Source organism: Rossellomorea aquimaris, assembly GCF_003315075.1.
Classification (GTDB): domain Bacteria; phylum Bacillota; class Bacilli; order Bacillales; family Bacillaceae_B; genus Rossellomorea; species Rossellomorea aquimaris_C.
In genome coordinates, this window is sequence record NZ_QNRJ01000011.1 from 55,864 (window position 1) to 108,955 (window position 53,092).

Below are 53,092 nucleotides of genomic sequence, written 5' to 3' on the forward strand. Positions count from 1 at the left end.
TCAGCACGTCAATCGTTTCTTTCTTGATCTGATCATAGGCTTCTTCTGCCGAAGTGGTGGAGAAGACAATCTCCACATTCTCTATGCGGGAAATGATGCCATTCAATTTATCTAAATCTATCATCCGATCGTCTACTAGACCGATTTTCATTTCTTCTCGCCTCGCATCTTCTGAAGTCCCTTTATTTTACCATTTTCAAAGAAGAATTTGGTATTTTCACGACATGAAATGGACTTTTCACGACATAAGTGGAGATTGTTTCCTTATTTGTTTGTATGATGGACCTAAGATAATAAATGGATGAGGTGAGAGAAAGTGATACAGATACACGAAGTAACGAAACAGTTCAAGGACAAGAAGAAGTATGTCACAGCGCTGAAACATGTCTCTTTTTCAGTGAAAAAGGGTGAGGTCGTTGGTTTGTTAGGGGAAAATGGGGCCGGAAAGACAACCCTGCTCCGAACGATCGCGACCCTTCTGACGCCTACCGAGGGCTATGTGCAAGTAGCGGGATACGATACGATCAAGAGTCCGAATGAAATCAAGACGAAAATCGGTGTGCTATTCGGAGGGGAAACAGGACTCTATGACCGATTGACCGCCCGGGAAAATCTTCAATACTTTGCCCTGTTATATGGATTGAGCAAGCACGAAACGAAGGTGCGCATCGATGATCTGGCAAGGATGTTCGGCATGAGGGATTATCTTGACCGGAGAGTTTCCGGCTTCTCGAAAGGAATGCGCCAGAAGGTTGCCATCGCGAGAACGTTGATCCACAATCCTGACATCATCCTGTTCGATGAACCAACGACAGGATTGGACATTACATCTTCCAACGTCTTTCGCCAGCTCGTCCATCAGCTGAAGCGCGAAGGAAAGACGATTGTCTTCTCCAGTCACATCATGGAGGAAGTGTCCTTGCTATGCGACAAGGTAGCGATGATGCATAAAGGGGAATTGGTGTATCACGGCGACATCGAGCACCTCTACCAAACAGAAAAGAGCCGGGATCTGAACTATATCTTTATGAGCAAGCTGGTGAGAGGGGATGAACACTATGCTTCTTAATATCTATTTGAAAGAATTGAAGGACAGCTTCCGCGATCGGAGAACCCTGTTGCTGACGGTCCTTCTGCCCATCTTCATGATGAGCGGGCTTGTATTCTTCTATGAAAATATGGTTTCCGATGACGAAGGGGAAACGTACACCCTTGCCGTCGATTCAACTGTTAGTACAGAAGTGACAGATCTATTTTCAGGGTATGAAGCGATTGATATCGTGAAGGCTGCTGATCCCGAAAAGTCCCTTGAAGAGGGGGATGCCCTTGCCGCCATGATTGTAAGTCCTAATTTCATACGTAACATTGAACAAGGAAAAGAAGCAGATGTAACCATCATCGGCGACTCCTTAAGCCAAAAATCCAGTAACCTTATGAATATTGTCACTAATGCATTGACCGCCTATGAGAAACAAGTGACAGCTGAGAGGCTGGAATCTCAAGGGACGGACCTTTCACTCATTGAGCCCTTTGTCATCACTCAACAGGAAATGTCAGATGATGACACAAGCATGTTCCTACTGGCCTTCCTTGTCCCATTGATATTGGCTATTTCTATAGGGGTGGGAACGGGTCCATCTGCAGCGGATTTGTTTGCCGGTGAAAAAGAGAAGAAGACGATGGAAGCCTTACTCATGACACCGGTCAAACGTTCTACTCTTCTGTTGGCAAAATGGTTGACCATCTCGACAGTGGGTGTGGTCACGGGAATCGTAACGCTGATCGTGCTGGCGATTGAAATCAGCCTCTTTACAGAAAACCTTAAAGCGGCCGTATCCTTTGGAGATAATGTGTATATGATCATCATCCTTTCCCTGCTTCTCACCATCGTGTATGCAGTGTTCGTTGCCTCACTGCAAATGATCACCAGCATTATCGGGAAAACCGTCAAGGAAGCACAAAGCTATAGCGCGCCGATCATGATGCTCGCAGCCTTTCCCGGTATGATCATCACGAATGTTGGACTGAATGAACTATCTTTCCAACACTTTGCCATTCCGGTCCTGAACCTGTTCAGCCAATTTAAAGAACTGTTCATGGGTGTAATCGATTATCAGCATCTCTTCCTGACGTTCGGAAGCAACCTTCTCTTTATGCTAGTCATATTTGTGATTGGCAGAATCCTATTCTTGAAGGATAAATGGGTGATGAACTAATAGTAAGGATGAGCAATCACCATGCCATGGTGATTGCTTTTATGAAAAAATGAGTTGGGAGTTTTTAAAAATGAAGTCTTTCTTTACGCCAAAATGGGTATCTCTTCTCGGGTTTTTCCTTTTTTCAATAGGGGTTTGGAACGAGCCAACGAGGGAAATGACTGCCGTGATCGGAGGTCTTTTCCTGGCATGGTTGCTTGCGGTTGGTCTGCATGAACTCGGTCATGTGATGGCAGGGAGGTGGAATGGGTTTGAATTTGGTTTTTTAGCATTCGGGCCGATCCAATTTGAACAAACGAAAAATGGTATCAAATTAAGAGGAAATAAGCGCTGGTTTTTCTTTGGTGGAGTGGCCATGATGGTGCCGCCCCGTATAGATAAGGAAGCCCTTATCCCTAAATGGGCAGCATTTGCAGCAGGTGGACCGATTCTATCGTTTTTAGCAGGAATCATCTTTTATCTATTATACGGAGTGCTATCCTATGAGTTTTTCTTCTTTCTTGCCATCATGAATGCCTGTATATTCGCCGCTACTATTGTGCCCCTGAAAACAAGTATGCGGACCGACGGCTATATTCTCCTCACATTGATGAAAAAGAATGAGGAAGCAGGCAGGTTAATGGAAGAATTAGTTATCATGAGAGAGATGCTCAGTAGAAAGCATCCTCTTGAATGGAATCGGGATTTTATACAAGAAGCAAAACAAAAGGAACCAGTAGAGGAGAATGTGCAGTTTTTCTTGATGAACTACTACTTTGAAATTGAGCAGCATGGCTTTCCATCCGCTGAAGAAGCCATGTCTCCATATCGTGAGATTCCCATCACGAGAAAAAATAAATTTCACATGACATTTCTCATTCATATGAAGCAGTTATCCCACTTTTTACACGGTGAAGCCAACACCCATGAAATCACTCAACTTCAGAACTCGCTTTCCAACATAGAACCCGTCTCCTACTACAGAGGCAAAGCCATCATTGCCCATCTGCAGAATCATCATCAAGAAGCGAGAAGCTATCTGAAAAAAGCAAATAAAATCATATTAAACAATCAACCACTATACGGATTCTATCAAGCTGAAAAAACACTATCCGACTTGGTCGAAGCGAAGATGGCCTGGTAAGGATCAGAAGGATGAACCTCGATAGAAACGACAAGAATCCCTATTATGAAATTAGGGTCTGAATCCTTTCAGACTGTCACCGACACTCCTCTATAAAAAATAGAATAATATCCTATATCTATTAGAAAAGCATGTTCCCACCAGGTTCATGCTTTTTTAATGGAAGAATGAAACTTTTCCCAAAAATATACGTATAGAAGTAATAAAATGGAATTTTATCCCTGCTTTATAATGAATATGCGCATTTTAATCTGAAAGGAGAGAGAAGAATGAAACCATTAGGAAAGACACTACTCATATCATTGATATCGTTGTTATTCATAAGCTGTTCAAATGATCAACCGGTGCATCAGAAAAAACAGGAAGCTCCGATTACATTCACACAAGATGAACAGGAGTTCGAGATTATTTACATGTATGATGAAATGAAGGAATACATTAGCAGCGTCCGGGAGAAATCTGGAAGCAGCAATGAGACGGTGTACATTGACCAGGTTTTTGAACCATTCAAAGAGCTGTCCGATATGGAAGGTTTCAGCTTAGCTTATCCTTTTGAGCACACGAATGATTTGGACAAGTTAGAAGAAACAATCGCTGACTTGATAAGGGATAAAGATTCCACCGATCAGATCATCAAGGAAGCGTTAATCAAATCGGCAAAGCAGCTTCCGGGAGACAATAAGAAAATTTTTATCTTACCGGCAAATCCTGAAGACACGTTCACTGTGGAAGAAATGGGTGGTGTCGAAGGAATCGTCTTGGCCGAGAATGTGATTGTGTTGAAGCTTTCGGCATCATTCGATAAAGACATATTGAAGTATACGGTTGCCCACGAATATAACCATGCCATTGAGGGAGAAAGCAATGAAGGCATGATGCACAATATATTGGGTGCCGTTGTGATGGAAGGGAAAGCAGATGTGTTTGCAAGTAGCCTCTATCCACAAATCGAAGTACCCTGGAAAGAACCGATGAATGCAGAAACAAAAGAAAAAATAGTGAAGGAATTAATGGAAATCGGGGATACAGGCGATCCAAGACTTTACTTAGGTCTCAGAAGCGGAAATCCTTCAAAAGGTATTCCACAATGGGCCAACTATAAAATCGGATTTGAAATCGTTCAGAGCTATATAGAGAAACATCCAGAAGTATCGATTGGAAAATGGACAAGCATGAATGAGCATGAAATCATTGCTGGAAGTGATTATACGGAAATCACAGCGCACGATGAATAACCAGAAGATACAACAAATGGAGGATAAACATGGACAATACCGACAAAAGAAACCGTTTAGGTGAAGCTCCTTTTCAGTATCGGATCAATAAAGATCAATCTGTTTTCATCGAATATGAAGGGAAACAAGTGAAAATCTTAAAAGGGGAAATGAACGGAAGAAGAGGTAAGTGTCGAGCGCTCATTCAACAAAGGCCGAGATTGCATTGGCATCCATCATAGAGGACAGCTACATTCTATACTGGTGCATGGTGGCAAGGATCCAAGGCTTTTAATGTTTGAGTAGTGATAGTGACTTCAGCCAAGTCGAATGGGACAAAGTTTTTATCAAATTTTAAAAAACTAACCGCTCCTATTTTATAAATAATGACATCAAAGTGGGCTTTTTTCATAAAATGTTTCTGAGGTGAAAAAAATGCCAAGAGTCAAATACACAGATGCAGATGTTGCTTTGATGGCGAGGATGATGCGAGCGGAAGCCGAGGGCGAAGGAAAACAAGGGATGTTGTATGTCGGAAATGTCATCGTGAATCGTGCGAAAGCGGATTGTTTAGATTTTAAAAAGGTGAGAAGTATCCGGCAGGTCATTTTTCATGTGCAGGGAGGAAATTACTCCTTTGAAGCCGTTCAAAAAGGGAATCTCTTTTATAACAGAGCGAGGTCGGTTGAAAAAAGATTAGCCAAAAAGAATTTGGATTATTGGGCCCAGCACCCGGCGAAATATGCTCTTTGGTATTTCAACCCCTATGCCCCATGTCCCCCAACCTGGTACGATCAACCTTTTTCCGGTCAATTTAAAAATCATTGTTATTATGAGCCGGCAGCCGGAACTTGTGCAAGTGTTTATACGGGTGGGTAAGCATCCTTTTTTCCATCCTGCAAATTCTGAAGGGAGCTTCCTGGTTGAGCGGGTGTTCCCCTTTTTTAATTGAGATATTATGGTAAAATCAGGTTGTGATTTCAATTAGAAAGGAGCATCACATGAACTTTTATGTTGCCTCAAGCTTTCATAACATAAAGCAAGTACGAGATGTCAGTGAACGTTTGAAACGAAAAGGGTATATCCATACATATGACTGGACTCAGAATAGCAGGGCTTCGACCGTTGAGGAGCTGAAAAAGATTGGTGAAAAGGAAAAACAGGCCATCATCAAATCCGATGTCCTCCTCGTTTTGTTGCCCGGGGGAAAAGGGAGTCATGTTGAACTAGGGATAGCTCTTGGCCTCAATAAACGAGTCATCTTATATTCCCCTCATGACGAAGTAAGTGACTTTGCTCAAACAACGACATTCTATCATTTGCCAGAGGTTGAAGTATGTACCGGAGCCGTTCAGGAGTTAGTAGACTATGTGACTGCAGGAAACGTTCTATGAAAAGAATACTCATAGCCTTTTTACTAGTGGGTTTTCCCCTCATCGGGTGTTCCAATCAAGAAGCACACACCAACTATACTTCTCCTTCCAGACAGGAAGTGGATGACTTTATCAGCGAACATAATATCGATCCCTTAACCATCGAAGAAACAAAGGACGCGACCATCCTATTACTTCAAAATGGGATCTATTATCTTTCCAACAACGAGAATGATAAGTTGATAGAAGACTATGTCGGTTGGAGTGGGAACGACGAACAAAAAGTGAACCTCGGATTGAGCAGTACCGGAATGCCCCATGCCCATGTGATCATAAATGATGAGCGCCTCCTCGACGAAGCAAAGGAAGTCGAGGTTAAGTTTCATGACGGCACAACGGTCACTCAACCATTACAAGGTAAACGTGGATTGATCTTATTTTATGATAAAAGCAAAAGAAATCTCACCATCCACAACGAACTTCACCTATCAATCTACAATCAAGATCGCACAGTGATATATGAAGACAGCTTTTAATGATAGAGGGACGGACCTTGAACCTATATAAAGAATATTCGACAAGATGTTCATATATTAAAAAAGTGGACCATAAACATTGAAAACCGGTTCATAAATCCTGATTCCGGTTCATAAATCCTGAATCCGGATCAAATGTGGCTAAAACGGGATCATAACTGTACTCGAACGACCTCCATACTTCTTGCCGCATACTCATACATCCCTCAAAGTCCGCTATTTTAAAAAAAGAGCCATTTCATACATGAAACTTGGGGTTTTTATGAGAGAAGGAAGAAATATAAGCAATCGATGCGACCTTGCAGAGCGACTGATTCTATAAAAAATAGGGAGAACATTATGAAAACCCAATTTGATATAAAGGAACTCCTGGCTACGATTCAATCCAATGACAGAACCATCTTAGGAATAGACGGCTTAAGCCGTTCTGGAAAAACAACGTTCGTGGAACAACTGAGGGATAGCCTGAAAAAAGAAAAGATCTATCACCATATCTTTCATATCGATGACCACATCGTTGAACGCAGTCAACGGTATCATACTGGATTTGAAGAGTGGTATGAATATTTTCACCTGCAATGGGACGTTCGTTGGTTAAGAGAAAACTTTTTTAGAAAGCTGAAACAGGACAAGGAAATCACCCTTCCGTATTATGATCCAGATACGGATACCCGAGATTGTAGAACGATTACGCTTCCTGAGTCGGGTCTCATCATCGTGGAGGGTGTCTTTCTCCAAAGGAAGGAATGGGCAGACTTCTATCACCAACTCATCTTTTTGGATTGCCCCCGGGAAAAGAGGTTTATGCGGGAAGCAGAGACTGCTAAACAGAACCGGGACAAGTTTGCAAAGAGATATTGGAAGGCTGAAGATTATTATATGAATACCTTTCGTCCATGGGAAAGTGCTGATATTGTTTTGGAGACTTGATAGCGATTGGATAGCTTAACCAATAAGCATGCCTATCATGAAAAGCAGTGCCTCATACCAGGTAAAAATAAAACCGGGAACCAGTATCACGATTTTCCAGTTTTTATAAAAACAACGATTGAGTTCTTTTTTCTTTTTTGAAATAATTGGTAGTAATAAGAAAGAGGAGGAGAAGTTTCTTGATTCCAAATAATCAACCTACACAAACTATTTATTCACCACCCAAACACATCATCTCAGCAGCGACCATCGTACAGAATGAAAAAGGGGAAATCCTGTTAATCAAAGGACCCCGAAGAGGATGGGAAATGCCGGGAGGACAAGTGGAAGAAGGCGAGTCACTGAAGGAAGCGGCCATCCGGGAAACGAAGGAAGAAAGTGGGATCGATATTGAAATAGTCAAATTTTGCGGGGTGTTTCAGAATGTAAGCCGTTCGATCTGTAACACACTGTTTTTAGCCAGGCCGGTCGGAGGGAAACCGACAACTTCTTCGGAAAGTCTTGAAGTCGCGTTCTTTCCGGTTGAGGAGGCCTTGGATATGGTCAATTGGAAGAACTTCAGGGAGAGAATCGAATACTGTTTGGATGAAACGAAACACCCGTTTTATATCGATTTTTGATGCGGGGAAGCACCATCCAATTGATATCGAAATAAGAGATAAATTCAATGTGCCTTCATACTCTGTATAAGGGGTGATGAATGATGTGGTGGTTTGTGATCTTGATTACAGGCACGTTATTATTCGCGTTACTCATTGATATCAGGCGTAAGAAGAGAGGGAATGACCGGCATGTGCAGGGAATCCATCCTGATGCTAAACCGGGTGAAGATCGGAATTACACGATGGGAGGCGGTCGTGACTCCGGTGGCGGTACGGGAAATTGATTTGAAGAGCTCAGAAATTCTTTTCTGGGCTTTTTTCTTCTGGCAGTTTGCGAAGATGGATTTATGATGGTGAAAGCTTGGCGTGTAGTGTCAAATTCATTAAATGAGAGGAAGGAAGTTGCACATTGTCTTCTAATAGGAAAGATCTCGAGTTGGTAGGTTATGATGATATCACAGAACGATCAAAGGGTTGTAAGTTCTCTAACTGCGCACATGTTCACGAAGCGGACTGTGCCGTCCAGAAAGCCATTGCGGATGGCAATCTTTCTGAGGAACGATTTCATTCCTTTTATCGGGAGAAAAAGGAAGCAGAGTATGTCTCTGTGCAGAAGAATAAGACCAAGGCGGTTGATTATATGAAACAAAGGAAACTTTTTCGAAAACCATAGATTGTCTATTGAAAAAAATTCCATTATACTTCAAAGTGAGAGGTGTAGACGAAAGGGGACTTCAATCAGACATGTGGACAATCTTGTAATGATGAACGAGATTAATAGACAATGATCCTATCACTTGATGGGAGAAGTGTGTCTGTTTAACCATCATATACAAGGAGCACCTGGTGTGATTGAATACCCGACACCCGGAGTGGATACCTTTGTATCCGCTTTTTTTGTACCGGGATAGATACATCTCTTAGTGACACCATTTAGTTTCCTTTCAAAATAGGAGGAAGATGAAATGACCAATCTAAAAGGAAAAGTGGCGATCGTGACAGGAGCGAGTCGCTCAAAAGGGATAGGGGCAGCGATTTGCCGTTCGCTTGCTGATGCCGGGGCTGATATATTTCTTACCCATTGGACCTCTTTTGATGAGGCGAGTGGGAATGGAGTAGAGAATGAGTTTCCGGATGCCTTATGTGAAGAATTAAAACAAATGGGCGTACGGGCCTTTCATATGGAGGTTGACCTGAGCGAAGACGGATCGCCTCGTCGAATAATGGAGCGGGTGGAGGAAACTCTGGGAACACCAAGTATACTAGTGAACAATGCCACATTCGAATCACCGGCTAATTTCCGGACGTTGAATAAAGACATTCTGGATAAGCATTATCAAGTGAACAATAGCGGTACCCTCATGCTGACGATGGAGTTTGCGAAGAGATATGAAGTAGCGTTTCCTGAAAGAAAAGACGGGCGGATCATCAACATGGTTTCAAAGGGGCCGGATCCCAATAACCTTGCCTATATCGCATCAAAGGGAATGTTGATCGCCATCACGGAGCCATTATCCGTTGGCCTCGCACCGATCGGCATCACCGTCAATTCCATTGATCCCGGTCCGACCGACTCAGGGTGGATCAATGAGGAGTTAAGGGACCAATTACTTCCGATGTTTCCAATGGGACGTTTAGGTGAACCCGAGGATGCAGCGAAGTTAATCCGATTTTTAGCAAGCGATGACTCAGGATGGATCACCGGGCAGCTGATCAAATCAGAGGGTGGTTTTTTGGGTAAATAATTAAGAGGGACGGACCTCCAGCTAAGCGGAGGTCCGTCCCTCTTATTGGTAAAAAATCCCTTGACATCCACATCATGAACGGAGTACTATTTAATTAAACACTGGTCAATAAAAAGGATGAGTAATGTATGTCACCGAGAAAAGCAGTAGCACAGGAGTTAACGAAGGAAATGGTGATGGCGGCGGCACGGGAGCTTTTTCGGAAGAAGGGCTATCAGCAGGTGTCCATGAGGCAGATTGCGTCTGAGCTTGGGTACAGTCACGGCTCCATCTACTACCATTTCAAAAATAAAGCAGAATTGTTCTATGCCATGATCGAAACGGATTTTAAGCTGTTGGATCAGTGGCTGGATGAAGTGATGGATCAGGATGTGGATAACATAGGGAAATTGAGGGGGATTCTTCTCGCCTTCATTCAATTCGGCCTGAGTCATAAAAGCCAGTATGAAATGATGTTTCTGCTTGAGGATGAGGAAGTCAAGAGCTACGTGAACAAGGGACCCAACGAATCCTATGAAAAATTTGCTCAAGCGCTTATCCAGCTAAGCAACAAAGAGATCACGATCCAGCAGACATGGTCAATATTCCTGGCACTACACGGGTTTGTCAGTCATTACTGCCGTTGTGATGAAACTTACGCGGAAGTTGAGAACCTTGCACAATCGCACGTGAATTTTATCCTGAAATCAATAGGATAAAATTTTTTGGGAGTATTTGACCAGTGGTTAATTAAAGGGGGACTTTTAATGGAAAAGGCAATGGTGGTAGGTGCTTCTGGAGGAATGGGGTATGCTCTTGTCATGGAGTTGGTTAGCCGGGGGATAGAGGTCGTTGCATTTGCAAGAGGGAAAGAGAAGTTGGACGGTTTATTTGGCGATAAGGAACTTGTAAAGATCCATACTGGGGACGCAGAAAATAAAGACCAGCTTATTCATGCTGCGAAGGGTAGTGAAATCATATTTCATGCTTTAAACATTCCGTATGAAGAGTGGAAGCATAAATTAAGTACGATTACAGGAAACATCATCCTTGCAGCGGAACAAAACAACGCAAGGTTGGCCGTGGTAGACAATATCTATGCCTACGGAAAAAGTGGCGGTACATTTCTGACCGAAGATAGAGAAAAACATCCTCATACACGAAAAGGCAAACTGCGCTTAGAAATGGACCGCATGATCAAGCAATCTTCTGTTCCGGCACTTATCTGCCATTTTCCCGACTTTTATGGACCGAATGCTACCAACACCTATATCCACTTCACATTAGAACAGCTTTTGAAAAAGAAAAAAGCGGGATTTGTCGGTCCGAAGAATGTTGTACGTGAATTCATGTATACCAGGGATGGGGCGAAAGCGATGGTCGACTTGGCCAGTCTTGATGAAGCATACGGCCAAAATTGGAATATACCTGCCGTCGCACCGATAACCGGGAACGAAGTAGAGCAGATCCTAAAAAGGCAGCTGGGAGAAGAAAAGGGGCTGTACTCCATTTCAAAAACGATGTTTGCCGTATTCTCCCTTTTTGCAGGGAAGGGGATGCGTGAGGCGTTGGAGATGCAGTATATTAACTCGGAACCTACCATTCTCTCTGGAGAAAAGGTGGATGGATTGTTGGGCAAGCGGCAGCACACATCCTATGAACAGGGGATAGCAGAAACCGTTGCATTTTTGAGAGGGTAATGGGACCCGGGGCCACCGCTCTGCCTATTTACAAAAATATAAAAAAGTGAGATAATAAAGAAAATTTTTGGGGAGGGAAAGTAAGTTTATGGAACCAACTAATTGCTAATTAATTAATTTATTTTTAAATTAATACGGATTTTGTAATGAGCGTGAAAGTGCCTACGGAGATAGGTCTATTTGTTATGCTCTTTATGGAATCAGGGCAATTAGAAGGTAACTTACTTTACTGATATCGGGATGATTATCATTCATAAAGAATCCAGTCCTGTCTGGATCCTATTTGGCAGTGGAATGCTTTTTTAGGCATGCGCCTGCTGCTTAGGCACTTTATGAAAATAATTATACATTGATGATACTGGACCGTAAGAAGAGAGCCTCTTCTTACGGTCTTTTTTATTTCACAAATGAATAGAAGTGAAGGTCTTTCTTATCGCCATCCATAAAAGTGTAACGTCAAATATGGATGAAAGAAGGAACGCGTATGTTGGAACTAAAATTGAATGGGATAAAAAAATATATGGAAGCGACGCTGGTCGTGGAGGATGTATCACTGGAAGTGTATGAGGGGGATAAGGTTGGAATCGTCGGGACAAATGGAAGCGGGAAGAGCACCATTTTGAAGCTGATTGCAGGCATCGAGCCGATGAATTACTATCCTGGTTACCCTCAGACATCGAGTTATGGATATGACGAAGGCCACATTCATATGTCGAGGGGAGCGACCACAGCCTATCTGGAACAGTCTCCTGCTTATCCGAAAGGGTTGAAAGTCATCGATGTGCTCAATTTGGCGTTTGAGGAGGTGGACGGAATTGAGCAGGAAATGCGTGAGTTGGAAGAGCAGATGAGGGTATTGCAGGGAATGGAGCTAGAGAAAGCCCTGAATAAATACAGCGATCTGACTCAATTATTTGAAGTGAAGGGCGGATATGAAAGGGACGAGAAAGTAAGCAAGGTGTGCACAGGACTAAAGCTTTCGGAGAGTTTTTTGAAAAGGGACTTTGATTTATTGAGCGGTGGGGAGAAGACAACCGTTGTCCTTGGGAAGCTGTTGATTCATCGACCCGATATCCTTCTATTGGATGAGCCGACCAATCATCTTGATATGGAATCGATTGAATGGCTGGAGGGCTATCTGAAGAACTACAAGGGAATGGTTATCATTGTATCCCACGACCGCTATTTTCTGGATAACGTCGTGACAAAGATCATGGAAATCGAGGATAAGAGGTCGATTTCGTATAAAGGCAATTATTCTTCCTTCATTCATCAAAAAGAAGAGAATATGCGCATTCAATTCGAGCATTTCAGAGAACAACAAAAGAAGATCAATCGCATGGAAAAGACCGTGTTGAATCTGCGTGACTGGGCGATGCGGGCTGACAATACCAAGTTCTTTAAAAGAGCTGCGAGCGTTCAAAAAAAGCTGGATAAGATGGATCACATTGATAAGCCAGTTTTTGAAAGAAGGAATATGAGGCTTGATGTGAGAGCTGCAGAGAGATCTGGAAATGAAACCATCAAGGCGGCGGGGCTTTCTAAACGCTATGGGAATAAAAGGATTTTTGACAACACGGATGCCATGATTCATTTTGGTGAAAGAGTAGGCCCTGCTGGGTCCGAATGGAAGCGGGAAAACCACTTTCTTAAAAATGCTTGTAGGGGAAGAGCGGCAGGATGAAGGTGAGTTAAAATTCGGTGCGAATGTAAAGGCGGCCTATTTGCCACAAATTATTGCTTTTAATAATGAGGAAGTCACGGTTCTGGACTGCTTCCGGGAGGATATCTCCATAGTTGAAGGAAAGGCTCGGGAATACCTGGCGAAATTTATGTTTTACAAAGGCAGTGTATTCAAGAAAATAAAGCATCTCTCAGGTGGGGAAAGAATCAGGTTAAAGCTTGCCATGCTGTTATTTCAGGATATCAATTTACTGATACTCGATGAGCCGACGAATCATCTGGATATTGATTCAATCGAAACCCTTGAGGAAGCCCTCGAAGACTTCGATGGTACGATTTTCTTCATTTCCCACGATCGCTATTTTATCAACCGGATGGCAGAGAGGATCATTGCTGTAGAGGACTATTCCCTGAGAAGCTATCATGGGAATTACGATGAGTATAAGCGTGAAAAAGAGAAGAAGCAGAGCCTGAAGGAGAGGGAGGAGTCTATTGATGTAAGGGTTGAGAAACCAGTACAAAAACCTGGAAGTATAAAGGAGGAAGTAATACAGGCCAAAGTTTTAAAAAGAATTGAAAGACTGGAAAACATGATAAGAGAAATTGATCTAGCCATGGAGACAGGTCATATTGAATATGATGAGCTGAATCCACTGTATGACAGAAAGCTGGATGCCGTTAAAGAATTGGATGCTGAGATGGAACTGTGGCTTCGATCTAGTGAGTGATATTTATGAGGGACGGACCTTTGCTTCGTGTGGAAGCGGAGGTCCGTCCCTCTCTATTATGAAGGAGTCGCGATCAACTGGACCAACTCTCTCACAATTGATCCCGCCTCTCCATTTTCAGGGTACACCGAATAAAATGGCCGGTTGATGACATAAGGGTCAATGGGGACGAGCATTCCTTGAAGCACTTCTTCTTTGACCAAGGAACTTGATAGAAATGCGATGCCGAGCCCCCTTACTGCGAGTTGTTTGATTAAGTAATGACTGCTGGCTTCAAGGATTTCTTTCGGCACGATTCGTTCGGATCTCAGAAAATCATCGGCATATTCTCTCGTCCCTGATCCGATTTCCCTGAGGATGAGGGGAGAAGAGTGAAGGTTCATGCGGCTGCTGGCGAAGAAACGCAGTTCGTCATGGCTGATCACTTCCAGTTGAAAGGGCTCCAGTCCCCTTGTTCCTTCCACAAGGGCAAGGTCGAGATCTTTGTGATTCAGTGCCTCTACAATGGTTTCATGATTGTGGGTCATCAGCTGAAGGCGGACGTGTGGATAGAGGAACTTTATTTTTTTGACAAAGTCGGGAAGAAGTACGTCACTGACGGTGTGAGTGGCCCCGATCCTTAAGAGGATTTCCTCAGTCTTCTGTGTGACCTGTTCCATCGTCCTCCACAGTTCCAACATCTTCTTTCCTTGTTCAAACACTTGAATCCCCGCAGGTGTTAATTGAAAAGCCTGATTGGCAGAAGAACGGTAGATGAGTTCTATTCCTAAGGATTGTTCCAATTTCTTTATGTGGACACTGACGGTCGGTTGAGACAGATTCAGGAATTCACTTGTTTTCGTAAAATGCTGAAGCTGGGCGAGAGTGACAAAAGTACGAATCCAGTCCAGTTGCATAGAGACCCTCCATTACAAATAGTAATCGCCTACATTATCTTTATTCATTTCTATTATAGCTTAAGGAAAGGTATAATGTTAGACGAAGGAAGTGACCAACAAGATGGAATGGTTTTTATTTATCATAGGCGGAGCAGTCATCGGCATCATTTCCGGTTTTTTTGGCATTGGTGGCGGAATTGTTCTCACACCAACCTTACTTGTACTTGGCTATGAACCGAGTCAGGCAATCGTTCTTTCCTTAATGCTGACATTGGGGTCGACTGTGACGGGGACAGTGTCACACATTCGGTTGAAAAATGTAAATGGGAAGTTAGCGGTTGTCCTTGGGGTATTCGGAGTGATCGGGTCAGTCATCACCGTGCCATTTGTGAAGTGGCTCGATTCAATCAATGGAGCTTCTACGGTGATCTCCATTGTCTATATTGGAATATTAAGCTGGTTTTCTTATCAGTTTTTAAGCAAACGACAAAAGGAAGCAAAAGCAAAGGGAGTATCTGTTGCTCCCTTGATCGGTCTTTTCACCGGTGTCATCTCGTCTCTTATGGGAGTAAGCGGTGGATTTGTCATGACCCCGCTCCTCTCTAAATGGCTGAAGGTGGATCTCACGAAAGCAATCGGAACCAGCATATCGGCAGCCTCCATCATCGTGCTGTCGGGAATCTGCTCGTACCTATATGTAGGAGAAGCACTCGATTACCGTCATGGAATCATGCTGATTATCGGTGCCTTGATCGGAACGCCGATTGGCTCCATCCAGCTGAAACGTTTTTCAGGGGTTCATGTGAAAAAGATGCTGGCTGTTTTGTACATGGTGGTAGCAGTCAGCGTCATTTTCAAAATGTTATCCATTTCTTCTGTCTCACTGGGACTGATCTTGGCGTCGGTGCTCATATTCTTAGGAATGCTGATTTATTCAAAGCAGCGAGCTAAGAGAGCGGTGAATCAGTGATCTGGATGAAAGCTTAAAGTCGGTTGAGCAAGTGGTTGAAGCATGTTCGTAGGTATGACGATGAGATGCATATCGAAGTAGAGAGATCATTCGCATAGCGAGTGGCCTCTCTCTTTTTTTTGGTGAGGTTAATGATGTATTGTGATTTGCAATTTATGTAAATCGGCCGGATTTTTTTCGGAAGCGGCTGGATTTATCATGATTTCGGCTGGATTTTCGTGAAAAACGGCCGGATTATCTTCTTCATGGCAAGTATTTGACAGCGGGATAGGGAACCTGTTGTCAAAAAAGTATCAGTGTCGGCGAAAACCCCTATGTATATCGCTTCATTTTCAAAAGTCTGGCAGGATTTAGTGAAAATGTTCTAGAAACTAGTCTAGGAAGTCGAAAGGGGGTTGATGTCCGGTATTCAATAAATAGAAGTGTCTGTTAATTTTTCTGAAATTTCATTCTATTTGTCATTCTGTACGAATCACAAGATCTTTTATAGACAAAGTGTCTAATGATAAACAAGCTTTTTCAAAATAAACTTAAGTTAAGTCAATAAAATATGTAAGCGAAGGATGATTCTATGTCAATCAATCGAGAAAGATTAAAGCGTCATCTAGAAGAGTTAGCTGAAATCGGGAAGATCGGGGAGACAGGCGTTTGCCGCTTGGCCCATTCCAAGGAGGATCGCCAGGCAGTGGAAGTGGTGAAAGGCTGGATGGAAGAGGCGGGTTTGAAGGCAAAGGTTGACGGCTTTGGAAACTTGATTGGGAGGATTGAAGGGGCCGACAAGGAAAAATCGATTCTAATGCTCGGCTCACACATAGACTCTCAGCCATATGGGGGGAGATTTGACGGGACAGCCGGGGCATTGGGAGCAATCGAGGTGGTTCATAGTATGAAGGACAATGGAATCGTCCCGGACCGGACCATTGAGGTGATTTGTTTTTCCGATGAAGAGGGGTGCCGGTTTAACAAAGGTGTGTTTGGAGTCCGGGCTATAGCCGGGATGCTTGAGGAAGGCGAGCTGGACCGTAAAGACAAGCAGGGCGTGACGAGAAGAGAGGCGTTGAAGGAATTCGGGGTCGAGACGGATGTAACCGCAAGTCCTGTATACCAAAAAGGTGATATCGCAGCGTTTCTGGAGTTACATATTGAACAGGGGCCGGTCCTTGAGGAGAAGGGAAAACCAGTCGGAATTGTATCAGGCATCTCCGGGCCAATCTGGCTGACCGTCACTCTCGAAGGATTCGCAGGTCATGCGGGATCGGTGCCGATGACGATGAGGCAGGATGCCCTTGTGGGTGCTTCGGAGATCATTCGGAAATTCGATGATCTGGTTAAAAGAGAAGGAACCGAAACCACAGTAGGAACGGTAGGCAGTATGCAGGTATTCCCGAACTCAAGAAACATCATTGCTGAAAAGGTGGAGTTCACCGTAGACCTTCGTGATATAGACGTGGAAGCGCGCACGAAACTTGAGGGAAAACTCTATCAAATCATCGAAGAGACGGCAATCGGTTACAACCTTAAATACGAGATTAAAGAAGATACCCGGAGCGAGCCGAGATATTGTGCAGACTGGATCAAAGGCATTATGAAAGAGGAAGATGAAAAGCTTGGACTGGATTCACCGACCTTAATGAGCGGTCCTTTCCATGATGCCTTGTTCATGTCCTATATCAGCGATTACGGAATGATCTTCGTCCGCTGTGAAAAAGGTATCAGCCACAACCCACTGGAGTTTGCCAAGATGGATGATATCGAAAAAGGGGTGGAGCTCCTTTATTCGACGGCAGTGCGGATTTGTCAGGGACATGGGGACAGGCACCTTGTCCCAAAAGACGGCTCAGCTGCTGGTCATGAAAAGTAAGAGAAGGCTGGGGCGAGGGACATGTCCCTGCGTCCCATTTGGGAGGTGATCGTTTGAGAGCGACATTGATCTTCATAAATGGAGAAGTGGTTACTGTGAATTCTGAATTTTCCGTTAAAGAGGCGGTTGCCATTCAGGATAATAAAATAATCGCGGTCGGCACGAATGAAGAAATTCTACCATATGCAGGTGAAGGAACGAAGATTGTGAATTTGGAGGGAAGAAGTCTCCTTCCCGGTTTCATTGATGCCCATGCCCACCTCGAACTTTATGGAACCAATAAGCTCGGGGTGAATGGCAAGGAGGCAGGTAGTATAAAAGAGCTCCTCGGGAAGCTGAAGGAGAAAGAACGATTGACTCCCAAGGGGGAATGGGTACGGGGCTGGGGTTATAACCAAAACACCCTTAAAGACGGAAGGCATATAACAAGGTGGGACCTTGATGAGGTTTCCATCGAACACCCGATTATTGTGGTTCGGACATGCGGGCACATATCGTGCGTGAATACGAAAGCGCTGGAGCTTGCGGGTATTCATCCTGAAACAGAAGACCCGAATGGAGGGAAATACGTCCGGGAAAATGGCGAATTAACCGGACTGCTGTTAGAAGCAGCACATATGAACATGTTCCTTTTAGCCAATTACTCTGAGGAGGAAGTGGAGCAGGGATTGGCCCTTGCTTCCCAGGATTATTTGGAAAAAGGAATTACGAGTGTCCATGATGCCGGGGGATATGGACCTGATCATATTCGGTTCCTTCAAAAAGCAGTTGGCGCAAAAAAAGTAAAGCAGAGGGTCTACGCACTTTACGGTTCGCTGCATGATTCTGTAGAAATGGTGGAGAAAGGTCTGGAAAGCGGAATCGGGACTGGCCTTGGGGATGAGTGGATGAAAATCGGGCCAGCCAAAGTGTTTATCGATGGAAGCAGCAGTGGTCCGACAGCCAAGACGAGGGAGGCCTACACGAGCAATCCGAATGACTCAGGCATTCTATATTTGAACCAGGAAGAAATAAATGAGTGCCTCGGAAAAGCGCATGAATCGGGGTGGCAAATCACCGCACATGCCATCGGGGACAAAGCGGTTGAAATGATGATAGGAGCGATTCGCCATGCTCTTGAACGACATCCCCGTGAAAATCATCGTCACCGCATTGAACATTCCGGCATGACCCCGTCGGACCTCATTCGCCAGATAAAAGAGCTGGAGATTGTCCCGATACCCAATCCAGCCTTTATTTATGAATTCGGCGACGGCTACGTGAAAGACTATGGAGAACGGGTCGACGTCATGTTCCCCGTAAAGAGCTTTTCAGAAGCACAGATTCCTTTTGCCATCGGATCTGACAGCCCAATCACCATCGTGGATCCACTCCACGGGATATACTCGGCTGTTACTCGTATGAGTAAATCCGGTGAGGTGATAGGGGCCAGACAACGTATCACCATAGAGGAAGCGATTAAGGCCTATACATGGAACGGTGCATATGCCAGCTTTGAAGAAGCGATAAAAGGTAGCATTGAAGCCGGGAAGCTTGCCGATCTGGTTGTGTTGAATGAGTCGATTTTACACTGTGAACCTGAAAGATTACGAGAGTTAAAAGTAGAGTTAACGATCCTTGATGGGAAAGTGGAATATGCAGCAAAAAAGGAGGGTGTCTTATGAGTAAAAGCGCGTTTACGAAAATTTATTGTTTGTCTCTGATTTTACCGTTTCTTCTATTGATTTTCCCCTTGTTTTCAATCGGAAACAGGGCGACTCCTATCGTCATGGGGATGCCGTTTTCGGTGTTCTGGGTGATCTTATGGATCATCATAACCTTTTTAATCGTTCTTGTACTCTATCGAATCGATCCTGACAAAGATGAAGAGGAGGTCAAGTAATGGCAGATTGGCAGATTGCAATGATCATGATGATCGGCTATCTTGTGATTGCATTAGTAGTTGGTGTGATGGCAGGAAGAGGTCACGATAAGAATTCTTTAGATGAGTTTACCGTAGCAGGCGGAGGCCTAGGCTTGGTTGTGATGTGGTTCCTGATGGGTGGCGCTGTGTTTAGTGCCTTTTCATTTCTTGGCGCTCCCGGTTGGGCATATTCCAAAGGAGCACCTGCACTTTATATATTAACTTATACCGCTTTTGCGATTCTCCCGTGGTACATCATTGGTCCGAAAATCGGGAAAATCGGCCGTAAATTCAATATTTACACGGTTTCCGGCTTTATGAAAAAACGTTACGGAGGTAAGACGCTGCCGATCTTAATCGGAATCATTGCGTTACTCGCTTCCATTCAATACCTTGCCACACAGATGAAAGGGATGGCCTACATCTTCAATATCATGACAGAAGGACGAATTCCTCTTTGGCTAGGAGCCCTGCTCGCCTATGGAATCGTGGTCGTCTATGTTGCAACTGGCGGATTGCGGGCAGCGGCATGGTCTGATGTGTTCCAGGGGATCTTAATGATCGTCATCTCGTGGGTAGTCGGCCTTGCGATTGTGAATAAGCTTCACGACAGCGTGGGTGGGATGTTTACAAACCTCGTTCAGGACAACCCTGCCTTTTTTGAAATTGGGAATGCTGGGTCTACCATGTCAGGGACAGCTTATACCACCACGATTCTCGTATCTCTCATAGGGTTCTTAATGTGGCCACACTTATTTTCAAAGTCATATGCCTCCAATGCACGTACGATTAAGAAAACCGTATTGGTGTATCCTATCTTTGCCCTGTTCCTTATTCCGCTATTATTTGTTGGCTTTTCAGCAGTGAATATAGTCAATCCAGTTGACATTGGAGCACCGGATGAAATTCTTCCTTACCTGATCACCACTGTCCTTAGCCTTCCCGGTTGGGTTTACGGGCTAGTAGGTGCAGGAGCGTTAGCGGCAGCCATGTCTACGGCAGATGCCATCACCCACAGTGCCTCACTGGAATTTACGGACGGGGTCATCAAGAATGTAAAACCGGACCTTTCTGATAAAACTACATTGCTTCTGATGAGAATCGGTGTGTTTGTGGTCGGGGGGCTTGCTTACTTTATCACCGTATTCGGTGGTCAGGGGCTCATCGCCCTATTGCTAGGAGCCTATGGTTCAATCGTTCAATTCGCCCCCGGCGTATACGGAGCCCTCTATTCGAAAAGAGTGACCGGACCGGCTGTTATCACAGGACTCATTGTCGGTACATTCGTGAACTACTATTACCAGCTAGTCGCAGAGACCACACCTTTCGAAATCCATGCAGGTATTCTTGGATTGATTTGCAACATCGTCATCGTCATCGTGGTCAGTGCTTTCACCCAGCAAAAGAGTATCAGGATTGCTGAGGAGTATCGCAATATCGGGTCCTAATGGGAGATGCACCTTGTCCCATTAGGAAGCAAAAACAGGGACGGACCTCAACCAGGTCCGTCCCTGTTTTACTGCCTATACATAAAATTCTCCAGGTTTCACAAAATAAGCAGGTAGATTTTTGACCGATAAAGGGGTTGTTTCATCTTGATGTTAGTGTGGGGTCTCATTCTTCTTTTAGTAGTGGCTCTTTTTATGATGCCAAAGGGGTTAACCGTCAGGGAAAATCTCATCGTGTTTCCATTCGTCGGGTATTTTGCTGCGGTTGCACATGTTTTGGTAGGGTTATTGTTGGATTATGTAGATTTTGGATCAACCAAAAGTGTGGAATTTTCCGATTTTGCACTGGTGGCATTTGCTCCATCGCTCATTGCCCTTTTATTCTTAAATTTCATGAAACAAGAAAAGCTTTTACTTTATGTAATAATCTGGACTATTTTCTCGTTCTTGATAGAATTATTACTTAGTTTTAACGGTTATATGAAGCATTTAGAATGGAAAATTTGGTATTCCATCCCTGTTTATTTGCTGGCATTCTTCTTGCTGCATTGGTTTTTTCAACGTATAGTCCGAAATGGATCTCAGGGTTCGTAGGTTAGCTGTGTATTGACATCATACTAAAAGAGAGGGAGGTTCTCTTATCCAGAGAACCTTCCTCTCTTTTTTGGGGATGAAATCCAGTAAATGAAAGAAATTCTGTACACCATTTGTTCAACTTTTTCTTTCCATTTGTGCATGGACGTAGTACATTACTTTTATAAGCATATGAATGAGTCACTTCGGGTATAGACCAATGAGTTAGAGGGGCAGAGTTGCTATCCTCCTGCCAGTCAGGGTCATTGGGTTATGAACTGATCACATTATCTCGTCTTATAGAAAGAAGGTCGAATATGCAGGTATCGGAAAAGTTCTATGAATTTATGAGCGAGCGTACATGGCAGCTGACGGAGAAGTGGTATGAGTCGCTGGATAAAAGTGATTCATCAGGCGTGTATTCTTCAACGGATCCTAAGGTGATTCAAACGTTGAAGCGTCAAAATCACGAATTTCACGAACGCTTTTGTGTCCTATTTAAGGATATAGGACAGGATGCACTATGTCATTTCGCCCAGTGGATCGAGGAAATTGCCAAGGATGAAGAACATTTACAAACCCCTACTCACTATATACTGAGGGAGTTCTTCAGAACACAGGATCAGTACCTGGAGATTTTACAGGAGTTTAACCGCCAGCATGGCAGTGAGTTTCCGCCAGAGAGAATCGAATCATTCAGGGAGTTGATCATTAAAACCTTTGGTCTTGTCATTTCCAAGTTTGCCGAAGAGAATTACGAATATGCCCAAAGACGCCTGAAGGCACAGCAGGAAATGATCAGGGAATTGAGTTCACCGGTTATATTAATCGATAAGTATACCGGGGTGCTGCCTCTTATCGGTGATATCGATACAGGCAGGGCGAGATATATCCTCGAGAATACACTGGCCGAATGTGTGGATAAAAATGTTGAGCACTTATTCATTGATTTATCCGGTGTCATCATGGTGGATACGATGGTCGCCCAACAATTATTCCAGATCATCGAAAGCCTGAATTTGATTGGTGTGAAAAGTTCGATTTCAGGCATTCGTCCGGAAATTGCCCAAACAGCCATTCAACTTGGTATATCATTTGAAAATATTTCTGTCACTTCGACTCTTGAACGAGCATTGAGTCAGCAACGGTAGAAAGAAGTCATTCAACGAGCGTTTACTCTGTAAGCGCTCGTTTCTTTTTATTTTATTTTTGTGAAAACTAATTGTTTAACAACAATCTATATAGGGAATAACCCCCATTATAGAGTGAATTTGGTATGGTATGCCCTTGGGAAATTCACGATAGAAGGAGGGGCAACATGCAATTAGTCAAAATGATCCGATTCGACCGAAATGGATTTACCTGCGGTCCACCTCAATCCGAATCTATCTATAAAAGGAGAGAGCCGGTTTTTATCAATCGGGAGATCGACAATCTGTTTCATACAGGTCAATCGATTTATACGTCCGAAATGATCCTGCCGCGATCCACTGATCGGCAATGGTCAGGATGTTTTTGTCATTTAGAGGAGTTCACTCAGGTGGCTACTGAAACCCGTCATATAGGCTTCCTGCCCAGAGAAAATGTGATATGGGTGAGGAATAAGAGCCATCTCGGCAGCGGGATTCCCTACATTCATCACTTCGTTCATCCATTGGTGGACCAAGGGACAGATGATGATAATATGATCAAGGATACATGGGTGAAAATGAGCGTAGAGGATGCATTGGAACGAACGCGCCTTTGGAAAAAAGAGCATGGTTCGCTCCCTGGGTGGATCACGGAGTGCTACCTGATGGAGGGGCAAGTGAAACGTCTGGTCTATCCTTCTACTAATGAAAAGATTATGGAATTTTGGTTGAGTAAAAATTAAACATACTGAGAGTTATGAATATCCCTTCTTTTTGTTATAATACATAGTATCCTACAATCTAATGAAGGTTGAAGTGTAACATTTTTCGTTCACTTTCTATGTAAAAGGGGAATTCACTTGAAATTTGAAGAGATTAATCCAGAATTAGTGACACTATGCCGGACGTCAGATCCATTTCATATGGCAGAATCGGTGATCGGAGACCAATTAAGAGGACTGGATATTCTGTCGTTAAAGGGGATCGAGCGGAAAAAAGCCCTTCCGGGAGACGTGGTCAACCTGTTGATCATCTATTTCTTCACGGAGGTCAAAGGTACGGTTTACCACAGGAACGCACTTTCTAAGTTATATAATCATTGGGTCTCTAATGAAGTGTTTACCTTCTCTAAGGCAAAAAAGATGATCGAGCTGGACATGCATGAGCAGCTCGGCGAAATCGACCGTTTATAAATATGCGAAAGGTCTGGATCTATTTGGATTCAGGCCTTTTTTTGATATTTAATATCCGGGTGATGCACGGGCTCAACCCTTATCCCTGCTTGTCGCGTCAATAGGGACCGGGGACGGACCTCAAGAGGTCCGTCCCCATGAGGTCTTCTAATCATGTTAAAATAATCTTAAAATCGGGACAAGAAGCCTCCGTCCCAATAGGAAAGGAAGATACTGATGACTTCTACTGTGAAGCAGCCGAATCTGGAAACACTCTTGTCGAACCTGAAAAAGGATGAACTGATCCGGATTATTGTAGACCTTGCAGATCATGAACCGGGTATTGAGAAGGGGATTTTGTTCACGTATGCCCCTGCAGAGGATGAAGTCAAGGCAAGTAAGAAGCTGATCCGGGAATACATTAACCGTTATAAGAGGCAAAATTTCATTTCATGGAATGTTGTCCCAAATGCTCTTCAAGGAGCGGATATGACCCTAGGGAAGGCACGTGACAAAATGGCACAGGGAGAGTCGGAAACGGCCGCAGAGCTTTGTGTGGCGGTGATGGGTCCGGTTGTTGGGATGCTTCAATACGCCGATGATTCGGGTGGATATATCGGGGACGTGATGGGGGAGAGCCTTATGATCATTCATGAGGCGGTATTCTTGAGTGCAGAAACCAAAGGGGAGCCTGAGAAGGACAAGCTGTTCTCGATCCTGTTGAAAGAGGCGCTTCATAAGAGATATGACGACTGGACGGATTGGCGTTATGGGCTTTTAGAAAGCAGCACCATCTTATGTGATTCAGCGAAAAGAAAGGACAAACTTGACCAGCATTTGGAACAAATGATTACAGAAGTCGATAAGAATGAGTGGGGCGCTAAGTTTGAAATATCGTCAATCAAAATGCTTCAGTTAGCCCTGATTGAACAATGGAACAATGAAGAAGAAAAGATGGACTTCATCAACGAAAACATCCGTTATGACGAGTTCAGGAAAAAAGCCATCGACATTTTGTTGGAAAAAGGCGAGTATTCCGAAGTGCTTGCTCTATGCGAAGAGGGTCAGCAGGTGGATATGGCGTATCGTGGACTGGTTGCTCAGTGGCGGAAGTATATGCTTCTAGCCTATGAAGGGCTTGGGGACACCACCAAACAGAAGGAACTCATGCACGAATTTATATATGCTGGTGAATTTTCCTATTATAATCCGCTGAAAAAGCTCTATACACGGGAAGAATGGCCGGAAGTATTGAATGACCTGTTCGAAACATTTGAAAATGAATCACATCTTTCCTATACGTATCTTCAAATTTTAAAGGAAGAGCAATTGAACGAGAAAATTCTTGGATACACCAAGCGAAAATATGGTTCCATCATGGAGCTCTATCCGGAGCTAAAGAAAGACTATCCGGAAGATGTGAACGAGCTGATGATATCCTACATCGCTTCAGAAGCAGAAAAAAGCAATGATAGAAAGAAATATCGGAAAGTGTGCAAGCACATCAAAGAATATAAGAAAGTCTTTGGCTCCCAGTTTGCAGATGGGCTGATCCAGGAGTTGAAGCAGAAATATGTGAAAAGGCCGGCTTTTGTGGATGAGCTGGGGAAGATAAAATAGATTAGAAGTGAACAGCAGGCAGAAAACGGTCTAACAACTACGTTTCATTTTTTGTAAAGGTGACATCTTCATGTTGAAAGGTCTGAATCTCAATTCCTGTATGGGAAAGGGTTCAGACCTTTTTCTACGCCAACACATAGAATCCCCAATACACCCTAAATATGGTAAAATAAAATCATATATTTTATTTTTGGAATATTTCGGTTTCGGAGGAGGGGAATACATAGATGAACACATCGCAAACAGCTCCCTTGTTGATCAGCAGGGTGAGGGAAAAGGACTTGGAAATGGTTATGGAGTGGTTTCTGCAGCGCAAACAGTCGTTCTATGCGCTGGGGCGGATTTATGTAAGTAAGCAAGAAGACATTGAAGACATATTTTATCGTTCGATTATAAGCATACATAATGAATTGCACCGTTTTAAAAAAGATACCTCATTTGAATCGTGGGCTATATCCCATTTTATACATAGTGCCCGGGATCTATCTAAAGATAAGAGTTTCCGGGATTCAGAGAGTCAGAAGTCTGATCAAACGCTCTGTCATGCCTTCCATCAATTAGAAGATCAGGAGAAAGAGGCGACTGCTTTAACGTATTTCAATGAATGCTCTTTTGAGGAAGTTGGACGGATTCTTGAAGTATCAGTTGAGAAGGTGAAATCCTGTGTATTTTCAGGCATAAGAAAGCTTAGGGAAGAGTTGGGGTACGGTTCTTTCGAGGGCTGTCCGGAATATCATAAGCATTATCTTGATTACCTGGGAAGAACGATGGATCGGCCTGAAAAGGTAGAGTTTGAGATGCATATTTACCATTGTCAGTGCTGTCAGGAGGATTTGGCTTCTTTTCAGGAAGTGGTGCTGACCTTGGCAGGAATGACAGAAGCCCTGGAGGTCCCTGCTGGATTGATAGAGAGGGTCAAGAGTAAGGTAGAGGAAAGAGAAGCGCGCAGGCAGAGGAAGAAAAAGAAACGGAAATCGATCTGGCTTTCCATCGCAGGAGTTTTCGCGATGGTCGTATCGATCGGATTCGTGACAGGTGGATTCTCCAGTCTCTACTATGCATGGACGGAAGAAGATGAACAATTGCGTGCCATCCTCCAGCATGATCTGGGGGAACGGCTGAATCTCGAAGCAGAAAGCAATGGGGTGAAAATCACCATCAGGAGCGTCGTCGCCGATGATGTACAGACTCTTGTCTTTTATGAAATAGAGGATACAGAGAAAGACAATCGTTATATGATGAATGCTCATGAAGGCGTCCATATCGAGAATGAATATGACGTGATGAGGCGTGATGTGCAATACATGTTCTACTCACCTCCCGTCAATCAGGACGAAATGCAAAATGAGGAGAAAAATGTGTACAAAGGCACTATCAGTCTCCTGCCGGTTTCGGTGGACAGCGGAACCATAAAAATGAATGTGGCAAGGCTCATGCAAATCGTTCAGGACCCCAAAAAGGACGGGGGCTACCGTGGGGAGATGACATTTGCCGAAGGGGACTGGAGCTTTGACATTCCGTTTACAAAGCAGTCATCCCGTGTGCATAAGCTGGATAAGGAAATCGACATTGACGGGATACAGGTCCGCCTGGATAAGCTGACGGTTGCGCCGACCACGACACTCCTGCAGTACAGCTTTCAGAACCAGGGAAACGACAAACGGATTGACGTCATTACCTTTGATGCTCTACAAACGGATAATAAGAAGGTGGAAGCAGACCTTTTTGGAAGTAATATGTACGTGGAATCCTTCGACCAGGAAGGTTGGAGTGCGTTTACATCCAGCTTCGATACTTTGTATTTTGATCATCCAAAAGAGGTGAACATCCAATTTGATTCCATCCATTTATCCGTAGACGACCGGAAAACGATCGAACTCGATGCCGCCAAGGATATGCCCCAGACCTTTGAGTATCTCGGAAACAACATTACCATTGATGAAATCAAGGTAGGAAATCCCGCTAAGGTGATCTTGACGCATGATGTATCGAAGGATCGTGCCTATGAAAGAGTAAACTATGGGTTCTCCAGCGACCATTTGAGAAATGAAAACATCTCGATGGGAGTAAGTGATACAGATGGCGTATTGATGGACAAGACCGGCAAGGTACATAAAATTGATGCATATGAGTATGATCAAATAGATCAGCCCCGCTACTTCGAAACGATTCAAACGATTGAATTTTATAACGACTCTTCGAGGGAAGATGTAACTCCAACGAAGCTTGAAATCGAAGGCTACAGCACAACGAAATATGTGGATGACCGGGTGAAGGTGAAGTTGGATTAGGAATATAGAAGAGGGACGGACCTCCTGCTTTTAGAGCAGGAGGTCCGTCCCTCTTAAGTGAGAATAACTTCCCACACCAGAGAAACAATAGGTTTGTCGTGACATGGGTGACAAAGTTAGTTTTCATGGTTGTTGAAACCGTCACCATGTGGAGCCTATGATGAATACATGAGAAATTATTATTCAATCATGAAAGGATGAGAGAAGTGGCGCAATCAAATATGAAAGTTGCGGTACAAAAGTTTGGTAACTTCCTCAGTTCTATGGTTCTGCCGAATATTGGCGCATTTATCGCTTGGGGTTTAATTACAGCGTTGTTCATACCAACTGGGTTCTTTCCAAATGAAAGCCTTGCCAATCTGGTAGGGCCGATGGTTACGTACCTGTTACCGCTCTTAATCGGGTATACAGGAGGTAAGCTCGTACACGACCAGCGCGGTGGGGTCGTGGGTGCGATCGCGACAATGGGTGTCATTGTCGGTGCACCGGATACACCGATGTTCTTAGGTGCCATGGTCATGGGTCCTCTAGGGGCTTACGTGATCAAAAAGTTCGACGGGGCAATCGAAGGGAAAATCAGAGCAGGATTTGAAATGCTCGTCAATAACTTCTCAGCAGGTATTCTTGGAGGAATCCTTGCGATCCTGGCATTCCTTGGTGTAGGACCTGCCGTGGACGCATTTACGAATCTACTGGTCTCAGGTGTTGACTGGCTTGTGGCAGCAGGACTGCTTCCATTAACAAGTATCCTGATCGAACCTGCAAAGATTCTATTCTTAAATAATGCCATCAACCACGGTGTATTGTCACCGATCGGATTGGAGCAAGTTCAACAGGGTGGGAAATCGATCCTATTCCTATTAGAAGCAAATCCGGGACCGGGTCTTGGAATTCTGCTGGCGTTTATGTTCTTTGGGAAAGGAACAGCGAAGCAATCAGCGTCAGGAGCAGGAATCATTCACTTTTTCGGTGGGATTCATGAGATTTACTTCCCGTACGTATTAATGAAACCGATGCTCTTCGTTTCCGTCATCCTTGGTGGAATGAGCGGAGTGTTCACCCTTGTTTTATTAGGTGGAGGATTGGTATCACCGGCATCACCTGGTAGTATCCTTGCGATTACCGCGGTTACTCCTCCAGAAGGAATGGCGTATCTCGCAAACTTTGCAGCCGTCTTTGTGGCAGCAGCCGTTTCCTTCATCGTGTCTGCCATCGTCTTGAAATCAAGCAAGACCACAGATGAGGATATCGAGGGCGCAACGAAGAAAATGCAGGAAATGAAGGGGAAGAAAAGCTCTGTAGCAGGCCAAGTGAGTCATGGAACAATGCCTGAACAAGTAAACAAAATCGTCTTTGCCTGTGATGCAGGCATGGGCTCAAGTGCCATGGGGGCTTCACTTCTACGTAAGAAAGTGAAGGCAGCAAATCTGGATGTCAGCGTGACGAACACATCCATTAGCAACCTGCCATCGGACGCTCAAGTCGTCATCACACAGGAAGAACTAACGCCGCGTGCGAAAAATAAGCTTCCGAATGTGTATCATATTTCTGTGGATAACTTCCTATCCAGTCCGGAGTACGACAAGCTGATCGCGAGTCTTCAGGACGGGATCACGGGTGAGCAGGCAGAGGTTGTGGAGGATGCACAGGAAGAAGCGGTAAACGCTGAACCGAATGCAGATCATGATGATGATCTACTCCTGGAGGAGAACATCTTCATGAACCAGGAATTTGCCACTAAAGAAGAGGCAATCCGATTCGCAGGAGAAGCTCTCGTCAAAGCAGGATACGTGGAAGAAAGCTATGTAGATGCTATGATTGACAGAGAAGGAATCACATCTACCTATATGGGTAATAATGTAGCCATTCCACACGGTACGGAAGACGCGAAGAAAGCCGTCATCAAATCCGGTTTCACCGTCGTTCAAGTTCCGAACGGCGTGGACTTCAACGGTGAGAAGGCGAAGATGATCTTCGGTATCGCCGGCAAGGACGGTACACATCTGGAAATCCTATCTGGGATCGCCGTTGTCTGCTCCGAGCAGGAAAACGTTGACCGGATGGTTCTGGCCAAGTCAGCCAAAGAACTGAAAGACATCATTAACAGCAACTAGAACAATCATTCAGAAAGGCGGGATCCCTGCCTTTCTGTTCTACTTTGTATGTATAAAAGCTCATTTTAGGGAAAGAGGGGAAAGCATGTTTATTACATCAAGGGAAAAATCCATCATTGAATTGATCGTAAAAACATCGGGGAAACATACCGTGTACTCTCTTTCTGCGTTCCTGAATGTGAGCGGAAGAACCGTTCAGCGGAATTTGAAATCAATCGAAAGCTTGTTAAAGGAATATCATCTGGAACTGAAGAGGACGGCTAACGATGGGCTGTTCATCGATGGGAAGAATGAACATATCTATCGCCTGATTCAGAACTTGGCGGAAGTGAGTCCCACCGATGAAACACCTGAAGAACGGAAGCTGAATTTGCTGATCATCCTTCTTCATGAAGGTCCGTCCTTTAAAAAACAGGTGTTGGCGAATCAGTTGGGGATCAGCGTCACGACCCTCACTTCGTATCTCGATGAGCTCGCCGATTGGTTGCATAAATACGGCATCACCCTGACAAGGAAACGAGGGGTGGGGGTGGAGCTTTCCGCAGATGAAGCCGACAAGCGTCATGCCCTGGCCAGCTTCTTCCTCGTCTACTTTTATGAAGACATCATCGAGACCCTGTACGGGATGCAAAAGGGAAATCACCTCGATGAACCGGTGCTGGGGTATTTCAAGCCGGACTATTTACTCGCTGTCGACCTGGTGGTGAATCACCAATTGGCCGAGGAGCAGATTACCTTGACGGACAGTGATTATATCGGTCTCGTTGTGTATATTTGCCTGACGATACAGCGAACCGAAAAGAGCTTCGGATTACAGAAATTTGAGCCAATTGAGGATCATGATTCTACTGAATATCAGCTGATGGACACGATAGGCAGGGAGCTGAAAGATACACTTTCCATTCCGATGACCAATCGGGACGTTCAATTTTTGACGGTCATTTTAAAAGGGTCCAAAGTTCAGGATCCCGACGTTGTTTACTATGACAGCATCCTCCTTGGTCATCTCATCAAGAATGTCATCAAAGATGTATCGGCGGACCTCCATGTGGATCTGTCTGATGACTTTTCCCTATTCCAGGGTCTGCTTGCCCACATGGGACCGTCCATCTTCCGCCTGCAGCAGGAGCTGGATCTTTTCAATCCATTGACGGATGAAATCAAGAAGAAGTATCCCGTATTATTTTTAGCGGTAAAAAAGAGTCTTGAAACAGAATTCAAGGATATTGCTTTTCCCGATGATGAGGTGGCGTTCATCGTCCTTCATTTCGGATCGGCCATGCTGATGAATGAAGAGAAGGTGAATGTGCAGGCCGTGGTCGTCTGTCCGACAGGGATCGGGACGTCCAAGATGCTCGCCAGCCGCATCCAACGGGAGTTGACAATGATTAATAAGGTGGAAATCCTGTCGATCAAGGATTTTCAGACGGCGAACCTTGATGACTACGATATCGTCATTTCCACAGTCAGGCTTCCCTTTACGGAAGTGGAGTATATCCTGGTAAGCCCGTTATTGAGCGAAAAGGATATCCGATTCATCCAAAGTTATCTGCAGAATAACGTAGAAAAGCTGACGAGAAAGAAGTACTTGAAGGCAGCACCGCGATCGGGTGAGAAAACCGAGGTCAGGATGCTCCTCAAGGAAATCAAAGATGTCCATTCCAGCATGGAAGCCATACTCACGAATTTCCGGGTGTACCGGAAGCAATCGGAGGGGAGCCATATCAGGATCCTGAATGAAATGGTGGAACAAGCGGAACGGGACGAACTTCTTCAACAGTCACATGCGGTGATGCATCAGCTGGTGGAAAGGGAGAAAAAGGGAGGACTCGGGATTCCGAAAACGAATATGGGTCTCTTTCATTGCCGGGACCATAACGTGAAGAAGCTGATCTTCCAGGTGGCCCATCTGGATGAACCGTGCAGGATCAAGGGAATGGACGGCGTGGAAATGGAGATGAAAAGTCTCCTCCTCATGCTAGCCCCTGAAGAGTTGAGCAGGAGGGAACAGGAAATCCTCAGTCTGATCAGTACAAGCTTAATCGAAGATCATATAAGCATGATGATTTATTCGTCCACGAACGAAGCGATCATCCTGAAGAAATTAGAAGATATCTTTCTGGACTACCTACAAACTAATTTGATAAAGGAATGATGATGTTGAAACAAACCGTACATTTTGGAGCAGGTAACATAGGCAGAGGGTTTATCGGAGCATTGTTTTCCCAATCAGGTTACCACGTGACCTTTGTGGATATCGCCGAACAGGTGATCAACAAGCTGAATGAAGAAGGTCGATACCAGGTGAAGCTTGCAACGGAAACGAAGGAAACGGAAACGATCGAAAATGTTTCCGGTCTGAATAATCTCCATCAGGAAGGGGAGGTCATCGAGACGATTGTACGCTCCACCTACCTGACGACGGCGATCGGACCGAACATCCTTCCGAGAATCGCTCCCTTGATTGCAAAAGGAATTGCCAAGCATGTAGCGTCTTCAGATGAGCCGTTATATGTAATTGCGTGTGAAAATCAGATTGGTGCCACCGATATTTTGAAAAAGCATATTTTAGAAAATCTTGATGAAGATACGATAAGTAAGCTTGAAGGCAAAGTTTTCTTCTTCAATTCAGCCGTTGATCGCATTGTTCCGATGCAGGATCAAGGTTCATTGGATGTCCTCGTTGAACCATACTATGAGTGGGTGGTGGAAACGAAGGAAACGATCCCTTCTGTTGAAGGGATGACGATTGTAGAGGACTTAGCTCCATTCATCGAGCGTAAGCTGTTCACGGTGAATACAGGGCATGCGGTCATTGCTTACCTGGGTTACCTTCGAGGTAAGTCAACGATCGATCAAACATTGGCAGATCAGACTATCGCCGCACAGGTAAAGGAAACGTTGAAAGAAACAGGTGCCTACCTTGTGAAGCAATATGGTCTTGATGAAAACGAGCATCTTGCTTATATTGATAAAAACATCGAACGCTTCAAAAATGCTTACCTGAACGATGATGTGACCCGTGTAGGGCGCGCACCGATCAGGAAGCTTGGTCCCGATGACCGTTTGATCCGTCCGACAACCGAGGCTCAAAAAGCGGGGCTCTCTTATTCTTATCTTGCCAAGGCGATTGCCGCAGCGCTATTGTTTGACAATCCTGAGGATGAACAAGCGATGGAAATTCAAGGTATGATCAAGGAGCACGGTCCGGCTCATGTGCTGAAAGAAGTGAGCGGACTGGATGAGGATAGTGAGATTGTGAAGGAAGTTTTGGTGCAGTATGAAGGATTGAAGAAATAAATTTGAGGGGCTGTCGGATTCGATTCGGCAGTCTTTTTTTTTATGAGTTTGATACATAAACCCCATACGTGTCTTTTCTGTGACGCCCCCGCATCCACGCCAATCCTGCCATCACTCACAATCCCATCAGATCCCTTATTTTTCATCAAAAAAAAGATAGATTTCCCCTCATCCCGGGTGTAAAATATATGAAAATACACACGCAGGAGGAAACAGCCGAATAAAATCCACAGTTACGCCTATTGTTGCGATCGTTATTCCAGATTGGAAGAATACAAGAATGCTTCCACTAACATAAAAATTCAGAATGTTAAAAATACGATAAGAGGTTGATTAAAGTTGACAATGGATACTACTGAAATAGCTGTAAAGGAACAAACGATTTTTCACCATACGGGGAATAAGATCAAGACGGAAGACCGGGATATTCAAATCATCGCGAAAGTGGAGGAGCCGCTGATCGTCGTTCTTGGCAATGTGCTGAGTCATGAAGAATGTGATGAACTCATCCAGCTGTCAAAGGATCGTGTGCAGCGTTCGAAGATAGGGAATACCCGTACAGTAGATGAGCTTCGAACGAGCAGCAGCGTTTTTCTTCAAGAAGGCGAACATGACGTTGTGACAAGAGTCGAAAAGCGAGTCTCTCAAATTATGAATATACCTGTGGAGCACGGGGAAGGTCTTCAAATCCTTAACTATAAACCGGGTCAGGAATACAAGGCTCACTTCGATTTCTTCTCAGCATCATCCCGGCCGGTGAAGAATCCGAGAATCAGCACCCTTGTCATGTACTTGAATGACGTAGAGGAAGGCGGGGAAACGTACTTTCCTAAATTGAATTTCTCTGTTTCTCCGCAAAAGGGGATGGCGGTCTACTTCGAATATTTCTATGATAATCAGGAGCTGAACGATTTGACGCTTCATGGCGGGGCACCGGTTGTCATTGGAGATAAATGGGCTGCGACCCAGTGGATGAGAAGACAGGTCTTTAAATAGCACTAAAAGGAGGCGCATCCAGGATGCCCCTCCTTTTTTTTAGCTGACCGATTTAACGGCTTTGACCATTCCGGTATTTATTTTTTTCACGTTTATGGTGTGGATGATCATTCCCGCGATGATCAGGAGGATGCCGATCAGGGCGATTCCTGATGGAAGTGGAACCGACAGGATCGCTGCTTCTCCTATGATGACAAACAGGATCTGTGTCGATTGGGTCGCCTCCACTGCGGCAAGCTTCCCGGGATTGTGCCTTGCCTGATTCGTGGCGATGAAGAATAGGGACGTCGCAATCACACCTGAACATATGGCGACGATAAAGGATTGTGTCACCTGCGGCGTGCTGGGTGCCCCAACCTCGAAGAACGCATAGCATCCTAAGATCAGCCAGAAAGGAGTGCTTGCGATCGTCATCCCGAGCACACGTTGGAAGGTATCAAGCTTGCCGCCGCACACCTCCATCATCTTCCGGTTTCCAAGTGGATAAGCAAAGGCTGCGATGATCACAGGTAAGATCCCAAAGGCCATTTCAGAAAAGGACAATCCACTGGCATTTTCCTGTTGAATCAAGAGAACCCCAACTAAAATGATGGAGGATATAGCCAAAGCTCTTTTTTGAATGGAGTGCCTTCGCCTGACCGGCCCGGAAGTATAAAACAAAGGAGCGAGTAAGATGCCGGCGACGATGGTAAACTGCCACGTGCCCGCTACAAGCCAGCCCGGCCCATATGCTGCCGCATAGGTAATAGGACCATAAAAGAGGACAAACCCGACAAAGCTCCACGTTAGCCATACAAATGGTTTCTTCTTCATTTCAATCCAGACTTGATTTATATTCTGCCTTAAACCTACAATAAGAAAAAGGAAAGGGAGCATGAACAGGAATCTCAGGGATGAACTCCACATCCAGCTTCCACCACCGAGCTCCATGGACCGGTTCAGAATAAAGGTGACGGCAAAGAACATAGATGAAATGACACCGAGAGCAAGCTCTTTGATGAGGAACACTCCTTTCCAATACATATACTATAGTTTATTTAATATATATTATAATATACTTACATACATTGTCTATAGAAAGAGGTAGGATTATGAGTAATGACGGTTTGACTTGGCAGGACCCGGAAAAATTGGCTCGGCACGTCGGGATGACACTGAGACATATACGACATGAGCGTGGGCTCAACCTCCAGGATCTTGCGGCTATGACAGATGTCAGCACATTGACTTTGGGCAAGATTGAAAGGGGAGAGGCGAATCCATCCCTCACGATCATATGGAAAATCGCGAACGGACTCGCGATCCCCATCTCGGCCCTCCTCGTGGAAAAACAAGAAGTCCAGATCTCCCGGAGAAATGAAGGGAGCAAAGTGATCAGTGCCAATGAGTCATTGACATTGGAACCGATGTTTACTTCCTCTGGCTACAGCTCATTGGAAACCCACAGGGCCTTCCTGAAACCGGACAGTGAGTACCGTGCGGACGCCCACCAGCCCGGGGTGATTGAATTTGTCACCGTCATGGAAGGAAAAGTACGTGTGAAGGTGCAGGATGACGTATTCGAGCTCGGTCAGTATGACTCGATCAAATTCCATGCGGATAAAAGCCATAGTTACATGAATATGGAATCAATAGAAGCGGTCCTCCACTTTGTGATGATTTATACGGGACGGGCGGATTGAAGCTTATCGAGACGGATAAGCTTCTTTTTTAAGTGGAATACCTACGATGGAAGATAAAAAAGGTTTTTTTCAATCTTTCTTTGGCTTTTGAATTCTTTTCATTCAATCTTGGGGGGGGGATGACCCCGTCCATTCAACGTAATTGCGTCGAAATCGTCCATGATTGCGTCGTTTTCAGGGTGAATTGCGTCATTATTAAATTTATTGCGTCGATTTCAAAGTAATTGCGTCGTTTTTCATAGTTTATGCGTCTTTTTGAAAAAAATGGTAACTAACCTCGATCTACATCGCAAGACACCCATAAAAATCCCATGAAACTTTTCCCGCCCCACCCGACTCTAATGAATGACAGGAGGTTAATCAATGGATGTAAAACTCGTAAAAAAAGCAATCAAAGGGAATGAACAGGCATTTGAAAGGCTGATCCACTCAGAAAGTGAGAAGTTGTACCGGACGGCATTTCTGTATGTAAGAAATAAAGAGGATGCTCTGGATGTTGTGCAGGAGACGGTTTGTAAAGCATTCACCTCGATAGCCCGGTTGAAGAATCCAGAGTATTTCAGCACTTGGCTGATCAAGATCCTAATACATACGGCATACAGCATTCTGAAGAAACAAAACCGGCTCGTGCTGACAGGGGATGAGTTTCTTGCTACCGCCCTCGTGACAGAAGAATCGGACGTAGAAGGGCGGATTGACTTAATTACGGCCATGGCATCCTTGAATCAGCATTATCAAACCGTCATTATCTTATTTTACTTTCAGGGTCAGTCAATCAAGATGATTTCAGAAACAATGGATACGCCTGAAGGGACGGTCAAGACGTATCTTCACCGTGCGAAATTGGAATTGAGAAAGCTGTTGGAAGGAGTGAATCAGTATGGACAGAAAATGGTTTGAGGAAGAAATGAACAGTATCGATGTACCAAAAGAAGAGGTTTTTGAGGCGATTTCAACAGGGATCCAAGAAGGCAGAAAACAAAAGGTCCGGAAAAAAACGGCCAAAATAAGTGCCGCCTTTACCACAGCTGCTGCCTCCATGGTACTCGTATCGGGCTTCCTATTCTCACCTGTGAACAATGCACTGGCTAAGTTGCCTGTACTGGGTGGCATTTATGAAAAAGTCGGTTCCGATGTCGGAAAAGAACTCTATTTCAGAGATAAAGTGACGGAAGTTAATCAGGCCGCCACCTCAAGCGGCGTCGATGTGACAATCACAAGCACATATTATGACGGGAACGTTATCGGAGTTACCTTCAAGGCGAAGGGTGATGACCTTTCCATCGAACATATGGACGAAGGAAATCGTCCGGTGAGCGGCTACAGCTATCATCTCTTCGACGGGAAGGATCAGAATCAATGGGGATCGGGAAGTTCGGGTCTTAAAAAAGACGGGGATGAGTTCATAGGCTCGATCGAATTTTACCGGGATGGGAAAGAACCGCCGGAAAACTTCACCCTTCCGTTAACGTTCACCCATATGGCAGATGTAAACGGGACCTGGACCTTTGATGTACCGGTCAAGAGGATTCCATCTGAAAAGATCCAAACAAATGTTAGAACCGAATCGGCAGATGGGGAATTTGAGCTGCAAGTAAAGTCTGTCACTAAAGGAAAAGCTACGACTACACTGGAGTATACCTATTCCGTGGAGTCTCGGAAGGATACGTTAAATCTGATTGTGTTTGATGACTTAGGGAACCGGTTATCAAAGTCCAGTGCAGAGACACTGAATATCAAAGAAATTGACGGTGATTATCAAAAGACTGTCAGGGAGCTGTTCACTAGTAAACTCAGTGATAAGGCCCAGTCGCTGAAAGTCCGGGCTGATATGGAGCGAGTAGATGAAGACGGCATCATCTCATTGAATGATTTACCTTCATTCCAGGTGAAGAGCCCTCGTTTTGGTTATCAGGTCACGGTACAAGATATCCAAAACGAAAAAGGGAAGGTGACAGTCGATTTCACCATTGATAACATCAAAGAAAAACAATTCAAATATGACATTTTAGAGAATTTTGCTCAATTCGTTCAGGTGATCCCATCCAAAGATATTAAACGAAATGCAAAGGATGAACTTGATTATAATGAGATGCTGAATCATATGGTCAGAAGTAATAAAACGAAAACAGTGGATAAGGATACTCTCCGTTATCAGTCTACATTTACCTTGCCTCAGGATGCCAACCTTGAGGACTACTCTCTAATTGTTCCATTCGCCACCTTAAGTAGTAATGATAAGCCGATTGAGATGAAACCGTTCGAAATCAATCTGAAATAAAGGGTACAAGAAATCCCTTTGTACCCAGGGATTTCTCCTAAAACCAATTGACAACCTTTTCAAGAGAATGGTATAGTAATTCAAACAAAATAATACGTCACTCTCTGATAATAGAGGCGCGAGGATGATGAGTACCTTCTTTGAGAATAATGGATTCTGAGATAAGTTGGGAAAGGCAGATCGCCGAAGCAGAAAATAGCCAATTCTATTTTTTGTTGGGCCAGCATTGAAGAAATGCTGGACTGTCACAATGCAAAAGTTGTGGAGCACTATTGAAGAGATGTTAATACATTGTCTTCATCTTGTTTCCGTAAACTTTGATGAATAACCGTATGAGCATCTGCTTCATACGGTTTTTTGTGTTTTTTTAGAGAGTCTAAAGGAGTTTAGGATATGAGTACAGTTGATGTGAATGTAAGTGGGGATCTTGAAATCGGTGGCATGAGTACGGGTGAGTTGGTCGAAACCTATGGGACGCCTTTAATGGTATACGATGAAGGAATGATCCGCGGAAATGCGAAATTGTTCCGGGAGGCATTTAAGGAAAGTGGATTGCAGTACCAGGTGGCTTATGCGAGCAAAGCGTTTCTTTGTAAAGAAATGGTGCGCCTGGCGGAACAAGAAAACCTATCCCTGGATGTTGTCTCAGGCGGGGAATTGTATACGGCATTGGAGGCAGGCTTCCCGGCAGCACGCATCCATTTCCACGGGAACAACAAGTCGGAAGAGGAGCTCATCATGGCACTTGAGGCTGAAATCGGCTGCTTTGTCGTCGATAGTTTCCTTGAGCTTGAGCTGCTGCATGACCTGGCAAAAGAGCGGGAACAAGAGGTTCAGATCCTGATCAGGGTCACACCAGGCGTGGAAGCCCATACCCATGAATACATCACGACGGGTCAGGAGGATTCGAAATTCGGATTCAGCATTTCCAATGGACAGGCGGCCACTGCGATTGGGCTTGCAATCAGAAAGCCATACTTCTCATTGCTCGGCCTCCATTCCCATATCGGATCCCAAATTTTTGAACAAGCGGGCTTTGATCAGGCGATCCAGGTATTGGCTGATTTCATGCAGCGGATCCGGATTGATTTAGACGCAACGATGCCGGTGCTGAATATCGGCGGTGGATTTGGTGTCCGGTACACCGAAGAAGACCAGCCTTTGCCGATTCCGACCTATGTCAAAGGGATAACGGATAGTGTAAAAAACTATTTTGCCAAAAATGAATATCCGCTCCCTGAAGTATGGGTAGAGCCGGGAAGAAGTATGGTGGCAGAAGCGGGAACTACCTTGTATAAAGTTGGTTCAAAGAAAATCATTCCTGATGTGCGCACATATGTTGCGATTGACGGGGGAATGACGGATAATATCCGCCCCGCCCTTTACCAGGCAAAATACGATGCGGTCCTGGCCAACCGTCCACAAGAGGAATGCACGGAGCTTGTGAGCATCGCCGGGAAATGCTGCGAATCCGGTGACATGCTGATTTGGGATCTGATGCTTCCGCCTACGAATTACGGAGATATACTGGCGGTGTTCAGTACGGGTGCTTACGGGTATTCCATGGCGAGTAATTATAACCGTATCCCCCGCCCGGCCGTTGTGTTCGTAAAGGATGGGGAATCACGGGTCGTGATCGAACGTGAATCGTATGCCGATTTGGTTCGGAATGACCGGTGAAAAGGGAGGGCTTTCCTTTCAAATTAAAAATAAAATCGAAAAGTCGAAGATAACGGCTGTAAACCACTCAAACAATCCTTTACAGGAAAAAGAAGTTTCAGAAGGCGAGTGCGTGGGATGATGAAGGAAATAAGATCACGCAAGAAATTATTAAGGCTTATGGATTGAGATAATATAATCAAAAGAGGGACGGACCTTCATTTGTACAAATGAAGGTCCGTCCCTCTCATGTTAAGATAATGCATCGGTAACATATTTCTTCGTTGTTGCCTGATAAAATCCTGCCTGAACCGTCAGTACGGATATGATCAGGACATTGAGTACGATGCTGAGATTATCTTCGTTGATCCCGTTAAAGGTGGAGAGCATGGCCGTGCATTCCTGATGAATGAATTGATCGATTAATTCATTGACAGAGCCTGAAGCGGTAGACTTCATCGTCGGGAGTGATCGATGGTGGATTTGGTCAAAGACCGACGCATAGGCAAGGTAAAGATCTGTGGGATTGACGATGTCATCCGTACGGTCTTCTATGTTGTTGAACACCAGGGTCAGGATCTTCCGGATGGATTCGAAATCCAAGGTAGCTTTGAGGTCTTCGACGATGAACAGCATGGCCGTTTGTTCGATGGTATATTTTTTTCCCAGCTGGGGGGAACCGATCAGCCCTTTCACATCGCGCTTCACCCAGTTCTGGACAGTACTCTGGGGGAAGTTGGTGAATTCGATGTGATTTCCCAGGGAGACGATTTCATTGAGTGAAAAACCGGTTTCTCCTTTTGCTGGTTTGAGGATTTTTTGAATGATGGGAGGGAGGTCGTTCTCTTTATGTAGATTCATCCACGCATCCTGAAGCACCTTGATCGGGGACCTGTCGTTTGTGCCGTTCAGTGATAGCAGCAGGTCGGCCATATTTTTACGTGTCAGTATAAACGTTTTCATCATGATTCCCCCGTCTCTTTTACAATATCTTCTTCTATACTACTGGTTCGATGGGGTCTCGTCAATTTCACCTTTTACTTGTATTTTGCCTGAAAAGGACGTATAATGAATTCCAGATACAGGTTCATATGAACTTGAAATGAGAGTGAGGAGACAAGATGGGGAAACGTATATTTTATTTCCTTTTAACGAACGTTTTAGTATTATTGACGATTAGTATCATTTTTTCCGTCACCGGAGCAGGGAACTACATCAATGCCTCAGGCGGAATTGATTTCGGCGCATTATTAGTATTCAGTGCGATCATCGGTTTTTCCGGAGCATTCATTTCATTGGCCATGTCACGCTGGATGGCGAAGAGAATGATGGGTGTCCAAGTGTTGGATCCGAATGGAGCCTTGTCTTCTGAGGAACGGGCAGTTGTGGAGAAAGTCCATCGTTTATCAAGAGCGGCTGGTTTAGTGCACATGCCAGAGGTGGGAATCTACCATTCTCCTGAAGTGAATGCATTTGCAACGGGGCCTTCTAAGAAACGCTCATTGGTTGCCGTTTCGACAGGATTACTCCGTGAGATGGATGATGACGCGGTTGAAGGTGTCATCGCCCATGAGGTGGCCCATGTTGCGAACGGGGATATGGTGACGATGACCTTACTGCAAGGTGTGGTCAACACATTCGTTGTCTTCCTGGCACGAATCGCTGCATGGATAGCGTCCCGATTTGCAAGGGAAGAAATGGCACCAATCGTGCATTTCATCGCCGTGATCGTATTCCAGATCGTGTTCTCAATCTTGGGAAGTTTAGTCGTCTTCGCTTACTCCCGTCACCGTGAGTTTCACGCTGATCGTGGTGGAGCGGACCTTGCAGGTAAGGACAAGATGGTTCATGCCCTGCAAATGTTAAAAGCATACTCGAGTCGTATGAAGGGTGAAGATGACACAGCCATCTCTACATTGAAAATCAATGGAAGACGAAAGTCAGCGATCTTCTCGACACACCCTGATCTGGATGATCGGATCAGTCGATTGGAAGCGAAGTAATCAGGACGGATTGACCGTCCGACTATCTTTATAGAAAAAGGTGCCTGACCTCCTCAATGGGGTCAGGCACCTTTATTTTTTTGTGGTTTCCGGGACAAAACCCGTATGACTATAATTTCAAATAAAACCAACCATCAAAAGAATTGAATCTACTTGTGAAAAGCCATTCACCACCCTCACCACCGAACCCTTTACACCAACTTAACGTTATTTCAGAATAGTTTTACGTTTGTTTAATCTTCTATTTACTTTGTTTTCTTATGATGAGTGTGTGAAACAAAAGAAAACAAAAATGATTCAAAACTAGGAGGAGACATCCATGAAGAAGAATCCATTGTTGAAGGTATTAACTGTAGGGGTGACTTCCGCTTTCCTTATGGCGGGCTGTTCTGGAAATGATAACGCAGAAGGAAGCAAGATCGATACTAGTAATCTATCATTGGAGCAAATAGAGAAGAAGGCAAAAGAAGAAGGGGAAGTGAACTCAGTCGGAATGCCGGATTCATGGGCGAACTGGGGGCAGACGTGGAAGGATATCACAGAGAAGTATGATATCAAGCATACAGATACGGACATGTCGAGTGCCGAAGAGCTTGCGAAGTTTGAAACAGGAAATGTCGATGTAGGAGATGTCGGTGTGGCATTTGGACCTCTTGCTGAAGAGAAGGAACTGACGCTTCCATATAAACCTACTCACTGGGATGAAATCCCCGATTGGGCGAAAGATGACAATGGAGACTGGGTGGTTGGCTATACCGGAACCATGGCTTTCATTATAGATAAGAATAACGTGAAGAATTCTCCTTCTTCATGGAGTGACCTTCTAAAGGGTGATTATAAGGTGGATGTAGGTGACGTGATGAAAGCCAATCAGGCTCAGTTCGCTGTCCTGGCAGCAGCATTTGCAAACGGTGGGGACGAGAAGAATATTGAACCGGGTATCGAGTTCTTTGAGAAGCTCGCGAAACAGAATCGCCTGCAGACGACGGATCCTTCCCTGACGGCGTTGGAGAAAGGGGAAACAGATGTTGCCATCGTGTGGGATTTCAATGCACTGAACTATCGTGACCAGATCGATAAGGATCGCTTTGAAGTCGTGATTCCATCTGATTCATCTGTCGTGTCGGGATATGCGAATGTCATCAATAAAAATGCCAAGGATCCACACGCAGCGATGCTGACACGTGAATACATCTTATCTGATGAGGGACAGGCAAACCTTGCCCGTGGATATGCAAGACCGATTCGTGAAGATGTAGAACTACCTGAAGATGCAAAAGCAAAGCTTCTTCCTGATAGCATGTATAAGAATGTACGACCGGTCGAGGATGCAGACGCATGGGAAAAGGCCACAAAAGCCCTACCGCAAAAATGGCAGGAGAGTGTGTTGGTCCATGTCAACTAACGATAAGCTGATCTTCATCATGATCGACGGTCTTCGTTTTGACACGGCTGTGGACAATATGGGATACCTCCATCATTTGGTGGAAAAGGGACAGGCTTCACGATTCAAGGTCATTTCAGAGGTGCCAAGCATGTCCCGGCCCCTTTACGAAGTTTTGTTGACGGGAACACCTCCTTACCAAAACGGGATCACGTCCAATCAAATCGTGTGTAGTTCAAAGGAAGAGAGCATCTTTCATCTGACGAGTAAAAATGGATTGAAGAATGCAACGGCAAGCTACCACTGGGTGAGTGAACTCTATCATTCCGCTCCATTCAATCCCATGACGGACCGCATCAAGCTTGATGGGAATGGTGCCATTCAAAACGGGATGTTCTACTGGGAGGATCACTATCCCGATACGCATCTATTTGCCGATGCCAACTATATGAAAACGACGAAAGATCCTGATTTCCTCTATATTCACAGCATGAATGTAGATGATGACGGACACAAATATACGGCAGACTCCGCCGGTTACAGAAATCGTGTGATTGCCGTGGACGTCATGCTTGCTTCGATTCTTCCCGACTGGATCGAGGAAGGATATCAGATCATCATTTCTGCCGATCATGGAATGAACAAGGATGGTCAGCATGGAGGGACGACGAAGGAAGATCGGGAAGTCCCGTTATTCGTCATCAGTTCGAAACTCGAAGCGGGAATCTATGAACAGGAAGTCCCGCAGCTTCAAATCGCACCATTACTTTGCAAACTATTAAACATTCAACCGTCACCTGCCATGCAGGAATTAACGATTCCTGGCCTCACTGAGGGTTTGTAGTCCTACTCAGGGTGAATGGGCACGTATTCCCTTCACCCTGATCATTAGCACAATGGTGTAAAAGGAGTGAATACTCATGAAAAAGAGGACATCCGGTATTTTTCTTACAATGGTTCCTTTAGTGGTCTTTATTCTATTATTCTTGATCGTTCCATTGCTGTCGATGGTTCATGCCAGTTTTACAAAGGGTGGGGAAGCGTCGTTTTCCCTGGCTAACTATATGGAGATTTTTACAAATCCCTATTACTATCAATCATTTAAAAATAGCATCATCATTTCGATTTCGTCTACCGTCGTGGCGATCATCCTGGCACTCTTTGCCGCATACGCCATTACGTTTTTTCACAAAAAGACCCAGGACCGGATTCTCGTACTGGCAAATTTGACGTCAAACTTCGCCGGGATTCCGTTATCTTTCGCATTTATCGTCTTATTGGGGAATAGCGGCGTGTTCACGATTTTAGCGGAAAAACTGGATGTCGCTTTGCTGAATCATTTTAATCTGTATTCATGGACAGGCCTCATACTGATTTATATATACTTTCAATTGCCCCTGGCCGTCATGCTCATGTTCCCGGCGTTCCACGGCATTAAGGAGCAGTGGCGGGAATCGGCTTATCTTCTCGGGGCGTCACCGCTTACGTTCTGGAAACGCATCGGCATTCCGATCCTTTTACCGAGCGTCGCGGGTACATCAAGCATTTTATTTGCGAATTCAATGGGCGCATATGCCTCGGCCTATGCCCTGACAGGAAGTACGTACAATCTGGCCACCATCAGGATCGGAGCCTTGATTTCAGGGGATATCTTTGCTCAGCCGGAACTTGGAAGCGCCCTTGCCGTGTTACTGGGAGTAACGCTGATTGTCTCGATGTTAATCAATGAATGGCTCACAAGAAAGGTAAGGAGGGATGTCGGATGAAGAAGAGTCGTTTATCGTTCGTCCCCTTGGTCATTGTGTTTGCTTATCTTATCGTTCCATTAGTAGCGACGTTCTTATATTCGGTTTCGACTAAATGGAATCAAACCGTTCTGCCTGAAGGGATCACGTTCAAGTGGTATACGGAGCTATTCAGTGATGGAGCATTCACTTCAGCCGTCCTACGTTCCCTTATGCTTTCAGGAGGAGCCACGGTTCTTTCAGCACTATTCATGGTGCCTGCGATATTCGCCATTGTCGTCTATGCCCCACGTTTGGAAAAAGGGCTGCAGGCAATTGTGCTTCTCACCTATGCCATGCCGGGAGTCATTATGGCCGTAGGGCTGTTAAGGGCGTATTCGAAAGTCGGGGTGCCGATGGTCCTGGTGACGGTCGGTGCGTATTTCATCGGAATCATGCCTTATATGTATCAAGGTACCCGCAATAGTCTCAGAAACATTCATGCCGTATCCCTGATGGAATCGGCTGAACTGCTGGGGGCATCCAAAATATCGGCCTTCAGGAAAATCATCGTTCCCAATATCATGACGGGAATCCTGGTGTCAGCCCTCCTTTCATTCTCGATTCTATTCGGGGAATTCGTCCTGGCAAACTTATTGGTCGGTGGTAGTTATGAAACCGTACAAATTTACTTGTATCAGCAATTAAAGAAAAGTGGCCACTTTTCCAGTGCCATCGTCGTGTGTTATTTCGTATTCATCAGTATCCTATCAAGCCTGGTTGTGAAATTTGCCCAGCGTAAAAAGGAGTCGTTCTAACATGAGCTTTATCACATTGAATCAAATCCAGAAATCCTTTGAAGGCCAAACGGTCATTCAAGATATGAACCTCGAAATCGAGAAAGGGGAGCTTGTGACGTTCCTTGGTCCAAGCGGCTGCGGGAAAAGTACGCTCCTCAGGATGATTGCAGGTCTTGTCACACCAGAAGAAGGCTCCATTTTGATTGATAGAAGAGATGTGACCAATGTATCACCGAAGGACAGAGGAGTGGGAATGGTGTTTCAATCGTATGCCCTGTTTCCCAATATGAATGTGTATGAAAATGTCGCCTTCGGATTGAAGATGAAGAAAATGGAGAAGAGCGAAATCCATGAAAAAGTCATGAATATCATTGAACTGGTAGGACTGACAGGGAAAGAAAAGGCATTTCCACATGAATTATCCGGCGGTCAGCAGCAGAGGGTGGCTCTTGCGAGAAGCGTCGTCGTCGAGCCGAAAGTCCTTCTGTTGGATGAACCACTCAGTGCCCTTGATGCGCAGATCCGAAAAAACCTGCAACAGCTGTTACGATCGATTCAGCAAAGACTCGGCATCACGATGATCCTTGTGACTCACGATCAGGAAGAAGCCATGATCGTAAGTGATCGAATCGTACTGTTGAACAAGGGTGAAATGGTTCAAAGCGGACATCCTCATGATATCTATATGAATCCGTCTACGGAATTTGCCGCAAGATTCATCGGTCATTACAATGTCCTTGGTGCAGGTGAGCTCGATGCCTTACTGGGACCGGCAGCCCTTCCTGACCACAGTCTTTACGCCATCCGTCCTGAAGCGTTTCAGAGAACGGAATCTGGACAATCTTATGCCATAAAAGCTGTGGTGAAAGACATCGCTGTATTAGGAAGCATCGTACGCTATACGTTGGAGTCGAACTCTGTGACCTTTTCTGCCGATTTGCTGCAGCAAAGAGAGATGGGACTGACGCCTGATGGTGAAGTCATTCTATATATCCAAAAAGAGGACGTGATCCCACTGACATGAGTGCATTTGCATCGGACCGGCACAAATTAATAGAAGACATCCTTCATGTGGATGAGAAAATATACGTCACACAATTATCAGAAAAAATGGGTGTGACACCTGAAACCATCCGGAAGGACCTGGCAATCCTTGAGAAAGAAAACCGTCTCACCCGTGTCCATGGAGGAGCGGTGAAATACGTTCCACCCGTGCAGGAGCCGTTGTTCCGCCAAAAGATGAATGTCCACCTGGAGGAAAAACGGACGATTGGAAAACTTGCCTCCCGGTATGTACAGGACGGGGATACGATCATGTTGGATGTTGGCACCACGACCTATCAACTGGCCCATGCACTCGCTGGGCTTCAACGTCTGACAATTGTCACCAATTCACTTGCTGCAGCGGAAATCATCAATAAGAGCCTTGAAGCAAAGATATTTGATGGCAAGCTCGTGATGCTTGGAGGGATGAGTAATCCTGAACAGAAATCGGTGGCAGGGGCATTGACCATCCAAATGCTCCGCCATTTTCAATTTGACAAAGTGTTCCTATCTTGCGGTGGAGCCACCATGACAGACATATTCGATTATGATTTGGAAGAATCCCTGGTTTCTGAAGCCGTCATGAAGCAGGGGAGGGAATTATATCTATTGGTCGATTCCTCCAAACTGAACCGGACCTCTTTTTGCCGGATTGGTTCAATGAATGAACTTGATTATGTTGTCTGCGATGCCCCGATGCCGAGGGAGTGGCAAAAAAATAAACTCCATACATTAAAAAAATGGATTTCGCCATAAGGAGGAGACCCCATGACTGTCGATTACCACGTACACCTGGAAGAAGGCCCCTACTCATTTCGATGGCTTGAACGTACAAGCCGCGCTTTGCAGCATTTTCATCCGATTGACAAAGGGGTCCATCATCGAAACTGGATTCAATCCAGCCACAAGCTACTGAGCGGGCGTTTAGAAAAGGGTCCCTATTCATCCGAATGGCTGGATCTATACTTACAAAAAGCCAAAGAGAGAAAACTGAAGGAAGTTGGCATTGTCGATCACTTATATCGATTCAGTGAAACACGGGACTATTTCGAGAAGCACATGGATATCAGTGAAACCGACTTGGGAAAAAAACAACACCGGTGGTTGAAGCAGGTGATGACCGAAAACATGGGGGACTTTGTTAACTTCATCGAAAGTCAAAAACCCAAATGGGCAGATCACGGCATTAAGCTGAAGCTTGGGATGGAGGCAGACTTTTTCCCGGGCTCTCATGACCAGCTGAAAGAGTTGTTATCTACGCACAAATGGGATTATGTGATAGGATCGGTTCATTTCGTGGATGGGTGGGGTTTTGATAACCCTGAAGCCATTGATCATTTCGAGCAATATGATCTAGAAGAGCTGTACGGACGATTCTTCCAAATCGTTGAGGAGGCCATCTTCAGCGGCTTGTTTGACTTTGTCGCCCACCTCGATAATCTGAAAGTCTTCAACTTCAGACCGGATGAAGAAAAGCTACTGCCCCATTACCAGAAAATCGCACGTGCATTAGTGGAAACAAATACAGCTACGGAAGTAAACGCTGGTTTATTTTACCGTTATCCAATCAAAGAAATGTGTCCGAGTCCCAACTTTTTGAAAGTGCTGACTGAAGCAGGAGTGAGGTTCACCACCTCATCGGATTCCCACTTCCCGGATGATATCGGACTTTATGTGAGTGAAAACACGGAACGATTAAAAACACTCGGAATCCACCAAGTGGCCACTTTTTAGTTTGTATCTTCTTTTCAATTAATAGAATGCGTGCCTGCCCCCTCCCGTTACATAAACCGTGGGTGGCAGGCACCTTTTTATCTATCGGCTGAATTTCAAGCTTATTTTCCCCGGCCGTGACCATTTGTACAAGCTATGAATATTTTACTAGTAGAAGGGGTGATAGATTAAATGGTAAAAGCTAGTGATTTTTTGATCGCTTTAGATGATGGTCATGGTATCGGGACAGCGGGAAAACGTACACCTTATATCCAGTCGGTTGGCAGACAGATCAGTGAAAATGAGTTTAATGAGAAAGTGACATTCTTTTTGAAAGTTGAATTGGAGAGATGTGGGTTCAGGACTATACTGACCGCTCCGACTGATGAAGATACACCATTAAAGTCACGTACAGATCTAGCCAATTCTAGGAGAGCCAATGCCTTGGTTTCCAACCACTTTAATGCTTTTGATGGAAAATTCGATGGTCCGGGAAAAGATGCTGAAGGGCATTCCCTTCATATCTATTTCAATGATGCCCAGGATAGAAGGCTCGCGGAAAGCATTGGGAAGTACTTGAAACAGGGTACGAAGCAGGTATATCGCGGGATCATTGAGCAGAATCTTCATATGACAAGGGAGTTCAATGGGCCTGCGGTGCTTGTGGAAAACGGGTTTATGGATAATGAAAGAGAAGCCTTGCTCATGATCAATGAAGAATATCAAAGGGAATCGGCAAGGGAGCAGGCTCGTGGGATATGTGATTTTTTCGGACTTCCTTACGTGGCTGCAGGAAACGTTGTGGTCCCTCCTGAAACGGATGTCAAAGGAGTGTGGACAATCAAGGATGTTATCGGAAAACGGGTGGAGAGCATATATAAAGGTGCTGAAGGATTGGACTTTTACAGTAAGCCGACCTTCCGGGATACCTACCGTGCCGGCACTTTGAAGTACGGATATGGGTTTCCGGAGATTGTACGGAAGCTTAAGGTGGAAGGTGCATATATGTATGAGGTCAAAAACTCAAGGGGACATGTGTACTATGTAACAGCAGCCCCGAAATTTGTGAAGGTGGAAGGAAACGGTCAATCTTCCGGGGGATCATCATCTCCGCCGCCTTCATCGGGACCGGTCGCCATCGGGGAAATCAGTATCGTGGGGGTGGAGAATGCCGCTATCATACAGGATCGCCCTGACCGTTTGACATCAAAGGGCTTGGGGATCATCGCAAAGGGCAGGAAGATTCCCGTCACAGGATCCCTTAAAGGCAACAACAGCAGCTCGGGATACTGGGAAGTCCTCTACAACGGCAGGAGAGCTTATATAACCGGAGAATTCGGGCGTTACAAAGCCTATTAGCACTGTCCGCAATAATAAGGTCCGTCCTTTAGAGCATTAACGCTCTAAAGGACGGACCTTCATTTGTCTTTGGTGATGCAGGGAGGTGAGGAGCCTATATCCCTGTTGCATTCCCCCGCTTTTTTTAATAAAGTATAAAGTTAGACAGAAGTTTTCAAGGAGGACCAGAAATTGACGAATATCAAACCAGAAACAATGGTTGTGACAATAGAAGATTTGGACCAAAAAGGGTCAGGGCAGGCTGTGGTCTGGCGGGAGAATGAGCTTGGCAATCCGAAGAAGCTGAGACTCACGATCCCTCAGACCCTGCAGGGGGAAAAGGTGGAAGTGACGGTGGATCAGCCTGATCGCCGCAGACGAAAGGCAATGCCGGATGAAATCCTCGAGGCCCACTCTGAGAGAATCCCTGCACCTTGTCCGCACTTCGAACGATGCGGAGGATGTGTGTGGCAGCATTGGGAGTATAACGGTCAGTTAAAGCAGAAGACGGATCATGTGAAGCATGCCCTGGAAGAGCAAGGCTTTGATCCTGACCTGGTCCGGGATACGATGGGGATGGATAATCCTTGGCGTTATCGCAATAAGATGGAATTTACGTTTTCTCCTGAAGGTGCCCTTGGACTGCATGAGCAAGGGAATTTCCGTAAGGTCATTTCTCTTGAAACCTGCTTGATCGCAAGTGAAGAAATGGTGGAAGCGACGATGGAGGTTGCCGATTGGGTGAAGGACCATGGATTAAAAGGGTATAACAAGGACGAGCACGAAGGGTTACTTCGTCATTTAATGGTCCGTCAATCGTTTGTAACGGGTGAACTGATGCTTGGTCTGTTTGCAACGGAGGCGCCTGAAAATCATCAGGAGGCAGTGGACGACTTAGTTGCCCGCGCAGGTGAAAAATTCCCCCAAGTCAAAAGCTTGTTATGGCTTGAAAATACGGCATGGGCGGACCGGACGCAAGCAGAAGAGATTCACCTTTTAGCGGGTCGTGACTTTATTTATGATGAAATGGATGGATACCGCTTCCGTCTTTGGTTTGATACGTTCTTCCAGACGAATCCGACTCAAGCTCAAAAGCTCGTTGACTTAGCGATTGAAATGGGACAACCGAAGAAAACAGAAAAAATGATCGACCTTTTCTGTGGAGTAGGGACATTTTCTCTGCCATTCGCAAGCAGAGTCGGAGAACTTGCCGGCATTGAAATCGTCGAAAGTTCGATCGAGTCAGCGAAACGCAATGCTGAAGATAACGGTATCTCAAACACGACATTCCTCGCTAAGGATGCTCGAAAAGGAATTGACCAAATGCTGGAGAGCTTTGGCCATCCACAACTACTAATGCTTGATCCGCCTCGATCAGGTGCAGGCGGAAAAGTCATGAGACGAATCGGACGTGCCAAGCCCGAACGCATCGTGTATGTATCCTGTAACCCCGATACATTCGCGACGGATATCAAGGAGCTGGAACCATTCGGATACACCCTTGATGCTGTTCAACCTGTTGATTTATTCCCTCAAACGGTGCATGTTGAGTGCGTAGCGACCTTGACACTAAATAAATAAATGGGACGGAGGGACAGGTTCGTTGTCCCACTGGAAATGGTGCTTGATCCTTATAAGGGTCGGGCACTTTTTTGTAATAGTGGTGTACATTCCCTTTCATGTGTAAAATATAATATATAGAACTGGACTCGAAGAAAATCATAGAATCTCTATGATTTTCTGTTTAATGAAAATAAGCCAAAACCAAAAGAAGGAGATACCATGACAAAGGGAAACGAAACAGGATGGAACATAGAAAATAGTTATGCGCGCCTGCCCGAATCATTTTTCACAATGCAGGATCCGACTCCTGTTCAAGCGCCAAAGCTGATTGTTCTGAATGAACGAGTGGCTGAGTCGCTGGGACTCAACCTAGAAGAGTTGCATCGTGAAGAGGGAACAGAAGTGTTTGCAGGCAATCAAATACCCGAAGGTGCCGAACCCCTTGCTCAAAGCTATGCCGGGCATCAGTTTGGCCATTTTAATATGCTGGGAGACGGTCGTGCTGTCCTGATTGGCGAACAGATCACCCCATCAGGTGAGCGTTTTGATATTCAGCTCAAAGGTGGAGGAAGAACCCCGTATTCCCGAGGCGGGGATGGTCGCGCGGGACTTGGACCGATGCTCCGGGAGCACATCATCAGTGAAGCCATGCACGGACTTGGGATTCCGACTACCCGAAGCTTGGCGGTGGTGACTACAGGTGAGCCGATTTACCGGGAAACGGAACAACAGGGAGCGATCCTGACCCGCGTAGCGGCTAGTCATCTTCGCGTCGGTACTTTTCAGTTTGCTTCTAAATTTGGAACGGTGGAAGATCTCCTGGCACTGGCTGATTATGCTGTGGAGCGTCACTACCCGGAAGGTTTGAATGCACCGAACCGTTATCTTTACCTTCTCGAAGAAGTCATCAAGCGCCAGGCTGCACTTATTGCCAAGTGGCAAATGGCCGGGTTCATTCATGGCGTGATGAACACGGATAACATGACGATCAGTGGAGAAACCATTGATTATGGTCCATGTGCTTTTATGGATACATATGACCCGGCAACGGTATTCAGCTCCATTGATACGGGAGGGCGTTATGCCTATGGAAATCAGCCTCAAATTGCCGGCTGGAACCTTGCCCGGTTTGCTGAAAGCCTGTTGCCGATTCTTCATGAGGAACAGGAAGAGTCGTTGAAGCTTGCCCAGGATGCTGTGATGGAATTTCCTAAGCTGTATCAAGATCACTGGCTCGACGGAATGAGAGGGAAACTCGGTATTTTCAACGAAGAAGAAGGGGACGAAGCCCTTGCAAAAGATCTCTTAGGTTTAATGAAAGAGAATCGTGCCGACTATACCAATACATTCCGTGCATTAACAAATGAAGAACAAATCGATCTGTTTAATATCCGGGAATTTGTTCAATGGAAAGAACGCTGGGAAGAGAGACTTAACAGGCAGGAAGAGTCGAAAGAAGCAACTCATCAGTTAATGCGAAAAAGTAATCCATCTGTGATTCCACGGAATCACCGTGTGGAGGAAGCGTTGGAAGCTGCAGTGGAAAGTGGTGATTACAGCGTAATGGAGCGTTTGCTTGAGGTTCTTAAAGATCCTTATCAGTTATTGACAGAACAGTGCAAGTACGCGACACCGCCTGATCCATCCAACCGCCCTTACCGAACGTATTGCGGTACATGAAGAATGAGCGAAAAAGCAGGAAGCCCAAATGGTTTCCTGCTTTTTTTGGTGTGCCCGGCATGTGCACACGCTTTAGGGTTCAAGTCCCGAACGGTGAAGGTCGTTGTAGCCGTTAGCTGAAGGCAAGGGTGTCCAG

The 53,092-nt window shown here is 45.0% G+C and carries 51 protein-coding genes and 1 riboswitch (1 of these 52 cut by a window edge); of the genes, 47 read left to right on the forward strand and 4 right to left on the reverse strand.

What is annotated here, in order from left to right:
• Positions 1 to 151: the beginning of a LytR/AlgR family response regulator transcription factor gene (locus DET59_RS14310; protein WP_113970321.1), read on the reverse strand. The gene continues 548 nt to the left of window position 1, outside the view; 151 of the gene's 699 nt are visible here — the first part of the coding sequence; the start codon lies at positions 149 to 151; the stop codon falls past the left edge of the window.
• Positions 152 to 316: 165 nt separating this feature from the next.
• Here DET59_RS14310 and DET59_RS14315 point away from each other — a divergent pair, with 165 nt between their 5' ends.
• The 17 genes from DET59_RS14315 to DET59_RS22110 all read left to right on the forward strand — a co-directional run bounded on the left by DET59_RS14315 (position 317) and on the right by DET59_RS22110 (position 13,829).
• Positions 317 to 1,069 (forward strand): ABC transporter ATP-binding protein, encoded by a 753-nt coding sequence (locus DET59_RS14315; RefSeq protein WP_113970322.1) that lies wholly within the window; start codon positions 317 to 319, stop codon positions 1,067 to 1,069.
• Positions 1,059 to 2,216, forward strand: a complete 1,158-nt coding sequence (locus DET59_RS14320; protein ID WP_113970323.1) for an ABC transporter permease — start codon at positions 1,059 to 1,061, stop codon at positions 2,214 to 2,216. The genes DET59_RS14315 and DET59_RS14320 overlap by 11 nt, the downstream gene beginning before the upstream one ends.
• A 70-nt stretch (positions 2,217 to 2,286) precedes the next feature.
• Positions 2,287 to 3,339 carry a site-2 protease family protein gene (locus DET59_RS14325; RefSeq protein WP_113970324.1) on the forward strand — a complete coding sequence of 351 codons (1,053 nt, stop codon included), beginning with the start codon at positions 2,287 to 2,289 and terminating at the stop codon, positions 3,337 to 3,339.
• Between the two features lie 269 nt (positions 3,340 to 3,608).
• Positions 3,609 to 4,574, forward strand: a complete 966-nt coding sequence (locus DET59_RS14330; protein WP_113970325.1) for a DUF2268 domain-containing putative Zn-dependent protease — start codon at positions 3,609 to 3,611, stop codon at positions 4,572 to 4,574.
• Positions 4,575 to 4,603: 29 nt separating this feature from the next.
• Positions 4,604 to 4,795 carry a hypothetical protein gene (locus tag DET59_RS14335; protein WP_113970326.1) on the forward strand — a complete coding sequence of 64 codons (192 nt, stop codon included), beginning with the start codon at positions 4,604 to 4,606 and terminating at the stop codon, positions 4,793 to 4,795.
• 193 nt (positions 4,796 to 4,988) lie between these two features.
• The gene (locus tag DET59_RS14340) at positions 4,989 to 5,432 is read left to right on the forward strand and encodes a cell wall hydrolase (protein WP_113970327.1); all 444 of its coding nucleotides are present in this window, start codon (positions 4,989 to 4,991) and stop codon (positions 5,430 to 5,432) included.
• A 122-nt stretch (positions 5,433 to 5,554) separates the two neighbouring features.
• On the forward strand, positions 5,555 to 5,947 hold the full coding sequence (locus DET59_RS14345; RefSeq protein WP_113970328.1) for a nucleoside 2-deoxyribosyltransferase: 393 nt from the start codon (positions 5,555 to 5,557) through the stop codon (positions 5,945 to 5,947).
• On the forward strand, positions 5,944 to 6,462 hold the full coding sequence (locus DET59_RS14350) for a hypothetical protein (protein ID WP_113970329.1): 519 nt from the start codon (positions 5,944 to 5,946) through the stop codon (positions 6,460 to 6,462). The genes DET59_RS14345 and DET59_RS14350 overlap by 4 nt, the downstream gene beginning before the upstream one ends.
• A gap of 339 nt (positions 6,463 to 6,801) precedes the next feature.
• A complete protein-coding gene (locus DET59_RS14355) occupies positions 6,802 to 7,392 on the forward strand; it encodes a kinase (protein ID WP_113970330.1) in 591 nt (196 codons plus the stop codon).
• A 179-nt stretch (positions 7,393 to 7,571) separates the two neighbouring features.
• On the forward strand, positions 7,572 to 8,012 hold the full coding sequence (locus DET59_RS14360) for an NUDIX hydrolase (protein WP_258549682.1): 441 nt from the start codon (positions 7,572 to 7,574) through the stop codon (positions 8,010 to 8,012).
• 80 nt (positions 8,013 to 8,092) lie between these two features.
• Positions 8,093 to 8,278, forward strand: a complete 186-nt coding sequence (locus DET59_RS14365; protein ID WP_258549683.1) for a hypothetical protein — start codon at positions 8,093 to 8,095, stop codon at positions 8,276 to 8,278.
• A 125-nt stretch (positions 8,279 to 8,403) separates the two neighbouring features.
• The gene (locus DET59_RS14370; RefSeq protein WP_113970332.1) at positions 8,404 to 8,667 is read left to right on the forward strand and encodes a hypothetical protein; all 264 of its coding nucleotides are present in this window, start codon (positions 8,404 to 8,406) and stop codon (positions 8,665 to 8,667) included.
• Positions 8,668 to 8,959: 292 nt separating this feature from the next.
• Complete coding sequence (locus DET59_RS14375; protein ID WP_113970333.1) at positions 8,960 to 9,739, forward strand: SDR family oxidoreductase; 780 nt, start codon at positions 8,960 to 8,962, stop codon at positions 9,737 to 9,739.
• A gap of 128 nt (positions 9,740 to 9,867) precedes the next feature.
• Positions 9,868 to 10,437 (forward strand): TetR/AcrR family transcriptional regulator, encoded by a 570-nt coding sequence (locus tag DET59_RS14380; protein ID WP_113970334.1) that lies wholly within the window; start codon positions 9,868 to 9,870, stop codon positions 10,435 to 10,437.
• 48 nt (positions 10,438 to 10,485) lie between these two features.
• Positions 10,486 to 11,418 (forward strand): NAD(P)H-binding protein, encoded by a 933-nt coding sequence (locus DET59_RS14385; protein WP_113970335.1) that lies wholly within the window; start codon positions 10,486 to 10,488, stop codon positions 11,416 to 11,418.
• 484 nt (positions 11,419 to 11,902) lie between these two features.
• Complete coding sequence (locus DET59_RS22105) at positions 11,903 to 13,102, forward strand: ABC-F family ATP-binding cassette domain-containing protein (RefSeq protein ID WP_258549684.1); 1,200 nt, start codon at positions 11,903 to 11,905, stop codon at positions 13,100 to 13,102.
• Entirely contained in the window at positions 13,074 to 13,829 is a 756-nt protein-coding gene (locus DET59_RS22110) for an ATP-binding cassette domain-containing protein (protein WP_258549685.1), read from the forward strand. Before DET59_RS22105 ends, DET59_RS22110 begins: the two co-directional genes overlap by 29 nt.
• A gap of 56 nt (positions 13,830 to 13,885) precedes the next feature.
• Here the strand turns inward: DET59_RS22110 and DET59_RS14395 are convergent, their stop codons facing one another.
• Positions 13,886 to 14,725, reverse strand: a complete 840-nt coding sequence (locus DET59_RS14395) for a LysR family transcriptional regulator (RefSeq protein WP_113970336.1) — start codon at positions 14,723 to 14,725, stop codon at positions 13,886 to 13,888.
• A 103-nt stretch (positions 14,726 to 14,828) separates the two neighbouring features.
• Between DET59_RS14395 and DET59_RS14400 the strand changes: the two genes are divergently transcribed.
• The 15 genes from DET59_RS14400 (at position 14,829) to DET59_RS14470 (ending at position 34,085) form a co-directional block, all read left to right on the forward strand.
• Positions 14,829 to 15,677, forward strand: a complete 849-nt coding sequence (locus DET59_RS14400) for a sulfite exporter TauE/SafE family protein (protein ID WP_113970337.1) — start codon at positions 14,829 to 14,831, stop codon at positions 15,675 to 15,677.
• Positions 15,678 to 16,248: 571 nt separating this feature from the next.
• The gene (locus DET59_RS14405; protein WP_113970338.1) at positions 16,249 to 17,538 is read left to right on the forward strand and encodes a M20 family metallo-hydrolase; all 1,290 of its coding nucleotides are present in this window, start codon (positions 16,249 to 16,251) and stop codon (positions 17,536 to 17,538) included.
• Positions 17,539 to 17,591: 53 nt separating this feature from the next.
• Positions 17,592 to 19,202 carry an amidohydrolase gene (locus tag DET59_RS14410; RefSeq protein WP_113970339.1) on the forward strand — a complete coding sequence of 537 codons (1,611 nt, stop codon included), beginning with the start codon at positions 17,592 to 17,594 and terminating at the stop codon, positions 19,200 to 19,202.
• The gene (locus tag DET59_RS14415; protein ID WP_113970340.1) at positions 19,199 to 19,420 is read left to right on the forward strand and encodes a DUF3311 domain-containing protein; all 222 of its coding nucleotides are present in this window, start codon (positions 19,199 to 19,201) and stop codon (positions 19,418 to 19,420) included. The genes DET59_RS14410 and DET59_RS14415 overlap by 4 nt, the downstream gene beginning before the upstream one ends.
• Positions 19,420 to 20,889, forward strand: a complete 1,470-nt coding sequence (locus DET59_RS14420; RefSeq protein WP_113970341.1) for a sodium:solute symporter family protein — start codon at positions 19,420 to 19,422, stop codon at positions 20,887 to 20,889. Before DET59_RS14415 ends, DET59_RS14420 begins: the two co-directional genes overlap by 1 nt.
• A 147-nt stretch (positions 20,890 to 21,036) precedes the next feature.
• Complete coding sequence (locus DET59_RS14425) at positions 21,037 to 21,483, forward strand: hypothetical protein (RefSeq protein WP_113970342.1); 447 nt, start codon at positions 21,037 to 21,039, stop codon at positions 21,481 to 21,483.
• A gap of 296 nt (positions 21,484 to 21,779) precedes the next feature.
• Positions 21,780 to 22,613 carry an STAS domain-containing protein gene (locus DET59_RS14430; protein WP_113970343.1) on the forward strand — a complete coding sequence of 278 codons (834 nt, stop codon included), beginning with the start codon at positions 21,780 to 21,782 and terminating at the stop codon, positions 22,611 to 22,613.
• Between the two features lie 167 nt (positions 22,614 to 22,780).
• The gene (locus tag DET59_RS14435; RefSeq protein ID WP_113970344.1) at positions 22,781 to 23,335 is read left to right on the forward strand and encodes a hypothetical protein; all 555 of its coding nucleotides are present in this window, start codon (positions 22,781 to 22,783) and stop codon (positions 23,333 to 23,335) included.
• A 117-nt stretch (positions 23,336 to 23,452) separates the two neighbouring features.
• Positions 23,453 to 23,785, forward strand: coding sequence for a hypothetical protein (locus DET59_RS14440; RefSeq protein ID WP_113970345.1), 333 nt, complete (start codon positions 23,453 to 23,455; stop codon positions 23,783 to 23,785).
• A 216-nt stretch (positions 23,786 to 24,001) separates the two neighbouring features.
• A complete protein-coding gene (locus DET59_RS14445) occupies positions 24,002 to 25,384 on the forward strand; it encodes a hypothetical protein (protein WP_113970346.1) in 1,383 nt (460 codons plus the stop codon).
• Positions 25,385 to 25,611: 227 nt separating this feature from the next.
• Positions 25,612 to 27,675 carry a sigma-70 family RNA polymerase sigma factor gene (locus DET59_RS14450; RefSeq protein WP_113970347.1) on the forward strand — a complete coding sequence of 688 codons (2,064 nt, stop codon included), beginning with the start codon at positions 25,612 to 25,614 and terminating at the stop codon, positions 27,673 to 27,675.
• Positions 27,676 to 27,881: 206 nt separating this feature from the next.
• Positions 27,882 to 29,789, forward strand: coding sequence for a PTS mannitol transporter subunit IICBA (locus DET59_RS14455; RefSeq protein ID WP_113970348.1), 1,908 nt, complete (start codon positions 27,882 to 27,884; stop codon positions 29,787 to 29,789).
• An 85-nt stretch (positions 29,790 to 29,874) separates the two neighbouring features.
• Positions 29,875 to 31,944 carry a BglG family transcription antiterminator gene (locus DET59_RS14460; RefSeq protein ID WP_113970349.1) on the forward strand — a complete coding sequence of 690 codons (2,070 nt, stop codon included), beginning with the start codon at positions 29,875 to 29,877 and terminating at the stop codon, positions 31,942 to 31,944.
• Between the two features lie 5 nt (positions 31,945 to 31,949).
• Entirely contained in the window at positions 31,950 to 33,089 is a 1,140-nt protein-coding gene (locus DET59_RS14465) for a mannitol-1-phosphate 5-dehydrogenase (RefSeq protein WP_113970372.1), read from the forward strand.
• Between the two features lie 345 nt (positions 33,090 to 33,434).
• Positions 33,435 to 34,085 carry a 2OG-Fe(II) oxygenase gene (locus DET59_RS14470; RefSeq protein ID WP_113970373.1) on the forward strand — a complete coding sequence of 217 codons (651 nt, stop codon included), beginning with the start codon at positions 33,435 to 33,437 and terminating at the stop codon, positions 34,083 to 34,085.
• 39 nt (positions 34,086 to 34,124) lie between these two features.
• On the opposite strand, the gene DET59_RS14475 is transcribed toward DET59_RS14470, so the two are convergent.
• Complete coding sequence (locus DET59_RS14475; protein WP_113970374.1) at positions 34,125 to 35,084, reverse strand: DMT family transporter; 960 nt, start codon at positions 35,082 to 35,084, stop codon at positions 34,125 to 34,127.
• 92 nt (positions 35,085 to 35,176) lie between these two features.
• Here DET59_RS14475 and DET59_RS14480 point away from each other — a divergent pair, with 92 nt between their 5' ends.
• The 4 genes from DET59_RS14480 (at position 35,177) to lysA (ending at position 39,728) form a co-directional block, all read left to right on the forward strand.
• On the forward strand, positions 35,177 to 35,767 hold the full coding sequence (locus DET59_RS14480) for a helix-turn-helix domain-containing protein (RefSeq protein WP_113970350.1): 591 nt from the start codon (positions 35,177 to 35,179) through the stop codon (positions 35,765 to 35,767).
• Positions 35,768 to 36,130: 363 nt separating this feature from the next.
• A complete protein-coding gene (locus DET59_RS14485) occupies positions 36,131 to 36,667 on the forward strand; it encodes a sigma-70 family RNA polymerase sigma factor (protein ID WP_113970351.1) in 537 nt (178 codons plus the stop codon).
• Positions 36,648 to 38,048 (forward strand): DUF4179 domain-containing protein, encoded by a 1,401-nt coding sequence (locus tag DET59_RS14490; protein WP_113970352.1) that lies wholly within the window; start codon positions 36,648 to 36,650, stop codon positions 38,046 to 38,048. Before DET59_RS14485 ends, DET59_RS14490 begins: the two co-directional genes overlap by 20 nt.
• Positions 38,049 to 38,151: 103 nt before the next feature.
• Positions 38,152 to 38,328, forward strand: a riboswitch (Lysine riboswitch).
• Positions 38,329 to 38,441: 113 nt separating this feature from the next.
• Positions 38,442 to 39,728 (forward strand): diaminopimelate decarboxylase, encoded by a 1,287-nt coding sequence (gene lysA, locus DET59_RS14495; protein WP_113970353.1) that lies wholly within the window; start codon positions 38,442 to 38,444, stop codon positions 39,726 to 39,728.
• Between the two features lie 231 nt (positions 39,729 to 39,959).
• On the opposite strand, the gene DET59_RS14500 is transcribed toward lysA, so the two are convergent.
• Complete coding sequence (locus DET59_RS14500) at positions 39,960 to 40,670, reverse strand: DUF1836 domain-containing protein (RefSeq protein WP_113970354.1); 711 nt, start codon at positions 40,668 to 40,670, stop codon at positions 39,960 to 39,962.
• 158 nt (positions 40,671 to 40,828) lie between these two features.
• On the opposite strand from DET59_RS14500, the gene htpX reads away from it, so the two are divergent.
• The 11 genes from htpX to DET59_RS14555 all read left to right on the forward strand — a co-directional run bounded on the left by htpX (position 40,829) and on the right by DET59_RS14555 (position 52,956).
• On the forward strand, positions 40,829 to 41,710 hold the full coding sequence (gene htpX, locus DET59_RS14505; RefSeq protein WP_113970355.1) for a protease HtpX: 882 nt from the start codon (positions 40,829 to 40,831) through the stop codon (positions 41,708 to 41,710).
• A gap of 319 nt (positions 41,711 to 42,029) precedes the next feature.
• The gene (locus DET59_RS14510) at positions 42,030 to 43,115 is read left to right on the forward strand and encodes an ABC transporter substrate-binding protein (RefSeq protein WP_113970356.1); all 1,086 of its coding nucleotides are present in this window, start codon (positions 42,030 to 42,032) and stop codon (positions 43,113 to 43,115) included.
• Positions 43,105 to 43,938, forward strand: coding sequence for an alkaline phosphatase family protein (locus DET59_RS14515; protein WP_113970357.1), 834 nt, complete (start codon positions 43,105 to 43,107; stop codon positions 43,936 to 43,938). The genes DET59_RS14510 and DET59_RS14515 overlap by 11 nt, the downstream gene beginning before the upstream one ends.
• A gap of 76 nt (positions 43,939 to 44,014) precedes the next feature.
• A complete protein-coding gene (locus tag DET59_RS14520; protein WP_113970358.1) occupies positions 44,015 to 44,860 on the forward strand; it encodes an ABC transporter permease in 846 nt (281 codons plus the stop codon).
• The gene (locus DET59_RS14525; protein ID WP_113970359.1) at positions 44,857 to 45,636 is read left to right on the forward strand and encodes an ABC transporter permease; all 780 of its coding nucleotides are present in this window, start codon (positions 44,857 to 44,859) and stop codon (positions 45,634 to 45,636) included. The genes DET59_RS14520 and DET59_RS14525 overlap by 4 nt, the downstream gene beginning before the upstream one ends.
• A 1-nt stretch (position 45,637) precedes the next feature.
• On the forward strand, positions 45,638 to 46,642 hold the full coding sequence (locus DET59_RS14530; protein ID WP_113970360.1) for an ABC transporter ATP-binding protein: 1,005 nt from the start codon (positions 45,638 to 45,640) through the stop codon (positions 46,640 to 46,642).
• Positions 46,639 to 47,418: a DeoR/GlpR family DNA-binding transcription regulator gene (locus DET59_RS14535; RefSeq protein ID WP_113970361.1), complete on the forward strand. Its 780-nt coding sequence runs from the start codon at positions 46,639 to 46,641 to the stop codon at positions 47,416 to 47,418. The genes DET59_RS14530 and DET59_RS14535 overlap by 4 nt, the downstream gene beginning before the upstream one ends.
• A 12-nt stretch (positions 47,419 to 47,430) precedes the next feature.
• The gene (locus tag DET59_RS14540) at positions 47,431 to 48,396 is read left to right on the forward strand and encodes a histidinol phosphate phosphatase domain-containing protein (protein WP_113970362.1); all 966 of its coding nucleotides are present in this window, start codon (positions 47,431 to 47,433) and stop codon (positions 48,394 to 48,396) included.
• 171 nt (positions 48,397 to 48,567) lie between these two features.
• Positions 48,568 to 49,734, forward strand: a complete 1,167-nt coding sequence (locus DET59_RS14545; RefSeq protein ID WP_113970363.1) for an N-acetylmuramoyl-L-alanine amidase family protein — start codon at positions 48,568 to 48,570, stop codon at positions 49,732 to 49,734.
• A gap of 195 nt (positions 49,735 to 49,929) precedes the next feature.
• A complete protein-coding gene (rlmD, locus tag DET59_RS14550) occupies positions 49,930 to 51,294 on the forward strand; it encodes a 23S rRNA (uracil(1939)-C(5))-methyltransferase RlmD (protein WP_397540949.1) in 1,365 nt (454 codons plus the stop codon).
• Between the two features lie 201 nt (positions 51,295 to 51,495).
• The gene (locus DET59_RS14555; protein WP_113970365.1) at positions 51,496 to 52,956 is read left to right on the forward strand and encodes a protein adenylyltransferase SelO; all 1,461 of its coding nucleotides are present in this window, start codon (positions 51,496 to 51,498) and stop codon (positions 52,954 to 52,956) included.
• Positions 52,957 to 53,092: the final 136 nt, after the last annotated feature.

What these genes read in the sequence shown, in the direction of transcription:
- DET59_RS14320 (WP_113970323.1), top strand. Translation starts at nt 1,059, where the DNA reads ATGCTTCTTAATATCTATTTGAAAGAATTGAAGGACAGCTTCCGCGAT.
- DET59_RS14325 (WP_113970324.1), top strand. Translation starts at nt 2,287, where the DNA reads ATGAAGTCTTTCTTTACGCCAAAATGGGTATCTCTTCTCGGGTTTTTC.
- DET59_RS14330 (WP_113970325.1), top strand. Translation starts at nt 3,609, where the DNA reads ATGAAACCATTAGGAAAGACACTACTCATATCATTGATATCGTTGTTA.
- DET59_RS14335 (WP_113970326.1), top strand. Translation starts at nt 4,604, where the DNA reads ATGGACAATACCGACAAAAGAAACCGTTTAGGTGAAGCTCCTTTTCAG.
- DET59_RS14340 (WP_113970327.1), top strand. Translation starts at nt 4,989, where the DNA reads ATGCCAAGAGTCAAATACACAGATGCAGATGTTGCTTTGATGGCGAGG.
- DET59_RS14345 (WP_113970328.1), top strand. Translation starts at nt 5,555, where the DNA reads ATGAACTTTTATGTTGCCTCAAGCTTTCATAACATAAAGCAAGTACGA.
- DET59_RS14350 (WP_113970329.1), top strand. Translation starts at nt 5,944, where the DNA reads ATGAAAAGAATACTCATAGCCTTTTTACTAGTGGGTTTTCCCCTCATC.
- DET59_RS14355 (WP_113970330.1), top strand. Translation starts at nt 6,802, where the DNA reads ATGAAAACCCAATTTGATATAAAGGAACTCCTGGCTACGATTCAATCC.
- DET59_RS14365 (WP_258549683.1), top strand. Translation starts at nt 8,093, where the DNA reads ATGATGTGGTGGTTTGTGATCTTGATTACAGGCACGTTATTATTCGCG.
- DET59_RS14375 (WP_113970333.1), top strand. Translation starts at nt 8,960, where the DNA reads ATGACCAATCTAAAAGGAAAAGTGGCGATCGTGACAGGAGCGAGTCGC.
- DET59_RS14380 (WP_113970334.1), top strand. Translation starts at nt 9,868, where the DNA reads ATGTCACCGAGAAAAGCAGTAGCACAGGAGTTAACGAAGGAAATGGTG.
- DET59_RS14385 (WP_113970335.1), top strand. Translation starts at nt 10,486, where the DNA reads ATGGAAAAGGCAATGGTGGTAGGTGCTTCTGGAGGAATGGGGTATGCT.
- DET59_RS22105 (WP_258549684.1), top strand. Translation starts at nt 11,903, where the DNA reads ATGTTGGAACTAAAATTGAATGGGATAAAAAAATATATGGAAGCGACG.
- DET59_RS22110 (WP_258549685.1), top strand. Translation starts at nt 13,074, where the DNA reads ATGCTTGTAGGGGAAGAGCGGCAGGATGAAGGTGAGTTAAAATTCGGT.
- DET59_RS14395 (WP_113970336.1), bottom strand. Translation starts at nt 14,725, where the DNA reads ATGCAACTGGACTGGATTCGTACTTTTGTCACTCTCGCCCAGCTTCAG.
- DET59_RS14400 (WP_113970337.1), top strand. Translation starts at nt 14,829, where the DNA reads ATGGAATGGTTTTTATTTATCATAGGCGGAGCAGTCATCGGCATCATT.
- DET59_RS14405 (WP_113970338.1), top strand. Translation starts at nt 16,249, where the DNA reads ATGTCAATCAATCGAGAAAGATTAAAGCGTCATCTAGAAGAGTTAGCT.
- DET59_RS14415 (WP_113970340.1), top strand. Translation starts at nt 19,199, where the DNA reads ATGAGTAAAAGCGCGTTTACGAAAATTTATTGTTTGTCTCTGATTTTA.
- DET59_RS14420 (WP_113970341.1), top strand. Translation starts at nt 19,420, where the DNA reads ATGGCAGATTGGCAGATTGCAATGATCATGATGATCGGCTATCTTGTG.
- DET59_RS14430 (WP_113970343.1), top strand. Translation starts at nt 21,780, where the DNA reads ATGCAGGTATCGGAAAAGTTCTATGAATTTATGAGCGAGCGTACATGG.
- DET59_RS14435 (WP_113970344.1), top strand. Translation starts at nt 22,781, where the DNA reads ATGCAATTAGTCAAAATGATCCGATTCGACCGAAATGGATTTACCTGC.
- DET59_RS14445 (WP_113970346.1), top strand. Translation starts at nt 24,002, where the DNA reads ATGACTTCTACTGTGAAGCAGCCGAATCTGGAAACACTCTTGTCGAAC.
- DET59_RS14450 (WP_113970347.1), top strand. Translation starts at nt 25,612, where the DNA reads ATGAACACATCGCAAACAGCTCCCTTGTTGATCAGCAGGGTGAGGGAA.
- DET59_RS14460 (WP_113970349.1), top strand. Translation starts at nt 29,875, where the DNA reads ATGTTTATTACATCAAGGGAAAAATCCATCATTGAATTGATCGTAAAA.
- DET59_RS14470 (WP_113970373.1), top strand. Translation starts at nt 33,435, where the DNA reads ATGGATACTACTGAAATAGCTGTAAAGGAACAAACGATTTTTCACCAT.
- DET59_RS14480 (WP_113970350.1), top strand. Translation starts at nt 35,177, where the DNA reads ATGAGTAATGACGGTTTGACTTGGCAGGACCCGGAAAAATTGGCTCGG.
- DET59_RS14485 (WP_113970351.1), top strand. Translation starts at nt 36,131, where the DNA reads ATGGATGTAAAACTCGTAAAAAAAGCAATCAAAGGGAATGAACAGGCA.
- DET59_RS14490 (WP_113970352.1), top strand. Translation starts at nt 36,648, where the DNA reads ATGGACAGAAAATGGTTTGAGGAAGAAATGAACAGTATCGATGTACCA.
- lysA (WP_113970353.1), top strand. Translation starts at nt 38,442, where the DNA reads ATGAGTACAGTTGATGTGAATGTAAGTGGGGATCTTGAAATCGGTGGC.
- DET59_RS14500 (WP_113970354.1), bottom strand. Translation starts at nt 40,670, where the DNA reads ATGAAAACGTTTATACTGACACGTAAAAATATGGCCGACCTGCTGCTA.
- htpX (WP_113970355.1), top strand. Translation starts at nt 40,829, where the DNA reads ATGGGGAAACGTATATTTTATTTCCTTTTAACGAACGTTTTAGTATTA.
- DET59_RS14510 (WP_113970356.1), top strand. Translation starts at nt 42,030, where the DNA reads ATGAAGAAGAATCCATTGTTGAAGGTATTAACTGTAGGGGTGACTTCC.
- DET59_RS14515 (WP_113970357.1), top strand. Translation starts at nt 43,105, where the DNA reads ATGTCAACTAACGATAAGCTGATCTTCATCATGATCGACGGTCTTCGT.
- DET59_RS14520 (WP_113970358.1), top strand. Translation starts at nt 44,015, where the DNA reads ATGAAAAAGAGGACATCCGGTATTTTTCTTACAATGGTTCCTTTAGTG.
- DET59_RS14525 (WP_113970359.1), top strand. Translation starts at nt 44,857, where the DNA reads ATGAAGAAGAGTCGTTTATCGTTCGTCCCCTTGGTCATTGTGTTTGCT.
- DET59_RS14530 (WP_113970360.1), top strand. Translation starts at nt 45,638, where the DNA reads ATGAGCTTTATCACATTGAATCAAATCCAGAAATCCTTTGAAGGCCAA.
- DET59_RS14535 (WP_113970361.1), top strand. Translation starts at nt 46,639, where the DNA reads ATGAGTGCATTTGCATCGGACCGGCACAAATTAATAGAAGACATCCTT.
- DET59_RS14540 (WP_113970362.1), top strand. Translation starts at nt 47,431, where the DNA reads ATGACTGTCGATTACCACGTACACCTGGAAGAAGGCCCCTACTCATTT.
- DET59_RS14545 (WP_113970363.1), top strand. Translation starts at nt 48,568, where the DNA reads ATGGTAAAAGCTAGTGATTTTTTGATCGCTTTAGATGATGGTCATGGT.
- rlmD (WP_397540949.1), top strand. Translation starts at nt 49,930, where the DNA reads ATGGTTGTGACAATAGAAGATTTGGACCAAAAAGGGTCAGGGCAGGCT.
- DET59_RS14555 (WP_113970365.1), top strand. Translation starts at nt 51,496, where the DNA reads ATGACAAAGGGAAACGAAACAGGATGGAACATAGAAAATAGTTATGCG.